This window comes from Streptococcus sp. LYSM12, from assembly GCF_004569635.1.
Classification (GTDB): domain Bacteria; phylum Bacillota; class Bacilli; order Lactobacillales; family Streptococcaceae; genus Streptococcus.
In genome coordinates, this window is record NZ_SPOZ01000001.1 from 57672 (window position 1) to 115342 (window position 57671).

The window sequence follows — 57671 nt, forward strand, 5'->3', positions numbered from 1 at the left end:
TAGTTTTAACGATTGGCTTGGTCGCTCGTTTGACAGGTTCTACCACCTTTTTCTGGATGAACTTTCCGGTTTTTTGGATGGTTTTAACGATTGGTTTAGTTGCTTGTTTGATAGATTTTATCACCTTTTTTTGGATCGTCTTTCCTACTTTTTGAATAGCTTTGGCGACTGGTTTGATAGCCTGTTTGACAGGTGCTAGTATTTTCTTTGGATTAAATAGTGCTACCTTAGAAGCGGGCTTTGCCTGCTTTGGTTTACTACTTGTCAAGCTAAGACTAGGATTTTTATCTGGCTTGTGGGTCGGAGCTTTTTTCCCTGGTTTTTGCTGCCCTTGCTTCTTGGAGAACTTTTCCCAGTACTCTTTCATCTTGTCTTTGAAATTATTCCACCTGCTCTTTAGTTCTTCCCATTTTTTCAATGCAGGAGATATGATGTAGAATACTGATATTAGTCCTATAGTAGAGAGGCTGAGGAGGGCAGAAGTATTTAAGATAGGCTCGAGTTATTATACTACATACATAAACAAATACGCCACCAATATGTACTGATATATATCGCTATCAGTCGCAAAGAAGAGATGCGAATAAAATGAAGCAGGATAGGCAGTCTGTACGAGTTGGCTATAAGAGAAGAAAGCAGGTGTAAAATAAGGTATTCTGACATTCTTTGACAAACTTTGTCAAAGAATGTACCAAATAGGATAGAAACATGCTATAATAGTCCTATGCTTTCAGGAATTATCAATGTAAAAAAGGAAGCGGGGATGACCTCGCACGATGTGGTATTTAAGCTGCGCAAGATTTTGAAAGAAAAAAAGATTGGTCACGGTGGTACCTTAGATCCAGATGTGACAGGGGTCTTACCGATTGCGGTGGGAAGAGCGACCCGCCTCATCGAGTACATGCAGGAAGAAGGAAAAATCTATGAGGGAGAAATCACTCTAGGCTATAGCACTACAACAGAAGATGCTTCGGGCGAGCTGGTCGAGAAAACCTCTATTCCGATGAGCTTAACAGAAGAGGATATTGATCAAGTCATGCAGAGCTTCATCGGAACGATTACACAGGTACCCCCCATGTATTCAGCAGTCAAGGTCAATGGACGTAAGCTCTACGAATACGCACGGGCAGGAGAAACAGTTGAGCGACCGGAGCGCCGGGTTGTGATTCACCAGTTTGAGCGGACCGGTTCCCTCGTTTTTGAGGGGGAATGTGTGCGCTTTTCTTTCCGTGTGCGATGCGGTAAGGGGACCTATGTGCGAACCTTGTCGGTCGATGTGGGAGCAAGGCTAGGTCTTGCTAGTCACATGTCTAGCTTAGTGCGGACAGGATCAGCTGGTATGGTGCTGGAAGACGCGCTGACAATCGAAGAGATTAGAGATTTGTTTGAAGGCGGGGATAGGTCTTTTCTTCAGCCGATTGAACGTGGAATCGGTGATTTGAAAAGGGTGATGCTGAGTGAAGAGCAGGTGGCAGAAGTAGTGCATGGACGTTTTGTCGCCTTGAATGAAACGGATAATCTGCTTGCAGCTTTTGAGTGCGACAGGCTCATTGCCGTTTTAGAAAAAAGAGAAGATGTGTATAAGCCTAGGAAAGTTTTTATACTTAATGAAAATCAACATTAGACGAGGAAACGCAATCGAAGATAGTTGCAATGGTTAACAACTGTTGCGAGTTGGAAATAAGAAACGTAATAGCGTTTCTCAACAGTTTATGGAGATGAGTTGACAAAAGGTATCGTTTTGATTTTCAAAGAGTATTATCTAGGTCTTTTTGGAGCTTTGTGATACAATAATACAATGATGAAACGGATAAGGATAAACAATTATAGAGAAATCAAATCCCAAGGAGAAACTGTGTTGGTATTGGGATATTTTGATGGTCTTCATCTGGGGCATAAGGCTCTTTTCGATAGGGCACGTGCAATAGCAAATCAGCGAGGTCTGACTGTCACAGTTTTGACCTTTCCTGAATCACCAAGACTTGCCTTTGCCCGTTTTCAACCAGACTTACTCAGTCATTTAACCAGTAAAGAACGTCGTTACCAACTTTTTGAACAATACGGTGTTGACCAGCTCTATTTAACAGATTTTACCAGTGAATTTGCAGCGACCAGCCCTCAAGTATTTGTTGACAAGTATATCAAAGCGTTACAGGCTAGTGTGGTGGTGGTTGGGTTTGATTATCACTTTGGCAACAGCAGGGCATCGGTTGCTACTTTAAAGGATTTCTTTGATGGAGAAGTTGAAGTGGTTGGAGAAGTGCAGCAGGGTGGTGAGAAAGTATCATCAACTCGGATTCGTAAGGCTGTTCAAGATGGACGAGTGAGAGAAGCCAACCAATTATTAGGCTATCCCTTTGAAACAAGAGGGATTGTCGTGCATGGCGATGCACGGGGGAGGACTATTGGTTATCCAACAGCCAATCTAGCTCCCATTGATGCAGTATATCTACCAGGCGATGGCGTGTATGTTGTAGATGTTGCGATTGCAGAGAAACGCTATCGAGCGATGGCTAGTGTCGGAAAAAATATCACTTTTGACGGAACTGAATTGCGCTTAGAAGCCCACATATTTGGATTTAATCGCTATATCTACGGAGAAAGAATCACGATTTACTGGCTGGAAAAAATTCGTGAAATGGTTAAATTTGATGGCATTGATGCCCTTATGACACAAATGAAAGAAGATGAGCGCATAGCGCTCACTTGGAAAGAGTATGCTGAAGAATATCATAAATGATTCGCGCTATGAAACAGGGATGATTGTGATGGCGTTGCTCTACGTTTTGCTAATCGTGAGTGAAATGCTGGCACTTATTTCAGCCCAAAGTATCTTTTATCGTACGTGTGATGCTCTGCTTTGGGGGATTTTTGTATTTGATTATAGTAGCCATTTGTATTATTCTGACAATAAAGGGAGGTACATTCGCAATAATATCCTTGAATTGATTGCAATCGTACCCTTTGTCCAGGTGGCAGCTTTCTTTAGAATCGGTCGAATTGCTCGTTTTGCTAAGTTATTTGGAATCTTAAAGGTTACTCGCTTGATTGCAGTTTCTAGTAAATTGTGGGAAATGTTGCACAAGCTGATGAATACCAATGGTCTCTCTAAAATCTTGGTTCTCAATTTTGGGGCGGTAATGGTGGCAAGCGGTCTTCTCACACTTGTAGAGAAGCAGTCCTTTTTAAACTCTCTCTGGTGGTCGATTGTAACCATGACAACGGTTGGATATGGCGACATTGTACCGCGGACGGCGATTGCGAAACTCATTGCGATTGTGCTGATGCTGATTGGCATTTTGACCTTTGGGATGGTGACAGCTATTATCACACGTTTCTTTGTTGATAGCGAGCGAGATGCTAAGATTGATGGCTTAACTGTCAAAATTGAAGAACAATACCTTATGTTACAGAGATTAGAAGAAAAAATAGATGCTTTATCGAGGGAGAAAGAGAGATAGAACGCCTACTAAATGTATGATATAAACATATTCGAACCCTTGTTTTGAATTAAAAATCTTATAAGAAATCTGCTGACAGAGAAAGTAAGATAGGCTATTTTTAGCTTTTTAGAAAACAAGGGATGTTAAAATGTAGAAAAGCTAGGTTCTGTTCCAAACATTTTTGTGCGTCTGTACAGGGATAAATTGGATTTTATCTTGTAAAAGGCTTTTATCTAGTGTATAATAGAAAGTAAGATCTTAAGCTAGAAAGGTATACTTATGATTACACTATTTTTATCACCAAGTTGTACTAGTTGCCGTAAAGCTAGAACATGGCTAACGAATCATCAGGTACCTTTTTTAGAACACAATATCATGACAAGTCCTTTGACGACAGAGGAATTGAAAAAGATTCTAGCCTTTACTGAAAATGGCACAGATGATTTGATTTCCACGCGTTCAAAGGTCTTTCAAAAGCTCAATATTGATGTCGAAGAACTATCCATTTCAGAATTGATTGAATTGATTACAACTTACCCAAGCTTGCTTCGTCGTCCCATTATCTTAGATAAGAAGCGGATGCAGATTGGATTTAACGAGGACGAAATTCGGGCTTTTTTACCACGGAAGTATCGCAAGCAAGAATTAAAAAATGCGACATTAAAAGCGGAGATAGGACAACTATAGACATGGAAAAGAATTATTCATATCCACTTGATTTTTCGTGGAGCACAGAGGAGCTTTCCTCCGTGCTTTCTTTTTTAAATCAGGTGGAAAAAGCCTATGAGGGAGGCGTGACAGCCAGCGCTCTTTTGGAAGCCTACGACTTGTTTAAAACAGTTGTGAAAAGTAAGGGGGAGGAGCGGAAAATTGATCGTGAATTTGAGGCGGCCTCAGGCTATTCGACTTATCGAGCGATTAAGCAGGCAAAAGAACAGGGAAAAGGGGTGATTTCTCTTGGAAGATAAGTACCGATTTGCAAAAGAGATTGTCCTTGAAGCTGGAGCGTTTTTAAGACAGCACCTGCATGATGATTTGGAAATTAAAGAAAAGGGGCATTTTACAGATTTAGTAACCCAGTTGGATAAGGCTGTTCAAGATCATTTGACGGACCGCATTTTGACACGCTATCCAGCAGATAGCATTTTAGGAGAAGAAAGTCCCGAACACCAGCCACTTGGTCAAGGGAGGGTATGGGTCATTGATCCCATTGACGGAACGACTAATTTTATTGTTCAACAAGCAGATTTTGCAGTCTTGCTGGCTTATTTTGAAAATGGCCTAGGGCGGTTTGGTCTTATTTATGATGTGATAGCAGATAAACTTTATCATGGTGGTGGTGATTTTCCAGTCTATGAAAATGAACGTCTCTTGTCTCCTTTTCAAAGTAAGTCCTTAAAAGAGGGCTTGGTCGGCCTCAATGCGGGGCTTTATGCACAGAATTATGCTGGCTTGGCAGATTTCGCAGATCAGACCTTGGGAACTCGCTCTATCGGTAGCGCAGGCATTAGTTTTTCCCATGTCTTAACAGGACGCTTGCTGGCTCAGGCTTCTTATATCTATCCTTGGGACTACGCCGCAGCGAGCATTTTGGGTGAGAAATTAGGCTATACCTTAATGACAACCAGGGGTGAAAAACCAGCATTTTATGGTCGGGAATATGTGATGCTTGTTCCTACTGAAAAAATAAGAGAAATAAAAGGATATTTACAGTGAGGTCATTACCAGCCGAATTTAAAGAGAAATATGAACACTTGCTGGGTGCAGAAGCACCAGCCTTTTTTGAGAGCTTTCAAGAACCAGCAGTAGCAGGTTTTCGGGTCAATCCCCTAAAGGAAAACCAACAGTCGTTTGGGCAAAAGATTGAAAATATGCCCTGGTCTTACTATGGAAAGATTTCTGGTAAGTCAGTAGCGCATGTCACAGGTTTGCTCTATTCACAAGAACCAGCAGCTCAAATCGTAGGTCAAGTTGCAGCACCGACTGCTGGCATGAAGGTGCTAGATTTGGCTGCGGCTCCTGGTGGCAAGTCCACCCACCTCCTTTCCTATTTGGACAATACAGGTATCCTAGTTAGCAATGAAATTTCAAAGAAACGTTCGAAAATCTTAGTCGAAAATCTTGAACGCTTTGGGGCGCGCAATGTTCTTGTGACCAATGAAACACCTGAGCGTTTAGCCAAGGTGTTTGCAGGTTATTTTGATATGATCGTCCTGGATGCTCCTTGTTCGGGTGAGGGGATGTTTCGTAAGGATCCAGCAGCCATGGAGTACTGGTCAAAAGCCTATCCAAGTGAATGTGCCGTTTTGCAAAAGGAAATTCTAACTTCTGCTATGGAGATGCTTGCTCCCAATGGACAGTTGATTTATTCAACCTGTACCTGGGCGCCAGAAGAAAATGAGGCAATCGTTCACTGGCTTTTGGCCAATTATGAGGTAGAACTACTGGATATTCCCAAAATCAATGGGATGGTAGAAGGAATTCATCTGCCACAAACAGCCCGCATGTATCCGCATCGTTTTATGGGAGAGGGGCAATTTGTTGCGAAATTTGGCTATAAGGGTGAAGCGCAAGCAAGCAGGAAAAGTAGGGGAAATAAGTCCAATCTTAGTCGAGAACAAAGTCAATTATGGCAGGAGTTTTCGAAAACGAATCTCAACTTTCAAGCAGACGGTATCTTGCAAGTCTTTGGTGAAGAGCTCTATCTATTGCCTCAGGGCTTGCCCGATGTTGCTAAGGTTAGGATTGCCCGCAATGGACTGCATCTGGGAACCTTTAAGAAGAAACGTTTTGAGCCAAGCTTTGCCTTGGGCTTAGCCCTAAAGAGTGGAGAAGTAAGGCGAAGAGTAGAGATTTCAGAAGAAGAATTTACACGGTATGTAGCTGGACAGACGATTGCAGTATCAAAGGATTTGCCCAAGGGCTGGTATCAAGTTGTCATTGCTGGAAATGGTCTTGGTTTTGCCAAAGTTGTCTCAGGAACGCTTAAAAATGCCTTTCCAAAGGGTCTCAGATTTTCCTAGCACCTATCAACAGTCTACGGCTAAACTGTTGGTAGAAATCAAATAAGACAAACGAAGTCTGTGCCTTATTTATTGGCAGTGGTTAGCTGGTTATTCATCCCATTTCATTTGTGGCTAACCCAACTATCTTCACTGGGACCTCATAACGAAGTTGTGAGATCGTCTATTTTGTCTAGGAGTTGCTTCGGGAGTGGGAAAGAACTCAAAACACATAAGAAAGCGTTTGTTTTTGACCTTATTTCCTGCATTCTAGTTTCGGGCTGAGCCGGTCTATTCCCAGACCATTTCACTCCCCCCCGCATAGTCAACAGTCAGAGTAGTGACTCTTGGAAGTTGGAAATGAAGCGAACGCGCTCGCATCAGTCGTAGAGGTCAGATGTGGAGTGGGAAACAGGAACAAATATGAGTAAAAAGCTCCAGTGGAGCTTTTTAGCCTGCTCCCTGAAAAAGAGCAGCAGTTCATTTCCAATCTTCAAGGCCATGATAGCCATTGAAGTTATCAACCACTGCGTCAACGTCATTCGGTTCATAAAGTTAGAAAGCTCGGAAAAAGAGCCGTTGCAAATTTTATTTGCTCCAAAGGCATAGTATATCTTTGGAGCTGTGGCTACCTTTAGGTGTAGTTTTTCCTAGAACTTTAAGTTCTGCGTCAAAACTCCTATTTTGCTTTGCTCGTTTAACGCCCTCGTATCTTGTGTAATTGAACACGCCCTAAACTCTGTGCGAAAAAGATAAATTTTCCTAGAAACTAATGTTTCTTCGTCAAATTTCCTATTTTCGCTTTGAGTTCTTTACGGGCTTTGTATCTTGTGTAACTGAACTTGGGCTAAAAGCTCGGAAAAAAGATAAATACTCCTAGAAGCAAAAGCTTCTTCGTCGTATTTCCTATTTTCGCTTTGAGTTCTTTACGGGCTTTGTATCTTGTGTAACTGAACTTGGGCTAAAAGCTCGGAAAAAAGAGACGAAGCCGCTGCAAATTTTATTTGCCTACGGATACGGCTACCTTTAGGTATAAATATTCCTAGGAAGTAGGCTGAAAACCTCCACTGGAGCTTTTCACTCGTCGTATTTCCTATTTTTACCGTAGCTGTTGCAGGCTGTGCCTGCTTTACAGATACGGATGCCCTTTGGGTACATTCGCTTTTTACACGTCCTCGTATCTTAGTTAGAAATACTTTGCAACTTGTGATGTTATATGATATAGTGGAAATGTGTAAAATTCTTGTAAATAGGTTGTAATGTTTATGAAGACCATTACATAGAAGAACACGTAAAAATGTAAAGGAAAAATGAAAAATGAAACAAAAACGTAGGCTTGGCATACTCGTTGCCTGTCTTTTAGCGAGCCTTAGTTTATCTGCTTGTGCTTCATGGATTGACCGTGGAGAATCGATTACAGCAGTCGGATCAACTGCCCTTCAACCTTTGGTAGAAGCTGCAGCAGATGAATTTGGGATTGAAAACCAAGGCAAGACCATCAATGTTCAAGGGGGCGGTTCTGGTACAGGATTATCACAAGTCCAGTCAGGAGCTGTTCAGATTGGCAATAGCGATGTCTTTGCCGAAGAAAAATCTGGGATTGATGCAGATAGATTGGTTGATTACCAGGTCGCTGTAGCAGGTATTGCAGTGATTGCCAACAAAGAGGTCAATGTTCAAGATATCAGTCTCGAACAATTAAAAAAGATTTTTAAGGGCGAAGTGACCAACTGGAAAGAGCTGGGTGGAAAAGATTTAGACATTTCCATTATCAACCGTGCGGTGGGTTCTGGCTCTCGAGCAACCTTTGATACGGTGGTTATGAAAGGGGAAGAAGCGACCCAGAGCTTGGAGCAGGATTCAAACGGAATGGTGAAATCCATCGTGTCTCAAACACCAGGTGCTATTTCTTATCTTGCCTTTTCCTACGTTGATGATTCGGTCAGAACGATTCAGTTAAATGGATTTGAGCCAACTATGGATAATGTTGTGACCAATGACTGGCCGATTTGGTCTTATGAACATATGTATACCATGGGTGAGGCAACTGGCCTTGAAAAAGAATTTATAGACTATGTCATGTCTGACAAGGTTCAAAAAGGAATTGTCCTGGATATGGGGTATATTCCAGTTAATGATATGAAAGTCACAAAGAGTGCAGATGGTATAGTCAAGGAGATAAAGTAAGTATGAAAAATAAAGAACTTGCAAAAGAATTGCTCACTCCTTCCAAAAATTCTCGTCTAGAGATATTTGGAAAGAGTATCACCTTTCTCTGCCTAGCCTTAATCGTTTTCATCGTGGCTATGATTTTACTCTTTGTCGCACAACGAGGTTTATCTACTTTCTTTGTGAATGGGATTAACATTTTTGAATTTTTATTTGGGAGTGTCTGGAAGCCAGCCATTAAGTCTTTCGGTGCTTTTCCAATGATTGCTGGCTCATTCATCGTGACTATTTTATCTGCGATTATTGCGACACCTTTTGCGATTGGAGCAGCAGTTTTTATGACGGAAGTATCCCCTAAGTATGGGGCAAAAATCTTGCAACCCGTTATTGAGCTGTTGGTCGGAATTCCGTCGGTTGTCTATGGATTTATCGGTTTGCAGGTTGTGGTACCCTTTGTCCGCTCAATCTTTGGTGGAACGGGTTTTGGTATCTTATCAGGGGTATTTGTCCTTTTTGTTATGATTTTGCCGACCGTAACCTTTATGACTGTTGATAGCTTGCGGGCTGTACCTCGTCATTACCGTGAAGCCAGTCTTGCTATGGGAGCTACTCGCTGGCAAACCATTTGGCGGGTGACGCTTCATGCGGCCAAGTCTGGTATTTTCACCGCAGTGATTTTTGGAATGGCAAGAGCCTTTGGTGAAGCTCTTGCGATTCAAATGGTCGTTGGAAATTCAGCTGTTGTCCCAACTTCTCTGACTACTCCAGCAGCTACTTTGACATCTGTCTTGACCATGGGAATAGGAAATACTGTTATGGGAACTGTACAGAATAACGTTCTCTGGTCATTGGCTCTCGTCTTATTATTGATGAGCCTAGTCTTTAATTTAATTATGAAATTTATTACGAGAGAGAGGAAGAGAAACTATGCACGCTAAAAAAATGGATAAATTAGCGACTGGGATCTTGTATTCGATTGCAGGCATCATCGTTGCAATCTTGACATCCCTCATTCTCTATATCTTATTGCGAGGTCTACCACATATCAACTGGTCATTCTTGACGGGAAAATCTTCTTCCCATAAAGCAGGTGGGGGAATTGGGATTCAGCTTTACAATTCTTTTTTCCTACTCGTGGTGACAATCCTGATTTCTGTACCGCTTTCTACTGGGGCAGGTATCTATCTAGCGGAGTACGCTAAGAAAGGTCGCTTGACCAACTTTATTCGAACTTGCATTGAGATTTTATCTTCGTTGCCGTCTGTCGTTGTTGGTTTGTTTGGTTACTTGATTTTCGTGGTTCAGTTCCAGTATGGATTTTCGATTTTATCGGGAGCTTTGGCGCTGACGGTCTTTAACTTACCACAAATGACACGCAATGTTGAAGATAGTCTTCGCCATGTCCATCATACCCAGCGTGAGGCCGGTCTCGCTCTTGGAATTTCTCGTTGGGAAACAGTCGTGCATGTGGTCATTCCAGAAGCTCTTCCAGGGATTGTGACAGGGATTGTCCTTGCGTCTGGTCGAATATTTGGGGAAGCAGCAGCTTTGATTTATACAGCAGGTCAATCCGCACCAGCCCTCGATTGGTCTAATTGGAACCCGCTTAGTGTCACTAGTCCGATTTCGATTTTTCGTCAGTCAGAAACGCTTGCAGTTCATATCTGGAAAGTTAACAGCGAAGGAACGATTCCGGACGCAACTCAGGTTTCTGCTGGTAGTGCAGCTATTCTCTTGATTTTCATCTTGATTTTCAACCTATCTGCACGCTATATTGGTAAGAAATTGCATACGAAATTGACATCTGCAGCCCTGAATTAGAGGAGAGAAAATGGCAGAATATAATTGGAATGAAAAGCATATCATCGCCTTTCCGCAGGAGAAAATTGCCTTAGAAACAAAGGATTTACATGTCTACTATGGCGGTAAAGAATCCATTAAGGGAATTGATATGCAGTTTGAAAAAAATAAAATTACAGCCTTGATTGGTCCGTCAGGTTCTGGGAAGTCAACCTATTTGCGGAGTTTGAATCGGATGAATGATACGATTGATATCGCTAAGGTGACAGGAGAAATTCTCTATGAGGGAGTAGATGTTAATCGTCCTGAGATTAATGTCTATGCCATGCGTAAGCATATTGGTATGGTCTTCCAACGTCCCAATCCTTTTGCAAAGTCTATTTACCGCAATATTACCTTTGCTCATGAACGTGCGGGTGTAAAGGATAAAAAAGTCTTAGATGAGATTGTTGAAACATCTCTCAAGCAAGCAGCACTCTGGGATCAGGTTAAAGACGATCTCCACAAGTCAGCCTTGACCCTATCAGGTGGACAGCAGCAGCGTTTATGTATCGCGCGAGCGATTGCAGTTAAGCCTGAAATTTTGCTCATGGACGAGCCTGCATCAGCACTTGATCCGATTGCGACGATGCAGCTGGAAGAAACGATGTTTGAATTGAAAAAGAATTACACGATTATCATCGTAACCCACAATATGCAACAAGCAGCTCGTGCGAGTGACTATACAGCTTTCTTTTACTTGGGAGATTTGATTGAGTATGATAAGACAGCCAATATCTTCCAAAATGCCAAGCTACAATCAACCAGTGACTATGTGTCAGGACACTTTGGATAGAGAGGAACTTTGATGACAGCACCGATTTTACAAGTCAAAGACTTGTCTGTTTACTATAATAAGAAAAAGGCCTTGAACAATGTTTCCGTCGATTTTTATCCGAATGAAATCACCGCTCTAATTGGTCCGTCAGGTTCTGGAAAATCAACTCTTTTGCGTTCTATTAACCGTATGGGAGATTTGAACCCAGAGGTAACCTTGACAGGAGCGATTGATTACAATGGTCGAAACATCTATAGCCCACGTACGGATACGGTTGATTTGCGCAAAGAGATTGGGATGGTTTTCCAACAGCCCAATCCTTTCCCAATGACGATTTATGAAAATGTTGTCTATGGCTTACGAATCAATGGCATTAAGGACAAGCATGTCTTAGATGAAGCAGTGGAGAAATCTTTGATAAGCGCTTCAATCTGGGACGAAGTTAAGGACCGCTTGAATGATTCAGCACTTGGTTTATCAGGTGGTCAGCAGCAGCGGGTTTGTGTGGCAAGGGTTCTTGCAACCAGTCCTAAAATTATCCTTCTTGATGAGCCAACGTCAGCCCTCGACCCGATTTCAGCGGGAAAAATTGAAGACACCTTGTATGGTCTAAAAGACAAGTACACCATAGTGTTGGTAACTCGCTCGATGCAACAAGCTTCACGGATTTCAGATCGCACAGGCTTCTTCTTAGACGGGAATTTGATTGAGTATAATAGGACCAAGGAAGTTTTCTTAAATCCTCGTCATAAAGAAACTGAGGACTATATCACAGGAAAATTTGGATAATAAAAAGGAACGATAACTATGTTAAGAACACAATTTGAAGAAGAACTAGATAAATTGCACAATCAGTTTTACGCTATGGGAAATGAGGTGCTTGGGCAAATCAACAATACTGTACAAGCTTTCATCACGCATGATCGTGAATTGGCCAAAGAAGTCATTGAATCAGATGCTAAAATCAATGCTTTTGAAATCAAGCTAGAGAAAAAATCTCTAGAAATCATCGCCTTGCAACAGCCTGTATCAACTGATTTACGCACCGTGATTACCGTCTTAAAAGCTACCAACGATCTGGAGCGCATGGGTGATCATGCAGTATCGATTGCGGAAGCGGCTATCCGTATGAAAGGAGAAGTCCGTATCCAAGTCGTTGAAGCAGAAATTAAGAAAATGGGACGTGAGGTCCGTAAATTGGTCGAAGCAGCATTGGAGTTATACCTTAATGGTGGTGACACAGAGCAGGCCTATGAGCTAGCAGCCCATGATGAGATTATCAATCAATATTACGATGCTATTCAAGATTTGGCGACTGAGGAAATCAAGAAAAATCCAGATGCCTTGATTGCTGGACGGGATTACTTCCAAGTCATCTCCTATCTTGAACGTATTGGGGATTATGCCAAAAATATTTGTGAATGGGTCGTTTATCTTCGCACAGGAAACATCACAGAATTATAAAAAGAATGGAAAAAGTCGCTAGAATTGTATTTCTAACGGCTTTTTTTCATATATAGGTAGTAGAAATAGAGCTTTTGGTTTCCTTTAAGTTTATTGGGGTAGAATAGGTAGTGTAGTCTTTTAGTTTGCTTTTAGTACGAAGCAACGAGCTGCAGGCTATACTAGAGTATGGTAAAGCGAGTGAACGAAGTAAATAATACTTAACTAATTTCAAAAATAGCGAATTTTTAAACTAGTTTTCAAGAGAAAGCGAACGTAGTGAGCTAAAAGACTACTTCTGCAGTAGTAGTATCCCCAGCAATAAATACCTTGTTGCTGAGGACAGGATTTTCGAGACCTTAAGCTCGAAAATTAGGAACAAAACACCGTATCTGTCCGCATAACTTAAGGAAGTAGTAAGAACTGCTAATGTTGATTTTAAATGAGTATAAAAGATAAACGAAATGACTATAGAATGATTGTAATGTGATTCCATCAACTATTTTTTTGGTGGGGAATTGAATAGTCTTTGAGAGCTGTTATCGAGAGCTTGCCACTTATCTTCCAGCAATTTAGTGGCTTGTGTGAGCTTATTTGTATTCGCATTACCTAAGGAACATTTAATCAGTAGATAGAAGATTTTGTAGCTGTTGAGTATTGATGAATAGTAACAATAGTAAAGATTGCTACTGGTTTAGAATGTTTCCTAATTTCGTGATATAATAGATAGTGTAGGGGAGATTAAAAATGATTAAGATATTATTAGTAGAAGACGATTTGAGTTTGTCAAATTCAGTATTTGACTTTTTAGATGATTTCGCAGATGTCATGCAGTTTTTTGATGGTGATGAGGGATTATATGAAGCTGAATCTGGTGTCTATGACCTTATTTTGTTAGACTTGATGTTGCCAGAAAAAGATGGTTTTCAAGTTCTTAAGGAATTGCGAGAAAAAGGTATCACAACCCCTGTTTTGATTACAACGGCCAAGGAAAGTTTGGACGATAAAGGACATGGCTTTGAGCTGGGAGCGGATGACTACCTAACCAAGCCTTTTTACCTAGAAGAATTGCGGATGCGCATTCAAGCTCTTCTCAAGCGCTCGGGTAAGTTCAATGAAAACGTCTTAGTCTTTGGTGAGTTATCTGTCGATCTTTCAACGAATACAAGCACTGTTGATGGTGATGAGGTAGAATTACTAGGAAAAGAATTTGACCTGCTTGTCTATTTCTTACAAAATCAAAATGTCATTCTACCTAAGACACAAATTTTTGATAGGATTTGGGGTTTTGATAGTGATACAACTATTTCAGTTGTGGAGGTTTATGTTTCTAAAATTAGAAAAAAATTGAAAGGGACGACCTTTGCTAAGCAGCTGCAAACCCTTAGAAGTGTCGGATATATCTTGAAAAATGTTGATTAAATTTCGTAACCTCTACCATACAGATAATTTTTCTTATTTTATCCGGTATTTTGCTGTTTTTACCCTCATTTTCAGCTTAATGACGCTCATTATTTTCCAGCTGATGCGCTCAACGATGTATCGGAGTTCAGACGAAAATTTTAAAGAATTTGCAAATAACCCAGAGATGATGATGGAGTTTGCACGGGCACGTGGCTTATCACCTGAAGCAGAAATCGTCTGGGAAAAAAATACGAGTGCAGATCAGGCGAATAAAAAGATGGAGGTCAGTGGGACAGCTGATGGTGAAAATAAACTCTTTTATCCCACTTCCAAAATCAGACTGAATGCCAATTACCATGTTGTACTCTACGATAGTAAGGGCAATCGCCTTAATCAAGTGGATTATTTCTCGGGCTTAGCTGATCTACAGCTTGATAAGGAGTCTTTAGATGTCATTACTGAGTGTGTCGTGACTACTCCCTTTGATGAGAAAGAATACTATCGTTGTATGACTCTTACCCTGCCGTCCAATGCTGTTTCAGCTTATACAGGCTTAGATATCAAATACGCAACCATTCTCTTTAATACTAGTCAGATTAAGTCTTCCATTGCTTCTTACGAATCAACGGTGATGTTTGTTATGATTGGTTTTTGGTTCATTTCGATTATAGCTAGTATCTATCTTTCAAATGTCAGTATGCGCCCAATTCTCGCCAGCTTTCAAAAGCAGAAAGAATTCGTGGAAAATGCCAGTCATGAATTGCGCACTCCCCTCACTGTCTTGCAAAACCGTCTGGAAAGTCTGTTCAGACATCCTGAGGCGACGATTATGGATAGTAGTGAGAATATTGACTCAAGTTTAGCAGAAGTGCGCAATATGCGACTGTTAACGACTAATTTATTAAACCTGGCTCGGCGTGATGATGGGTTAAAACCCGAAATTGTAGATGTTCAGCCCACTTTCTTTGATGAAACGTTAGCCAATTATCGCATCATAGCTGAGGAAAATGGTAAAATTTTGGAAGTCAACAACCAAGTCAAGGAAGTGCTTCACACAGATAAGACCTTACTGAAGCAGTTGATAACCATTTTGGTGGATAATGCTATGAAATATTCTGAAGATGACGGACATATCTGGATTGATATTTTGGTCAAAGACCGTTTTCTCATCATTAAAGTGGCAGATAATGGACTTGGGATTAGTCTTGAAAATAAAAAGAAAATTTTTGATCGTTTCTATCGTGTCGATAAGGCAAGAACCCGTCAAAAGGGAGGTTTTGGACTTGGTCTTTCTCTTGCCAAACAGATCATTGAAACCTTAAATGGCTCGATTATCGTTCAAGACAATCATCCAAAGGGAAGCCTTTTTGAAGTACGTTTACCCAAGTAAATAGGAAGTAGATCCATTACTAGATCAGGGAAAATAACCTGGTCTAGTTTTTTGTAGAAATTGACAAAATATTTGAATGGTGGTATGTTTAAGTAAAGCGAAAAATATGGAGTGTGATTATGAAAAAAGTTCCGTTCAGCCTATTAACCTTGCTGTCAGTAGCCTTTCTATCAGCCTGCTCAATCCAAAAGACTAGTGATCAGTTGGAACATTTTCTAGCAGAGGCCTCTCAAGAGAAGAAGCAGCTTGAGGCTGAATTGATAAATGTAAAAGAAGAAGTCCAAAAAAATTTCTACTACCAACAATTAGCCACTGAAAAGGAGCGCCGTATCTATCTGCAATTTGTAAATGGCTTAAAAAAACGGGCACAAGTGATTGATATAGAGTCGACTAATGAGGAGAATTATGTACAAGTTTATTTATCTGTTGCCTATGACTACCCAGAATTTTATTGGCTAACGGATGAAGAAGCTATGACGGATGGGATTAATTTCTTGGATTTGGAAGAACCGACTTACCCGTCTGACCTATCTCTGGTGAACAATCAATTAGAAAAACAGGTAACGAGCATACTAGAACAAGCACCGACTGGGTCAGACTATGAAAAAGTTAAGTATTTTTATGAGGTGATTATCAAGCAAACAGAATATGATATAGAAGCTTTCAAAAACAAGCGTTTAAATTGGAGAAGCCAAGGTATTCTTAGTGTTTTATTAGATAAAAAATCGGTATGTGCAGGTTATAGCAGAACATTTCAGTATCTCTGCAAAAAAGCGGGAATTGATTGTATCTATGTATCTGGTGTTGCAAAAGGTAGTTCCGGAGAAGAGATTGGTCACGCATGGAATTTGGTCAAGATCAATGGGCAATATTATGGCGTTGACACAACGTGGGGAGATCCTGTTTTTGACCAAGCGATGGGGAGCGAAATCTACACAGATATTTCCTATGATTACCTATGCGTTCCAAGTGAAATGCTAGAAAGAAGTAGGGTGGCTCATAAAAGTTTACTCCAGTATTGGGGAATTGAGCCTTATGCTCAATCGCAGGAGTTGACCTATCCTGTTTGTACTGATAATTCATTAAACTATTATGTTCAAAAAGGAGTCTATTTCACGAACTTTAATGAGGCAGCCGTTTTACAATCTATCACTGAGCAAAGACTACAGGGAGTAGATAAAATTTTTATCCAATTTGCCAGCAAAGAGGACATGCAACAAATGATGACACTAGCATCAACGGAAAATAATGCTATTTTTCAAGCTTTAGGTGAGGTAGAAAACTATAAATATGTGTATAACGAACAAACTTATACGTTTGAAATAACAGCATGGTATTAGAAAATCCACTTGCTAAAGTCGTCTGATTTGTAGGATAGTGGATATGCATGAGATAGTCTTTCTAATATTTTTTGAAAACTATATTTGAACAAGGTCTATCTCTATAACGCAAAAGCAACGGTTTTGATGCCGTTGCTTTTTGTGAATATGGGAAGAGTTTTTGTTCCAGACTCTATTATAATATAGTCATATCGTTTATCTTAGTCTATAAACAGTATCCTAGACTTTCATATACAGACTTTCCAGTTCTGAGTAGATTCCGAACCTTGTTTTTGAGAGTAGCCCAATATTGTTCAATCGGGTTGAGTTCAGGAGAATATGGAAGTAATGGAAGAAAATAATGTCCCTTGGCTATGGCAAGCTTATCCAATTTCGCTTTAGGATGGAAACTGGCATTATCCATCACAATAAGATGTGGCTCTGACAAAGAGGATAAGAGCTGTTTATCAAACCATTTGGTATAGTCTTTTAGTTTGCTTTTAGTACTAGGCAAGGAGCTGCAGGCTGTACTGGAGTACGGCAAAGCGAGTTAACGAAGTAATAAAAGATAAACGAAACGACTATAAAAAGGCGCTCGTCATACTGTCTTTGTAAATCATAGGAGCAATCATCTCATGAGCAACCAGACCTGCAACTACAGATGTGCGTTCGAAACAACGACCTCTTATAAACAATGTAGCCAAACAGTCATTACGGTAGCGGGCATTTTCGATAAAGGAACCAAGTTTTGTAGTTACCTGTGTTCGAGGCGCTATTGGCGCCATGCTAGTAAGTATCGGCAAACAAGGTAAGGTTATACACCTAGATAATAGGACTTCTATTAATCTAAAAGGAGATATAAGAGGTTGGGATTTTTGTCCCAACCTCTTTCAGTAAGAAGAAGCAGTGTCCCTTTTAATTCATATCCTATTCTATTTTCTTTGAATAGCAAAACTGAAAAATAGCAATTTTCTGACTTTCCTCATAATGATAAAAAATTCATGATAACGGTTGCATTATTTTATTTTTGTGCTAAAATAGGTGTGTGATTTAAAGCACATACTATATCATATCTATTGGTTTGCAATAGAATAAAAGGAGGTAAAAATGAAGAAAAGTTGGAAGTTTATACTGTTCAGTTTTGTTGCAGTATTGCTGATGTTTGGCTGCTCAGCCACGAAAAAAGGTGGTACTTTTGAAGGTACTGGTAGTGGGAAGCATGGTGATATTAAAGTTGCTGTTACGATTACAGACGGTGCTATCACCAAGATTGATGTCTTAGAACAGGATGAAAATAAGGTTTTGTCTGAGCCAGTTTACGAAGAGTTGCAAGAGATGATTATCGCTCAAAACTCAGCAGATGTTGAGGCGGTATCTGGCGCTTCTGCAACCAGTGAGGGCTACCTCAATGCGGTAAAAGATGCGGTTGAAAAATCAGGCATTACTCTTGTAGCAGCTAAAAAGACAAAACAGGCAAAAGAAAAGGATAAAATTCCAGTAGATCAAACCTTTGACGTAGTCGTTGTTGGTTCTGGAGGAGCAGGTTTTAGTGCAGCGATTGAAGCAGCAGAGGCTGGTAAAAAAGTAGCTATTCTTGAAAAACTTCCAGCAATCGGTGGAAATACTCTTCTTTCTGGTGGTGAAATGAATGCACCAGGTAACTGGGTGCAAAAGAAATTAGGAATCGAGGGTGATTCAGTAGAGGTCTACTACCAAGACACTATGAAAGGTGGTGACAATGTAGGAGATCCGAAGATGGTCCGCTTGATGGCTGAAAAAGCATTGGAATCAGCTGAATGGCTCCGCGATGACATCAAGGTTGAATTTTTGCCAGACCAATTATTCCAATTTGGTGGCCATACCTATAAACGTGCCTTGATTCCAGTTGGTCATACTGGTGCTGAGTTGATTTCTAAATTAAAAATCAAAGCTGACGAATTGAAGATTCCAGTTTTCTTGAATGTTAAAGCTGAAAAATTGATGAAAGATGATAGTGGTAAAATCGTTGGTGTTACTGCGACAGATAAAGACAAACGTGAAGTGACTTTCAATGCGAAAGATGCTGTCATTTTGACAACTGGTGGATTTGGTTCAAACATTGAAATGCGTAAGCAATACAATAAAGAGTACGACGAACGCTACCATTCTACGGACTCTGTTGGTACAACAGGGGACGGAATTGTAATGGCTCAAGAAGTAGGCGCAGCGCTTACGAATATGGAAAGCATCCAAACCTATCCGATTGCTAATCCAAAAACAGGTATGATTTCCTTATTAGCAGATACCCGCTTTGACGGTGCTATTCTCATCAATCAGGAAGGAAAACGTTTCGTGGAAGAATTGGAACGCCGTGATGTGATTTCTAAGGCTATTCTAGCTCAAACAGGTGGCTATGCTTACCAAATCTGGAATGATGATATCGATGCGATTTCTAAGACAAAAGAAGCTCATAAGGCAGAATACGATGAGTTGATTCGTGAGAAATTATTGGTCAAGGCAGATACCATAGAAGAAGCAGCGAAATTCTTTGATATTGATGTTGATAGTTTGAAAGAAACTCTTGCAAAAGTCAATGCTTATGCAAAAGATGGAGAAGATAAGGATTTTCATCACCGTGGTGGCTTGGTGTCACTTGAAAAAGGTCCCTACTATATTGAAAAAGCTGCACCATCTGTACACCATACAATGGGTGGATTGGTCATCAATGAAAAGACAGAAGTCTTAGATGAAAGCGGAAAAGCTATTCCTGGACTTTATGCAGCAGGTGAACTGACAGGTGTTATCCAAGGTAAAAACCGTCTAGGTGGTAATGCGATTACAGATATTATTACCTATGGACGTATTGCTGGTAAACAAGTCGGAGCAATGAAATAATACTTTGTAAAATCAACAGCTGATGGTGCAAGGAAGTCTAAGCTAGAACGAAAGTTCGGACAAGGTGAGCAAAGGTTGGAGGAAGTTGATGTTTGACGAGGATAAGATACGATATAGTCACTTCGTTCACTCGCTTTGCCGTACTTTCTACAGCCTGCAATAAAGCAAGCTAAAAGACTATAAAAGAGGCTGGGACTTATGTCCCAGCTTTCTCACTTTATGAACCGAATGATGTTGACGCAGTGGTTGCTTGCTTTATAGTCATTTCGCTTATCTTTTGTTACTTCGTTCACTCGCTTTGCCGTACTTTCTACAGCCTGCAGCTCGTTGCCTGGTACTAAAAATAAACGAAACGGATCGACTATAAGGGAACAGGCTAAAAATCTCCAGTGGAGCTTTTTACTCATATTTGTGCGTGTTTCCCACTCCAAATCTGACCTCTACGACTGATGCGAACTCGTTGGCTTCATTTCCAACCTCCAACAGTCACTACTCTGACTGTTGGAGCTATGCGGGGTGGGAGTGGAACGGTTTGGGAATAGACCGTTTCAGCCCGAAGCTAGAATGCAGGAAATAAGGAAAACCCAACTCTTTCTTATGTGTTTTGAGTTCTTACCCACTCCCTTTTACAGCATGCATAAAGTCATCTAGTTCTTTCTGATTGTGGAGGATGATGACTTTATCAGCATAGGTTTGGCAGATTATTTGGTGGCGAATCTGAACGTTTGGAGAACGTCCATCTTTTAGAATCCAGCGGATAAATGCCCAGTCCAATGTTTCCCTACATCCCTCAGCCATAGAGTCCCTGACTCTCCCTGCATATCTGAGATAGCGCTTAAAGGCGCGAAATAAGCAATTCCAACGGGAAAAGGTCATTAAGATAATCTGGTCAGCTTGCTCCATTCGCTCTTGGTAGCAGAAAAAGCGATAATTTCCTTCGATAATCCATGATTCGTTTTCTAAAAAAGTCTGAAGCTGATCGCGCATATCTTCATCTGACCGTTTTTGCCAGTTAGGAAGAAAGCGCAACCTATCTAAATGGAGACAAGGAATCTTATAGCACTTGCTAAGATAGGTCGCTAAGGTGGATTTGCCAGAAGCACTGTAGCCGATAATTGCAATTTTCATGTCAATGTCCAGTCCTTTCTGTTTTGGTCAAAAAAAAGAAGCCTAGAGGCTCTTTTTATTAAGCAAGTTTTGATGCAAGACGTGCTTTATCGCGGCTTGCTTTGTTTTTATGAATCAAACCTTTTGTTTTTGCTTTATCAATAGCTGAGCTAGCAGCGCGGAAAAGCTCCTCAGAAGGATTCGCTTCAAATGCTTTGATTGCAGTACGCATAGCTGATTTTTGAGCTGAGTTCTTTTCGTTTTGTTTTACGTTCAATTCAGCACGTTTGATAGCTGATTTAATGTTTGCCAATGGTTTCACCTCCACCTTTTCTATACTAACTATGCTATTATATCTGAAAAAAGAGATTTTGACAAGAGGAAATTATTTTTTCAAATAAATTTCATCAATTTCATGATTTTTTGCCTTATGAAGAATGATATCTGCCCGATGTCGGGTCGGCTCAATATAGTCTTTTAAGTTAATCAGATTGATAGTTTCCCAAACACTGTGAGCAAATGCGGATATTTCTTCTTCAGACATATCCAAAAAGCGGTGATAGTAGTTACTAGGATTATTTTCAGCTAATTTCAATAATTTCTTAAATCGCTCCAGATACCAGCTTTCGATATTTTCCACCTCCGCATCCACATAGATAGCCAAATCAAAAGAATCGCTGACATAGAGATGTTGGTTTTGAGGATTCTGAAAAACATTGATTCCCTCAACAATGAGAATGTCAGGAGCTGAAATGGTCTGATACTGATTTGGTATAATATCGTAGACTTCATGGGAGTACAGGGGGATTTGAAAATCATGCCCATTTTCAATAGTATTTAAAAAATCAAGAAGTAACTCCATATTGTAGGATTCAGGGAAGCCTTTTCGAGCGAGGAGATTTTTTTCTTTTAGAAAGGCATTAGGATAGAGAAAACCGTCTGTTGTGACCATTTCTACCTTGGCATGCTTAAAGGTTCTAGTCAGTAAAATCTGTAGGAGTCTGCTGGTGGTGGATTTTCCGACGGCCACACTTCCAGAAATGCCAATGATAAAAGGTTGGATCTTGATTTTTTTTTGCAAAAAGAGACTTTTGGAGAAAGAAAGATCTTCACTTGCTTTCTTATAAATCCTAATTAGATTGATGAGTGGCAAGTAGACATCCAGAACATCTTGGAGGCTAATGGTATCATTGAAACTTTTGATAGAATTTAGTTCTTCTTGTGTGAGTGGAACAGTGGTATTTCTATGTAATCTCTGCCAGGTTTGGCGACTAATTTTTTCAAAATTGATGAGTTCATTCTTCATAGCATCATTGTAGCACGATTTTTTACAGGTGTAAAATGATTGAAGAAATAATATGACAAGATCTAAAAATAACATTTCCAAATCTCCATTTAGCCATTACAAGGGATAGATCGTCTTTTCGTTTGCTTTAGTACTAGGCAAGGTGTTGCAGGCTGTAGAGAGTACGGCAAAGAGAAGTAATAAAGGATAAACGAAATGACTATAAAAGGTATTCCTATTCCTACAGGAAATCCAGATAGGGTGTGTCTATTTTTAGAAAATGAGAGAGAGGTGAAATTCAAAAAGAGAAGTTTCGTTTGAACAATCTTTTCTGCATTTATCCTGAGAGAATAAAATAATCTCTTGTAAACGTTTTTATTAAATGGTATAATAGCTACATGGCAAATATGTATTACGAGAAAAATCCTAGCGTGGCTCATGATCTTCATGAGCTTCGTGTTACTCTGTTAGGGCAAGAGATGTTCTTTTTAACAGATGCAGGAGTATTCAGCAAGAAGATGGTAGACTATGGGAGTCAAGTGCTTTTAAATACAATCGTTCTGGATAAGGGGAAAAGATTATTAGACGTGGGCTGTGGATATGGCCCACTTGGTTTGACTTTAGGGAAAGTTTTTGGGGTTTTGCCTACGATGGTCGATATTAACAGTCGAGCTATTGATTTGGCAATTCAAAATGCTGAGAAAAATAGAGTTCAAGCGTCTATTTTCCAGTCCAACATTTATGAAGAAGTATCAGGGACCTTTGACTATGTGATTTCAAATCCACCAATTCGAGCGGGAAAGGCAGTTGTCCATGAAATTATCCAAGGTGCGTATGACTATTTGGTGGCTTTAGGGCGATTGACTATTGTGATTCAGAAAAAGCAAGGTGCTCCAAGTGCTAAAGCCAAAATGGAGGAAGTTTTTGGAAACTGTACTATCTTGAAAAAAGATAAGGGATACTATATTTTAGAAAGTGTGAAAGAATGAGGACAGTCGACTTAATTCAGAAAAAGCGGGACGGTTATGAACTTACGACAGATGAAATAAATTGGCTTATTAGTGGCTATGCTACAGGTAGTGTTCCAGATTATCAGATGGCGGCATTTGCTATGGCGATTTACTTTAGAGGAATGTCTACTAGAGAAATTTCTGATTTGACCATGGCAATGGTGGCAAGTGGTGAAGAGATTGATCTTTCCGCAATTTCAGGTATCAAAGTAGATAAGCACTCTACTGGAGGTGTCGGTGATAAGGTGACCTTGATTTTGGCACCGCTAGTTGCTAGCTTTGGTGTTCCCGTTGCCAAAATGAGCGGTCGGGGTTTGGGTCATACAGGTGGAACCTTAGACAAGTTGGAATCCATTAAGGGCTATCAAATTGAAATCACTCAAGACCAGTTTATCAAACAGGTACAAGATATTGGCATATCCGTTATCGGCCAATCTGACAATATGGTTAAGGCAGACAAGTTGCTCTATGCCCTGCGTGATGTGACCGCAACAGTTGATATTATTCCATTGATTGCGAGCTCAGTTATGTCTAAGAAAATTGCGGCAGGAGCTGATGCGATTTTACTGGATGTGACGGTTGGTGAGGGTGCCTTTATGAAAAATATTGAGGATGCTCGTCAATTAGCACAAACTATGGTTGAACTCGGAAAAGCAGTTGGAAGAAAAACGGTTGCGGTAATTACAGATATGTCACAACCAGTTGGAACGAGTATTGGAAATCGTCTTGAGATTCTCGAAGCCTTGGAAATTTTACAAGGTAGAGGACGTGAAGATGTGACCGAATTTATTTGTGAATTGGCACAAGTCATGTTGGGACTTGCTGATGTCGAAAAGACAGTAGAAGAAGTTCGGGCGCATCTGTTGGATGGTTCTGCCCTGCAAAAATTTGAAGAAATGGTAGTTGCTCAAGGAGGTGAACTGGAAGATTTGTATCGCCAAGTTCAGGTCTCACATCAGATACCAGTATTGGCTCAAAAAAGTGGCTATATTACAGCCCTACCAGCTTTGGAATTTGGTTTGTTTGCCATGAAGCTAGGGGCAGGACGGGCAATCAAGACTGATTTGCTTGATTATGAGTCAGGGATTGTCTTCCATAAAAAAGTTGGAGATGCTGTTGAAGCTGGTCAAGAAATCGCAACAATTTTTGCTAATGAAAATATCACAGAAAATATGCTTACAAATTTTCAAAAAAATGTTAAAATAGGAAATGTAAGTGTAAAGACGAAAGAAATTATAGAAATTGTTTCATAATGTACGGAGAAAAACATGAAATTAAATAAATATATCGATCATACCCTACTTAAACCAAATGCTACAAAAGAACAAATCTTAGCAATCATTGAAGAAGCAAAAGAATATGATTTTGCAAGTGTCTGCGTCAATCCAACTTGGGTAGCTCTTTCAGCTCAGGAATTGAAAGATACAGATGTGAAAGTCTGTACAGTTATTGGATTTCCTCTAGGAGCAAATACACCGGAGGTTAAAGCCTTTGAAACCAAGAATGCTATTGCAAACGGAGCAGATGAGATTGATATGGTCATCAACATCGGTGCTCTTAAATCGCAAGACTACGATACGGTTTTGAAAGATATTCGAGCTGTTGTCGAAGCAAGCGGTGATAAGTTGGTCAAAGTGATTATTGAAACTTGTCTCCTAACAGATGAAGAAAAGGTGAAAGCATGTCAAGTGTCACAAGAAGCAGGTGCTGATTTTGTCAAGACTTCTACAGGCTTTTCAACTGGCGGAGCTACGGTAGAAGATGTAGCTTTGATGCGAAAAACAGTTGGACCAGATATGGGGGTAAAAGCATCTGGTGGAGCTCGCTCGTACGAAGACGCAAAAGCCTTTATTGAAGCAGGTGCGACGCGCATTGGAGCTTCTTCTGGTGTAGCGATTATGAAGGGAGAAAAGATAGATGGCGACTACTGATTTAATCGATTTAGCTATTGAAGTTAGTAAAAGAGCCTACGTTCCTTATTCCCACTTTCCTATCGGTGCTGTGTTAGTTGCAAAAGATGGTCAAGTCTTTACAGGTGTTAATATTGAAAATGCTAGTTTTGGCTTAACGAATTGTGGTGAGAGGACAGCGATTTTTAAAGCTATTTCAGAGGGAGTCTCGGAGTTTTCGGAGTTAATCGTCTATGGTGAAACAGAAAAGCCAATCTCACCATGTGGAGCATGTCGTCAAGTTATGGCAGAATTTTTTAAAGAGGATTTAGTAGTAACGTTGGTTGCTAAAGATAAGTCGACAGTCGCGATGACAGTCAGGGAGTTACTTCCGTATTCTTTTACAGATTTGACATAATGCTCAATGAAAATCAAAAATAGATGAGGAAACGCAGTCGAGGATAGTTGAAATAGTTGATAACTGTTTCAAGCGCTAGTAATAGTTTTTCAAGATATGAGAGCATGAAATAATTCTTAGACAACTAGGAGCGGAGCAGAAGTTTCTAGTTAGTAGTCATCATAGGCTGTAAGCTACCCCAATGTAATAGCTATCAAGAGTTATTGGTAGCCTCCGATAGAGGATAGTTAAGCTAGTTACAGATAAACTGTAGTATAGCCAGCTAACGACTGCTAACAAGTAACTTACTTGCAACCTTGCAACGAGGGAGTCTTTCTATTTTGTTAGAGAATTGTCACTCAACTTCCATGCTTCAAGATATATTGATAAAGTTATAGTTTTGATTTTCAAAGAGTATCGATCTGTAAGGTGGTCGTTTGACTACGTTATGTCTATTTTGCAACGAAAGTTGCACAAAAAATTTTTAGGAGGGTTCAGAAATGAACAAAAAATTTATTGGTTTAGGCGTTGCAACTCTTGCAACTGTATCACTTGCTGCTTGTGGTAATCGCGCAGCTAAGAACGATTCAGCTTCAGGTACTGATTCAGCAGTAAAAGCAGCAGTTGTTACGGATGTTGGTGGTGTTGATGATCGTTCATTCAACCAATCAGCTTGGGAAGGGTTGACAGCATGGGGAGAAGAAAATGGTCTCAAGAAAGATGAGGGCTATGGTTATTTCCAATCAGGTAGCGAATCTGATTACGTAACAAACCTTGACTCAGCAGTTTCAGGCGGCTACAACCTTGTATTTGGTATCGGTTTTGCCTTGGAAAATGCGATTGCGGAAGTAGCACCTAACAATCTTGAAACAAACTATGTCATTGTTGATAGTGTTGTCAAAGATCAAAAAAACGTAGCTAGCGTTGGCTTTGCAGACCACGAAGCGTCTTACCTTGCTGGTGTAGCTGCTGCTAAATCAACCAAAACAAACCATGTAGGCTTCATAGGTGGTATGGAATCTGTGATTATCGACCGTTTTGAAGCAGGTTTTGTAGCAGGGGTGAAATCTGTCAATAAAAACATTAAAGTAACAGTTGACTACGCAGGCTCATTTGCAGATTCAGCTAAAGGTCAAACATTGGCTGCTGCACAATATGCTGCTGGTGCAGACATTATCTTCCATGCCTCAGGTGGTACAGGAAACGGTGTTTTTGCAGCAGCGAAAGCAGAAAATGAAACACGCAATGAAGCAGAAAAAGTTTGGGTGATCGGTGTAGACCGTGACCAATCAGCAGAAGGTAAATATACTTCTAAAGACGGTAAAGAATCAAACTTTGTATTGGCATCCACTCTTAAAGAAGTAGGTACTTCTGTCAAAGGTCTTGCGAACAAGGCTCTTAAAGGTGAGTTCCCTGGTGGTGAAATCATTACATTCTCGCTTGCTGATAAGGGAGTAGATTTGATTGAAACAAATCTTTCAAGTGAAGCTTCAGAAGCAGTAGCAGCTGCTAAGAAAGATATCTTGGACAAAAAAGTAGAAATTCCAGAAGCGCCTGAGAAAAAATAATAAATAGTTGTTAATCCGAAACGGCGACCTGACTCGGTCGCCGTTTTAGGAGTTGAAATATATTATTTCATTAAAGCTTATCAATCCTTGCTTTGGTAGGTTTTACTGACAAAAATATAGTCCGAAAGGAAAGAAGATTATGACAAAAGATTATGTCATTGAGATGCGAGAAATCACAAAGATTTTTGGTGACTTTGTAGCAAATGACCATATCAATTTAAATGTCAGACGTGGGGAAATTCATGCCCTTTTAGGAGAAAATGGTGCAGGTAAGTCTACATTGATGAACATGCTTGCGGGGCTTTTAGAACCGACGAGTGGAGAAATTGCGATAAATGGTCAAGTTGTAACAATTGATTCTCCGTCTAAGGCTGCGCATTTAGGAATTGGGATGGTTCATCAGCATTTTATGCTTGTGGATGCTTTTACGGTTGCTGAAAATATTATTTTAGGAAGTGAAACAACCAAAGCTGGCGTGATAGACATTAAACAGGCTATTCAAGATATTAAAGAATTATCAGCGAAATATGGTTTGGATGTTGAACCAACTGCTAAGGTTGCAGACATTTCAGTTGGTGCCCAGCAACGTGTGGAGATTCTTAAAACCCTTTACCGTGGGGCAGATTTATTGATTTTTGATGAGCCGACAGCTGTCTTAACTCCTGCAGAAATCACAGAACTGCTAAAAATTATGAAGACTCTAGTTCAAGAGGGAAAATCGATTATCCTCATTACTCACAAGCTAGACGAAATCCGTGCGGTCGCTGATAGTGTCACCGTTATCCGTCGCGGAAAATCAATTGAAACTGTTGAAGTCGCTGGCGCAAGTAATGAAGATTTGGCAGAGTGGATGGTTGGACGTTCTGTATCTTTTAAAACAGAAAAAGTAGCTGCAGATCCAAAAGAAGTCGTTTTATCAATCAAAGATTTGGTTGTCCATGAAAACCGAGGTATTCCTGCTGTTAAAGGCTTATCGCTTGATGTTCGTGCAGGGGAAGTTGTCGGTATTGCAGGGATTGATGGAAATGGTCAAAGCGAGCTCATTCAAGCTATTACGGGACTTCGTAAGGTGAAATCTGGTCAAATTTTTATAAAAGGCACAGAAGTGGTCGGAAAAACACCCCGGAAAATTACAGAGATGAATGTCAGTCACGTTCCAGAAGACCGTCATCGTGATGGTTTGGTCTTGCAGATGACAGTGGCTGAAAATATTGCTTTACAGACCTATTACAAGGAGCCAATTTCTAAAAATGGTATCTTGAACTATGACACTATTAACAAAAAAGCTCGTGAACTCATGGCAGAATTTGATGTTCGTGGTGCTAGTGAAGTTGTACCAGTCAAGGCTCTTTCAGGAGGAAACCAGCAAAAAGCCATTATCGCGCGAGAAATCGATCGCAATCCTGATTTGCTGATTGTGAGTCAACCAACGCGTGGTCTCGATGTTGGAGCGATTGAATATATTCGTAAACGTCTTATTGCAGAACGCGATAAAGGAAAAGCGGTCCTTGTAGTCAGCTTTGAATTGGATGAAATTTTAGATGTTTCTGACCGTATTGCGGTTATTCACGATGGTGTTATTCATGGAATTGTTGATCCTGCCAAAACCAATAAACAAGAATTAGGATTTTTAATGGCCGGTGGAAAACTGGAAAAGGAGGAAGCAAATGCCTAAGAAGTTACAAAACATAACCCTCCCTTTACTTGCGGTTGTGTCAGGTTTACTATTAGGAGCACTCATCATGCTCGTATTTGGTTACGACCCTATTTGGGGCTACGATCAATTATTTTATTCAGCCTTTGGTTCTGTAAAATCTATCGGAGAAATCTTCGCAGCTATGGCTCCACTGATTTTTACAGCCCTAGGATTTGCGGTAGCAAGCCGTGCTGGATTCTTTAACGTTGGACTTTCAGGACAAGCGCTTGTAGGTTGGGTATTTGCGGGTTGGTTTGCTTTAGCAAATCCAGATTTACCACGTCCCGTGTTAATCCTAGCAACAATCCTAGTTGCGATGGTTGCTGGTGGTCTTGCCGGAGCAGTTCCTGGGATTTTACGTGCCTATCTCGGAACGAGTGAGGTGATTGTGACCATCATGATGAACTACATCTTGCTCTATGCCAGCAACTATATTATCCGCAATGTTTTTGCGGCTGATTTGATGAAGAACAAGGATTCTAGTATCAATATCTCAGCTAATGCCTCCTATCGTTTGGATTGGCTGACAAATATAACAGCAAATTCTCGGATGAACATTGGAATCTTTCTTGCAATTCTTGCAGTGATTGTTATTTGGTTCTTGTTGACGAAGACAACTCTTGGTTTTGAGATTCGTTCTGTTGGTCTTAATCCGACAGCATCTGATTATGCAGGGATGTCTGCGAAACGAACCATTATTCTCTCAATGATTATCTCTGGTGCCTTAGCAGGTGTTGGTGGTGCTATTCAGGGACTGGGAACTTTCCAAAATGTCTATACCCAGGGTGGAAACCTAGATATTGGTTTTAATGGAATGTCTGTAGCCTTGCTCGCTTCTAATTCGCCACTTGGAATTCCATTTGCAGCCTTTCTCTTTGGTACGTTGTCAATCGGAGCGCCTGGTATGGTAAAAGCGCAGATTCCACCTGAATTGATCAATGTGGTGACTGCCTCTATCATCTTCTTTGTTGGTGTTAAATTCATCTTTGAACAATTATTAAAACGTAGAAATAAAGCGAAAGGAGTGAACCAGGTATGAATCTGACAATCTTAACGCTACTTGTTTCGCAAATGTTAATTTACTCTGCTCCTCTTATTTTTACCAGTCTTGGAGGAGTATTCTCTGAACGTGCCGGTATTGTCAATGTGGGACTGGAAGGCATCATGGTCATAGGAGCGTTTGCAGGTGTGGTATTTAATATTGAATTTGCAAGTACTTTCGGTAAGACAACTCCGATTTTAGCGGTCTTGGTTGGAGGTATAGCAGGATTAGTATTTTCTATCATCCACGCAGTAGCAACTATCAATTTCCGTGCGGATCATGTTGTATCGGGAACAGTGCTCAATCTATTAGCACCAGCCTTGTCTGTCTTTCTCATTAAGGTTCTGTATCACAAAGGGCAAACCGATAGTATTCCACAATCGTTTGGGAAATTTTCATTCCCAGGACTGGAAAAAATTCCCGTAATTGGTGATTTATTCTTTAAAAATACTAGTTTAATGGGGTATGTAGCCATTGCCATGGCTTTTGTATCTTGGTTTATCCTTTATAAGACTAAATTTGGCTTACGTCTTCGTTCAGTAGGTGAACATCCACAAGCGGCCGATACTTTGGGAATCAATGTCTATGTGATGCGTTATGCCGGTGTCCTTATCGCAGGTTTCCTCGGTGGAGTGGGAGGAGCTGTAAGTGCTCAAACGGTTAATATTAACTTCTCAGCAACGACTATTGTCGGTTCTGGTTTTATTGCCTTAGCAGCTGTGATTTTCGGTAAATGGAATCCGCTCGGTGCCATGCTAGCTAGTCTATTCTTTGGCTTATCTCAAAGTTTAGCAGTTATTGGGGCACAGCTTCCAGGTCTTTCCCAAGTACCTACCGTGTATTTACAGATTGCTCCCTACTTGATTACCGTAGTGGCTCTAGCAGCTTTCTTTGGAAAAGCAGTTGCACCAAAAGCAGACGGGATTAACTATATCAAATCTAAATAATAAATATGGAGCTGAGCATTTTGCTCAACTCCATATTTTTATCTTGTACGATTATTATAGTCATTTCGTTTACTCGCTTTGCCATACTCTAGTACAGTCTGCAGCTCATTGCCTAGTACTAAAAGTAAACTAAAAGACTATATTATATACTCTATTGGAACTCAAAATCTGCCTAGTTAACGAAACCGAGGGGTAGAACTGAAAATGTAGTAGTAGGCTAACAGGGTCAGATGTTGAGTTTTGACGAGTTTAAGAATTAGTTTTTCACAGAAGCAGCAATTTCTGGATTTGCAAAGGCATCATCCATAATATCTTTTAATTGCTTAGCAGATGCTTGCATTTTTTGTAATTCAGCATCGCTCAATGGGATGTTGACAGGACGTACAATACCGTGTGCACCGATAATTGCAGGTTGTCCGATAAAGACATCTTCAACTCCCTCATATTGGCCTGATTGGTAAACAGAAAGTGGGAGCACTGCATTTTCATCGTCAAAGATTGCCTTTGTGATACGAGCGAGTGCAGCACCGATACCATAGTAGGTAGCACCTTTTTTATTGATGATAGAGTAAGCAGCATCACGAACAGATACAAACAAGTCCACAAGTCCTTGCTCATCAATATCGCGGTTATCTTGCAACCAACGCTCTAATCTAACGCCTGCAACGTTGGCATGTGACCATACAGCAAATTCTGAATCACCATGTTCACCCATGATGTAGGCATGAACTGAACGTGCATCAATACCGATTTTCTCAGCAAGTGCTTGACGGAAACGAGCAGAGTCAAGAGAAGTACCAGAACCGATAACGCGCTCTTTAGGGAAACCTGAGAATTTCCAAGTTGAGTAAGTAAGGATGTCGACTGGGTTAGCTGCTACAAGGAAAATACCGTTAAAGCCAGAAGCAATAATTTCAGTTACAATTTGTTGGTTGATACGAAGGTTTTTCTCGATTAATTGAAGACGAGTTTCACCTGGTTTTTGTGGTAGACCGGCTGTCAGAACAACGAGGTCTGCATCGTGTGCATCAGAATATTCAGCTGAGTAGATTTTTTTAGGTGAAGTGAATGCAAGAGCGTGGCTCAAATCTTCTGCGTCACCTTGTGTACGGTCTTTATTGATATCAACGATACCTAATTCTTGACCAATTCCTTGATTGACAAGTGCATAAGCATAAGCAGAACCTACAGCACCATCACCGACAAGGATAACTTTTTTATGTTGTTTAGTTGCAGTCATGTTCTAAACATCTCCTTAGTTTTATTTGGGGACTTGCGTCCCGACCATTTATCATTCTAGCACTTTTTAGGTAGTTTGTCACTTGTGAAAGGCAGTTTGAAAATGCTTACATCACAACTTCACAACAAGAAAATTTCTTCACAATATGTTATAATATAATAGATAATTTCTAGAGAAAAGAGACAGATTTAATGCATGATAAAAATTTAGTAGATGTAAATCTGACTAGTGAAATGAAGACCAGCTTCATTGACTATGCAATGAGCGTTATCGTAGCTCGGGCTCTTCCTGATGTAAGAGATGGTCTAAAGCCTGTTCATCGTCGCATTTTGTATGGAATGAATGAATTGGGAATCACACCGGATAAACCACATAAGAAATCTGCCCGTATTACAGGGGATGTCATGGGTAAATACCATCCACATGGAGATAGCGCAATTTATGAGGCTATGGTGCGGATGGCTCAATGGTGGAGCTACCGTTACATGCTGGTAGATGGACATGGAAACTTTGGTTCGATGGATGGAGACGGAGCAGCCGCCCAGCGTTATACCGAGGCCCGCATGACCAAAATTGCCCTCGAAATGCTGCGAGACATCAATAAGAATACCGTCAATTTTGCAGATAACTATGATGCTAGCGAACGCGAGCCAGAGGTTTTACCAGCCCGTTTTCCAAATCTCCTTGTCAATGGTACTACAGGGATTGCCGTAGGGATGGCCACGAATATTCCGCCCCATAATCTTGGTGAAACAATTGAAGCAGTAAACCTAATCATCGATAATCCAGAAGCGACAACCCGCGATATCATGGAGGTCTTGCCTGGGCCTGATTTTCCAACAGGCGCTCTTGTTATGGGGAAATCAGGTATTCACCGAGCTTATGAAACGGGGAAAGGTTCGATTGTTCTGCGTTCTCGGACAGAAATCGAAGAATATGGAAATGGACGTGAACGGATCGTTGTCACCGAATTTCCTTATATGGTCAATAAAACCAAAGTTCATGAACATATTGTTCGCTTGGTTCAGGAGAAGCGTATTGATGGAATTACAGCTGTTCGGGATGAATCTAACCGTGAGGGGGTCCGCTTTGTCATTGAAGTGAGGCGCGATGCATCAGCTAATGTCATCTTGAACAATCTGTTCAAATTAACCCAGCTTCAAACTAATTTTAGCTTCAATATGTTGGCCATTCAAAATGGTGTGCCAAAGATTCTCTCTGTTCGTCAAATTTTAGATGCCTATGTGGAACACCAGAAAGAAGTGGTGACCCGTAGAACGCAATTTGATAAAGAAAAAGCCGAAGCCCGTGCGCATATTTTAGAAGGTCTGTTGATTGCACTTGACCACATCGATGAAGTGATTAAGGTTATTCGTAACAGTGAAACAGATGCGATTGCCCAGGCTGAATTGATGGATCGCTTTGAATTATCAGAACGTCAAAGTCAAGCGATTTTGGACATGCGTCTTCGCCGATTGACAGGTCTGGAACGCGACAAGATTCAGTCTGAATATGATGAATTGATTGCCTTGATTGCCGATTTAGCAGATATCTTGGCTAAGCCAGAACGGGTTGTGCAAATTATCAAGGAAGAATTAGAGGAAATCAAACGCAAATATGCGGATCCCCGTCGTACAGAATTGATGGTTGGAGAAGTTTTATCACTAGAAGATGAGGACTTGATTGAAGAGACGGATGTACTGATTACTCTGTCAAATCAAGGCTATATCAAACGCCTTGCTCAAGATGAATTTCATGCGCAAAAACGTGGAGGACGAGGTGTACAAGGAACAGGTGTCAAAGATGATGACTTTGTCCGTGAATTGGTTTCCACCAGTACCCATGATAAGCTCTTGTTCTTTACCAATAAGGGACGGGTCTATCGCCTGAAAGGCTATGAAATTCCTGAATATGGTCGTACAGCCAAGGGGCTTCCAGTAATCAATCTCTTGAAATTGGAAGAAAATGAATCTATTCAGACTATTATCAATGTGAGCAAGGAGCAAGAAGAAGGGCACTATCTCTTCTTTACTACCCGCCAAGGGATTGTTAAACGGACAAGCGTTGCTGAATTTGGCAATATTCGTCAAAATGGCTTGAAAGCCCTCAATTTGAAAGAAGATGATGAATTGATAAATGTCTTCCTAACAGACGGTCAGACAGATGTCATTATGGGATCTAAATTTGGGTATGCTGTTCGTTTCACAGAAACAGATGTCCGCAATATGGGACGGACCGCTACTGGTGTACGGGGAATGAAGCTCCGTGAGGGGGATTGTCTTGTTGGTGCAGCAGTTGTGTCAGATGATCAAGAGGTAATCGTCTTAACGGAAAATGGTTTTGGGAAACGTACACCTGCCTCAGAATATCCAACCAAGGGACGTGGTGGTAAAGGAATCAAGACTGTTAAAGTCGCAGAAAAGAATGGCTATCTAGCAGGACTGACCACAATTTCGGGGGATGAGGATATCATGGTGATTACAGATACAGGTGTCATTATTCGGACAAATGTAGCCAATATCTCCCAAACAGGTCGTGCAACCATGGGGGTCAAGGTCATGCGTCTAGATGAGGAGGCAAGTATTGTAACCTTTGCCTTGGTAGATGCTGTAGATTCTAAAGACATAGAGGAAGAATAATTTTATGAGTAATCGGAAACGTTCTAGTAATAAAAAAACAAAAGGTATTTGGAGAAATATCCTAACGGGGATCCTTCTTCTGATTGCGCTCGTCTTAATTTTTAATACATCTATTCGCAATATGATTATTGCTTGGAATAGCAATCGGTATCAGGTTGCTAAGGTCACAGAAGCCGATATTGAGAAAAATAGACAGGCAGAAACGACCTTTGATTTTGATCAGGTAGAGTCTATCTCAACAGAGGCTGTTCTGAAAGCCCAATGGCAATCACAAGAATTGCCTGTTATCGGGGGAATTGCGATTCCAGATTTGAATGTGAATCTTCCTATTTTCAAAGGACTATCGAATGTTGCACTCATGTATGGTGCGGGAACGATGAAAGAAATTCAAGAAATGGGTCAAGGCAATTATTCGCTTGCCAGTCACCATATTTTTGGAATTGCTGGGGCTAGCGAAACCCTCTTTTCACCAATTGAAAAAGCAAAAGAGGGCATGAAGATTTATCTGACAGATAAGCAAAATGTCTACACCTACCTTGTAACGAGTGTGCAGTCAGTCACTCCAGAGAGTGTCTATGTTATAGATGATGTCGAAGGACAGACAGAAGTAACGCTTGTTACCTGTGAAGATTTGGAAGCGACTATGCGGACGATCGTCAAAGGCACGTTGGAAAGTAGCGTTCCTTACAATGAAGCCTCACAAGATGTGTTAAAATACTTTGAAAAGAAATATAATCAAGTTCAACTATAAGAAAACTATTCTAGCTGTTGTGAATGCAACTTTTAAAAATGAAGGAAATCGTGCTTTGATGTGTTCGATTTTCCTTCATTTTTTATTAGGACTTTTTATCGTGGAAAATGTATGTCTATCGTCATTCTAGAACATTGACCTTGTAATCAACAATGAAGATAGTGTAATAGAGTCCTTTCGTTTATCTTTTATTACTTCGTTCACTCGCTTTGCCGTACCCCAGTACATCCTGCATCTCCTTGTCTAGTACGAAAAGCAAACTAAAAGACTATAAAAGGAGATGGAGTGACGGGTATAAAGAATGTAGCTAAATGGGACTTATAAAAATGTTGAAACCATTACTAGTAAAGCACCTATCATAGTCTAGACTTATCCTGAGATAGTTGATATATCGTATCTCAGAATCTAGTGAATGTACCCATTTATTTCCTCTTGCTAATTCTGTAAAACAATGCAACTAGGTACATCACTGGAAAATACTCTAAACAATAGAAAATGAGTTGGTACTGAATAAATTGTTTTACGAATAAATAGGGGAAGGAGGAATAGGCACCATGTATAAAGTTGCATTTAACGAGGAACGCTTATTGCCACGGGAAAGATTGCTAGAGGTAGGTGCTGAGCGCCTCAGCAACCAGGAATTGTTGGCAATCTTTATCCGTACGGGTACTAAAAATCAACCGGTATCCATTGTTTCTAATAATTTATTGGCGAGGATTGACAACCTTGCCATGTTAAAGGATCTATCAATAGCGGAATTACAGGAGTTAGCAGGTATTGGGCAAGTCAAAGCTATTGAAATTAAGGCTATGATTGAGCTAGGAAGGAGAATCAATCAGTCTGAGTTGATTGTCGAGGAACAGATTGTTGGTAGTGAGCTATTAGCTAGAAGAATGATTCAAGAATTTGGTTCTAAAAAGCAGGAGCATTTGGTAGCAATCTATCTGGACACTCAGAATAAGATTATTAGCCAACGCACGATTTTTATCGGTAGCGTTAACCGTAGTATTGCGGAGCCAAGGGAAATTTTACATTATGCGGTGAAATATATGGCGACCTCCCTCATTATTGTGCATAATCATCCCTCGGGATTTGTCCAGCCCAGTCGCAATGATATCCTCTTTACGGAAACATTAAAAAAGTCCTGTGATATTCTAGGACTTATACTGTTAGATCATTTAATTGTTGGGCAATCAAGCTACTATAGTTTACGCGAAGAAAATCATTTAGCTTAAAAGATGTGCATAAGCTGATGAAAGATTGCTATTGGCTCTCTAGAAATATGACGCTTTATGATTTGTAATACTTAGTCAAGACACCAAGTAGCTACCTTTTAATGATTGGGAATGGGGAATTGATGATGCAAGTGCTTACCTTGTCCATAAAATAGTGTGGTAATCACCAGTTAGAACCATACATGGTTTCTGGGGGTACACTTGGAAGATGAATGAGATAGTCATTTAGTTTTTAGTATAGTCTTTTAGTTTACTTTTAGTATTAGGCAACGAGCTGCAGGCTGTACTAGAGTACGGCAAAGCGAGTTAACGAAGTAATAAAAGATAAACGAAATGACTATACTAGGCAAGGAGCTGCAGGCTGTACTAAAGTACGGCAAAGCGAGTGAACGAAGTAACAAAGGATAAACGAAATGACTATAAAGCAAGCAACCACTGCGTCAACATTATTCGGTTCATAAAGTTAGAAAGCTGGGAGTTTTTGCCCAGCTTTCTAACTTTGGCTTTCCGCCAATCTTACTATAGATAGTAAGCTATAAAATGGGTTTTTAGGACGTAAGAAAGGTTTAACCTGATTGATATTCACCAATCATCTTTGGAAATAGCCAAGGGTTAAGTCTTTTACAAAGAGTCCGAAAAACAGACATTATGCTTCTTTTACAAATGCGTTAATTTCTGCTTCGATAGCAACGATTTTATTTTCTGCATCCTCCATGTCTTTGCCGACTGTTGCGATGTAGAATTTGATTTTTGGTTCAGTTCCGGATGGACGGACGGCAAACCAAGAATCGTCTGTCAAGGTATATTTTAAGACATTGCTTGGTGGAGTAGTCAAGACAGCAACCTGACCTTCTCTATCTGTGGCTGTTTGTTCTTGAAAATCTTCTAGCAAGGCAATCTCTGTTTGGTTGAATTGTGTTGGAGCATTGCTACGGAATTTATCCATGATTTTCTTGATTTCTGCTTTTCCATCAACACCTGATAGGGTGACAGAAATTGTTTTTTCTGCGTAGTAGCCATATTCTGTGAAAATTTGATCGATACCATCAGCCAAGGTCAACCCTTTAGAGCGGTAATAGGCAGCAATTTCTGCAACGATAAGGACAGCTTGGATGGCATCTTTGTCACGAACGAATGGCTTGATGAGATAGCCGAAACTTTCTTCAAAGCCGAACATGTAAGTATGGTTGTGTATTTCTTCAAATTCTTGAATTTTTTCTGCGATAAATTTGAAACCAGTCAAGACGTTAAACATAGTAGCGCCGTAGCTTTCTGCAATCTTGGTCACAAGTTCAGTCGATACGATTGATTTAGCAAGGGCTGCATTGGCTGGTAAGGTACCTGCTTGTTTGTGAGCTTCCAAGATATACTTAGCGATGAGAGCTCCGATTTGGTTACCAGAAAGGTTGCGGTAGCTACCGTCTGCTTGGCGAATTTCCACTCCGAGACGATCAGCATCTGGATCTGTTGCAACCAATACATCGGCATCCACTTGGCGACCTAATGCTTCAGCAAGGGCAAAAGCTGATTGACTTTCTGGGTTTGGTGATGCCACCGTTGAGAAATTTGGATCTGGATTCGCTTGACTTTCTACAACTTGGACAGACTCAAAACCAGCTTGGGAAAGAGCACGGCGAGCTAACATTTCACCAGTACCATGAAGCGGTGTAAAGACGATTTTCATATCACGACCATATTTAGCGATGAGTTCTTGATTGATATTAACGTCTTTGATTTCTTTGAGGTATTCCTTATCAACTGCTTCACCGATTACTTCAATGAGACCACTTTGTTGGGATGCTTCTAAATCAGCGACAGAAATGGCAAATGGATCAGTAATCCCACGAATATAGTCTGTAAGAGAATCAGCATCCGCTGGAGGCATTTGACCACCATCTTCACCGTAGACTTTGTAGCCATTGTAAGGAGCAGGATTATGACTAGCAGTAATCATAATTCCAGCAATGGTGTGAAGATGACGAACAGCAAAGGACAACTCTGGTGTTGGACGTAATTCTTCAAAGACGTAGGCTTTGATTCCATGAGCAGCCAATACCCGTGCGGCATCAAAGGCAAACTCTTGTGAGAAGTGGCGTGAATCGTAAGAGATGGCCACACCTCTATCTATGGCCTCTTGGCCTTTTGATTCAATGAGGCGTGCCAATCCTTCAGTTGCTTGGCGGACCACATAAATGTTGATGCGATTGGTTCCTGCACCAATCAATCCACGCATACCAGCTGTTCCAAACTCAAGAGATGTATAAAAGGCATCTTCTTTATCTTTTTCATCCATGTTGCGCAAGTCTTCCTGTAAATAAGCAGGGAGCTCTGCATAGTTGAGCCAAGTTTGATACTGTTCTTGGTAAGTCATTGTAGTTCTCCTTTAAAAAAATATTCTCTTAAACGCTTTCATTATATCATTTTTGAAAAGAAAAAGCACGCTTTCACGTGATTTTCTGATTATTTTTTTGCTTGTTGCAAGGTGGGTACAATAGCAGTTGTTAGAAAGGCTACAATCACCATTTCGGCAATGGAATTTGTCCCGATAATCCCCATCAGCATGGTTCGAATATCTCCATTGTAGACCCCGGAAAAGAGGAAAAAGATACTTCCAAGAACAAAGATAGTATTCGTCATTGAACCAACAGCACCAGCGACCAAAAGTCCCCCCCGCGTTTGTAGTAAGCGATAGATGATGTAAGGGGTTATTCCAATCAAAATTCGTGGTACAATAGCAACGATGAGAGAGTACCATTGTCCGTTTTGGACGAATGGAGAGAAGAGGTAGCTAGTCGGTAAGAAGATGATTGTATTATGAACGACACTCAATATTCCCATCATCCCTCCCAGAGTAGCACCAATTTTGGGGCCGTAAAGGATTGAGGCTACGATAACAGGGATATGGACAATTGTTGGCTTGATTGGAACGGGTAAGAGATTGAAGATAACAGAGCTGAGAATGTCAATCACAATCATCACTGCAAAAAAGATAGCCAGGGTGGCAATTCTGGTTGATTTAGTTTGTTTCATGAAGAGTTTTACTCACTTTCTCTAAAATAAGATGAATGTCGGTTAGGGCACCAATGCCAATATCACCGCAGGCTAGTAGGGCCTCACGTGGAGGAATCACCTGAAAACCATAGTTTTGCAGTTGTTCTAGGTTTTGCTGGGTAGCGGGATTGAGGTACATATTCGTATTCATGGCTGGAGCAATCAGTTTTGGTATCGTAGCTGGCAGAGCAAGGGCAACGGCTGTCACAATGTTATCAGCGAATCCGTGTGCGAGCTTGGCAATGGTCTGGGCAGAGGCAGGAGCGACTAGAAATAAGTCTGTCTGCTTGGCGAGATCAATATGTTTGATGGAAGTTGGATTTTCTTCTGTCATCACGTCTGTATGGACCAGATTTTTTGAGAGGGATTGAAAGGTCAGGGGAGTGATGAAGTGGGTAGCTGCAGTCGTCATTAGGACTGTTACGGAGTGACCAAGTTTTCCGAGTTGACTGGTCAAATCAGCTGCTTTATAAGCGGATATAGAGCCTGTAACAGCTAGGGTGATACGAGCCATACTATCTCCTTTTTTCTAATACTTTTTCGAGAATAATGTTAGCAATTTCTTCTTTTGTTTGAACGGGGTAGACCTTTTCTTTATCTAGCAGATAGGCGCTGTGCTGCGTTTGGGTAATCTCCGCTAAGTCATTAGCCAAGATATAGTCGGCCTGATTTTTGACAAGACTTGCGCGTGCAACCTGAAAGAGCTCTTCTTTTGATACATTGACCAAGAGTTTGAAGCCAATCAGCTGAATAGCTGGGTTCCATTGCTTGATGAAAGAGATAACCTTGGGGGTCTTTTTGAGAAAGAGTACTTGGTATTCATCGTTTGAGGAAATTTTTCCTTCAACGTTGGTCTCAGTAAGCATGCTTTCGATATTTTGTGTAGCCTTTACTTGCTCTAGTCCTGTCATATAAACAGGACTGTAATCAGAAACTGCCATACTATGAATGATAACATCATGCATTGGGACAAGTTCTTTTAAGGTATGAATGAGACTTGCAACATCGTTGATTTCAACAATAGTCAAACCATTCTGAGCCTGCGGTTTAACAGCCGTCCTAGTGGTCACCAATGTTACGTCAAGCTGGGCTTCTAAACATCTTTCAGCGATGATTTTTCCCAAGTTACCTGTAGCATGGTTGGTAATGGAGCGGACACGGTCAATCGCCTCACTAGTTCCGCCAGATGTAATCAATATTTTCATGCTTATATTGTACTAGAAAATCTCTTTTAGGTAAAGCGTTAAGAGTGTACGGCAAAAGCGTAGGATTGGAATTTCCGAACGTTTGTTTATAAATCAGATAGTATGTAAAAGGCCTTTTCATGGGGAAGCAGGATAGGTGTTCTCTCTACTTTCTTAGTAGAGTGTTGAGATGCAATTCAGAAACTGTGTGTTCGTTTATTGGGGATGTTTCGGCTATTCGCAGAAGATGTGAGCACTGTTAGACTCTATCTTTATACGACAGCCTTTTTCCAAAAAAGCGGCATAGTCTACCACCCATTTCATCCATTATTCTTCCTTCAAATTAGGTGGATAATGTTTGATAGATCCGATTCAAAAAACAGTAAAATCCGTATATTCAAAATAATATTTTCTAAAAATGTGCGTTTTCATGAAGTTTTTGATATACTGTTTTTAATAAAGGAAATGGGAGTTGCTATGAAAACAGATATTGAAATTGCTCAAAATGTAGTGTTACAGCCGATTGTTGATGTGGTTGAAAAAGTAGGTCTTTGCTACGATGATTTGGAGTTATATGGAAAATACAAGGCCAAATTGTCCTTTGACAAGATTGAAGCGGTCAAAGAGGATGCCCTTGGGAAGCTGATTTTGGTAACAGCTATCAATCCTACACCTGCTGGGGAGGGCAAATCAACTGTAACCATTGGTTTAGCAGATGCCTTGTCTAAGATTGGTAAGAAGACCATGATTGCCCTTCGTGAGCCGTCGCTTGGTCCTGTCATGGGGATTAAGGGAGGAGCTGCTGGTGGGGGATATGCTCAAGTTTTGCCTATGGAAGATATCAATTTACATTTTACGGGCGATATGCATGCTATTACAACAGCCAATAATGCTCTTTCTGCTTTGATTGATAACCATATTCATCAAGGAAATAGCTTGGGTATTGACCAACGTCGCATTATCTGGAAGCGCGTAGTGGATTTGAATGATCGTGCTCTGCGCAAGGTGACGGTTGGCTTGGGTGGTCCTTTAAATGGTATTCCGCGTGAGGACGGTTTTGATATTACAGTTGCTTCTGAAATTATGGCCATTTTGTGCCTAGCAACGGATTTAAACGATTTGAAGGAACGCTTGGCGAATATCGTGATTGGTTATCGTTTTGATCGTAGTCCAGTCTATGTTAGAGAGTTAGCAGTAGAAGGCGCTTTGACCCTGCTTTTGAAAGAAGCACTCAAACCCAATCTTGTCCAGACTATTTATGGTACTCCTGCCTTTGTCCACGGTGGTCCTTTTGCCAACATTGCTCATGGTTGTAATTCTGTTTTAGCAACTTCTACAGCGCTTCGTTTGGCAGATTATGTAGTGACAGAAGCAGGATTTGGTGCGGATCTTGGTGCTGAGAAATTTCTTGACATTAAAACACCCAACCTACCAAAAGCACCTGATGCCGTCGTGATTGTTGCAACTCTTCGTGCCCTTAAAATGCATGGTGGTGTAGCCAAAGATAACCTTTCTGAAGAAAATGTTGAAGCAGTCCAAGTAGGATTTGCAAACCTCAAACGTCATATTGAAAATATAAAAAAATATGGTATTCCGGTAGTCGTTTCCATTAACGAATTTGTGACAGATACACCAGCAGAAATCAAGGCATTAAAGGAACTCTGTGCAGAAATCGGTGTACCTGTAGAGCTTGCAAGCGTCTGGGCAAACGGTGCTGAAGGTGGGATAGACTTAGCAGAAACCCTTGTCCAAACCATTGCGACAAGTCCAGCCCGTTATGAGAGTCTTTATCAGGAAAATGATCGTTTAGAAACAAAAGTCACCAAGATTGTGACTGAGATTTACGGTGGGACAGGTGTAGTCTTTGAAAAGAAAGCCCGTACCCAGCTGGCAGAATTTACCAAGCATGGATGGGATAAGCTCCCCGTCTGTATGGCCAAAACACAATACAGTTTTTCAGATGACCCAACAGTCCTGGGTGCCCCTAAAAACTTTGAAATTACTGTGCGTGAATTTGTTCCAAAACTAGGTGCAGGATTCATCGTAGCCCTTACAGGTGATGTCATGACCATGCCAGGATTGCCTAAGTCGCCAGCAGCCCTCAATATGGATGTGGCAGGAGATGGTATGGCGATTGGACTATTTTAATGCTACTCAACAGTCCTATTCTGATTTTGGTAACGTATCTTACTACACTTTTTGTCACTGTAGTCTTCTTGCCCTACTCTTTAGACATCAACATCTGATAAGCTTTCATAATTTTTAATGTTGAAAGCTAGGAGATAAGGATAGCGTAGCTAGAACAGAAGTTTAGCAAGATGAGCTAACGACGAAAGAACGTGCTATTTGTTGGGATCGGGTTTTGCTTTTTATAGGCATAGGCGACTTAAACTGGAGGGTTCTCCAGTTTTTTGTATCCTAATCAAAAAGAATGTTGCAGATAAAAGATTATGTAGCATGATCGTAAGTGAAGCAGTTATACTACGATAGCTTTCACAGATAAAGGTACTATAGACGTTTCGTTTACTTTTAGTACTAGGAAAGGAGCTGCAGGCTGTACTGGAGTACAGCAAGACGAGGTAACGAAGTAATAAAAGATAAACGAAATGACTATAGTACATTTTCTGCAGTTAATGGTCGTTTGGTGAACATCCAATAACTGGAATGTAGATGATGCTCTAATGGCTCTAGGTGTGCCTGTCGTGTGAAAAAACAACTTGAATTTGATTGAGATTTGCGAGATAATGATTATAACATAGTCATCTTTGCAACCTATTATCTTTATCAATCATTATCTACTTAGGACTCGTAATCGAATGACTTATGTTAGCGATATTCATTTTTTCAAAAAACAGAGAGGAAGAAAAAGAATGAAAAAGAAATTAGTACAAACAGCTCTTGTGTTTGCCCTATCACTTGGTGTTTTAGCAGGTTGTCAGTCGCTTCAAAATTGGTGGAAGAATACTAAAGCAGAATGGATTGGACTTGACATGACCGTGCGCACCTATGATGAAAATTCCCAGCTGATTGATCAGATGTCTGGAAAATCTCTGTCCATTTCTCGTAATGAAGACTTTGACTCGGTAGATAGCGAGGGCAATTCTAGAGGAGATAGTGCTGTCTTGAAAATCACTTTGGGGAAATATGAAATTGATCATGTGGGCTCATCTTTGATTGCAGTAGAAGACGGACTAGAAGATATTTTCTTGAAATATCAGAAAAATACAATTGCAGACGATCAACAAGCTGCAGTTCCGCTCCTCAATCGCATGGTATCTAAATTTAAAAATGACTTTACAGGAAAGGCAAAAGTGATTTTAATCCGTTCGCAAAATGGTACACCGCTTGCAACCTATGCGGGAAATAAGGTATCCTTGTACGCATCTGATGCGCCAAAGACTTCAGAACTTCTCATTGATGGCAAGCGCCTTATTATCTATCGCTGTGAGTACACGATTTATGACAGGGAGTTGTTGGAAAAATGAGACCACTTTGTAAAGAGTCTGCCTCTTTCATATGCTAGTGCTCCTTTTATCAAGTCTGGTATAGCTGACAGACCTATCTTTTCAAATACCATTTATGACGTTTCCTATCTTGATGTTAGGGAGAATTGAGGCTTGTTAATCTGTATGACAGTCAGGCCTTGCTTCATCATCAATCAGCTTAGCTCATGGTACCGAACTTCAGTTCTGCCTTGCATTGTTGGGAAAATATGCTATAATGGTCTTATGCGATGAGCCGAATGTGGCAGTAGCCACTTTCACGCTAGGGAGGTCAATACGCAGGAGCGGATCTTGATAAGTTGTGTGAACCTGCTTATCACACGAAAGTGCCCTTATAAGAGGTTGGGACAACGGTACCCAGCCTCTCTTGTTTTATAAAATTGAACAGTTTGATACCTATTTATAGTCATTTAGTTTATTTTTTATTACTTCGTTCACTCGTTTTGTTGTACTCTAATACGGCCTACAACTCGATGTCTAGTACTAAAAGAGAACCAAAAGATTATAGCATCTAAAAAATGATGTAGGGATAGGCAGTTGAACCTAAAAATAAAGGAGTGTGGAGTATCGAAAGACTCCTTTTTTGCTATGATGTTTAGCTTTTTTTCAATCATCTTCTTTTCATTTATTGGAAAAAAGTGTATAATAACAAACATATAAAAATTTTTAGACAATTTGAAAAAGAGGTAGATTATGGGATATACAGTAGCTGTTGTTGGCGCAACTGGTGCCGTTGGAGCGCAAATGATTCAGATGTTGGAAGAATCCACTTTACCGATTGATAAAGTACGTTATTTGGCTTCAGGTCGTTCAGCAGGTAAGGTTTTGCAATTCAGAGGGCAAGATGTGACGATTGAAGAAACAACAGAAGATGCCTTTGGAGGTGTCGATATTGCACTTTTCTCAGCAGGTGGTTCAACTTCTGCTAAGTATGCACCTCATGCAGTTAAGGCTGGAGCTGTGGTGGTTGATAATACATCTTATTTCCGCCAAAATCCTGATGTACCGCTTGTCGTACCCGAGGTTAATGCGCATGCGCTAGATACCCACAAGGGGATCATTGCCTGTCCAAACTGCTCAACCATTCAGATGATGGTAGCCTTAGAGCCAATCCGTCAAAAATGGGGCTTAGACCGGGTTATTGTATCCACTTATCAGGCCGTTTCTGGAGCAGGTATGGGAGCGATTTTGGAAACACAAGCGCAACTGCGCGCAGTATTAAATGACGGTGTAGCACCAAAAGATGTAACAGCTAATATCCTGCCGTCTGGTGGCGATAAAAAGCATTATCCAATTGGTTTTAATGCCCTGCCGCAAATTGATGTCTTTACAGACAATGACTATACCTATGAAGAAATGAAAATGACCAAGGAAACCAAGAAAATCATGGAGGACGAAAGTATCGCTGTTTCTGCGACCTGTGTCCGTATTCCAGTTTTGTCAGCCCATTCAGAGTCCGTTTATATTGAAACGAAAGAGGTAGCACCGATTGACGAAGTCAAGGCAGCTATAGCCGCCTTTCCAGGTGCAGTTTTAGAAGACGATGTAGCGAACCAAATTTATCCACAAGCTATCAATGCGGTGGGGAAACGAGAAACCTTTGTTGGCCGTATCCGTAAAGATTTGGATGTAGAAAAGGGAATTCATATGTGGGTCGTATCCGACAATCTCTTAAAAGGTGCCGCTTGGAATTCTGTTCAAATCGCTGAAACGCTTCATGAACGTGGCTTGGTGCGTCCAACCCAAAATCTTGTTTTTTAATGAACCTATTAGATAAGCACTCAAGAAGTAGGCCCACTATGCTTGCTACCAATTACTTGGACTGAGAGAAGTAGCAGTCCTTACTGCTAGTATGGAAAAATAAAAAAACTCTGAAATGTATATTTTGGAGTTTTTCTTCTTTCGTTTATTTTTAGTACTAGGCAATGAGTCGCAGGTAGTACTGGAGTACAGCAAGACGAGTGAACGAAGTAATTGAAGTAATAAAAATATAAACTAAATGACTATAACATAGACTGAACTCTATTCTTATTATTCTACTAAAGTCAGCATGACTGGAATTGTAAAAGATTTGGGATAGGGAGGAGGACAGAACGTGACAGCTGGAAAAGGGAGTTCGGTTTTTCTCACTTCGTTTAATAATTTTCGACGGTATCATGCTATCAATCACTGCATTGAGGAGCTCTGTGAAGCGGAGGATAGGGCCGCCCTCTAAACCAAAGGTAGAACGGATGTTAGCTTGAGTTTTTTATGGGCTTGGTATCTTGCAGATGTTCTAGTTTTAGCAGGTTCCAAAGGTGTGGTTTCCTTTAGAGGGAACATAAGGATATATCTTAAGTAAGGAAAAGAGGTGATTCTAATGATGAACATTAAGAAAGCTAGTGAACTCTTAGGCTTGTCGAGCGATACGATTCGCTATTATGAACGGATTGGTTTGATTCCGCCGATTCAGCGTAATAGCGCAGGTATCCGTGATTTTAGTGAGCAAGACTTGGCAGCCTTAGAATTTGTCCGTTGTTTTAGGAGTGCTGGAGTATCGGTTGAGAGCTTAATGAACTACATTCATTTATGTCAGGACGGAGAGGAGCAACATCTTGAAAAACGTCGTGCGATTTTAGTTGATGAGCGTGAAAAATTGCAGAAAAAAGCCGATGAATTATTGTCTGCTATCAGCCGACTGGACTACAAGATTGAAAACTATGAGAGAGTCATAGTGAAAAAAGAAAAAAGATTATTTGAAAAAGGAGATTAGAAAAGGCAACTTTACAAGTGTTGAGGTTACAAATCGTTTGCCATAAATTGAAATAAATATTATTGAGCTGTTGTGACAGGACAATCTGGCTTAGAAATCTTGGTTCAAACTGGAAATGTAACCAATCGTTAAGCAAGTCGGTTTGTCACAAATGAAATGACTGGCGAGTCAGCTAGCTACGCCAAGTGGTTGAACAGATGTTTCTAAGAAATTTCGTTGGGTTTATGACAAAGGCTACTAGATTGTTGTACATGTCTGCACCATTAAAGAGATAAGGTTGCTCCAGCCATGCTTGCTCAAAGGAGAGGAGTGTAGCCGATACTTCATCAACATTAACAATCGATAATTGCTGTCTATTGTCGCTCTTTGCGCAATCGCATATAAATAATGATGACACCACATGCTATCAATCGTGTGCTAGGGAGTCGTTTCTTCCTTGAATAACTTTCGTGAACTGTCATTTTGATTTTAACTGAGTATCCAATTCAATGAGGGAGGAAATAAGGACTTCAAAGCCGCATTGCAACCCCTTTCATTTTTGTGGTATAATAAGGAAGACGGAGGAAATACTATGAAAATCATCATCGTAGGAGCTTCTTTTGCGGGTATGAGTGCTGCTTTAGAGTGCCATCAAATCTATCCTGAAGCGCAGATTGTGTTAATGGACAAGGAAAAAGAGGTCGGATTTTTTCCAAATGTGTTCAACTGGCAATTAAAAGGGGAACTAAAACAGATTGAGGAAGCCCGAAGTGAGTTATGGGGTCAAGTTCAGCAGACAAGGATTGATGTGCGACTAGAAACCAGGTTCGTTCGATTAGATGCGGACAATCAGGTATTGATAGTTGAACAGGGAGAGCAAGTCCTTGAAGAAGCTTATGATGTTCTGATTTTAGCCATGGGAGCCAAGCAAGTATGGGAGGTGGAAGACAAGGCACTCCATGAGCGAATTTTGTCGTCCAAGTATTTTTTAGATGCCCAGAAAAGTTGGGAAAAAATAAGAGCAGCACAGTCTGTCATTATCATTGGTGGCGGACAGATTGGGTTAGAGAGTGCAGATGCCCTCAGTCAATTACCCCTTTCTTTGACGCTCTTTGAAGCAGAAACGACCCCACTCGCCAAATACGTAGATGCAGACTTGATGGCAGGTATTGAAGAGGAGTTGAAAAAGCGTCAGATTGATGTGCATACAGCAGAAATCGTAGAAAATATCAGCCTGTCGCCAAGCGGTAATAAGGTTCAGGTTGATACGCTAAAAGGCAGTTATGAAGCAGATTATTTGCTCCTTGCGACAAATTTTCAGCCCAATACAGATATAGTAGGGGGAATCTTAGAGTGTAATCCCGATAAGACAATTATAGTTGATGACTATCTGGAAACTAGTCAACCTAATATCTTTGCCATTGGGGATCTGATTCAACTTCCCTTTGCCTTTTTCGGTAAAGCCTATCTACCACTCATCAATCATGCCATTTTGACAGGGCGTTTGGTGGCTTATAATTTGCTAAAAAAACGACGACCTTTGCAGGAAGTGCAACGGATTGTTTCCAGTCATCTTTTTGGCTATAACATCACGAGTGTCGGTCTAACAGAGCGTCAAGCGCAACTTTGGACGGATGTGGATACAGTTGTTCTACAAGCACCTTTTAGTCAGTGGGAGATAGACGAGTTGACCTTTAAATTGATTGTACAAAAATCGGACGGTCGCCTTTTAGGCGGGCAGTTAATCTCCACCTCCCGCTATATTCATCAAATGAACATTCTATCCCTTGCCATATCAAATGGTATGACTGCTCAAGATATGGTGGAGCAAAGTTGGCTCTGTTTGCCGCGTTATACAAACCTTGTTCCCATTGTGGCAGAGGCTTGCCAGTTGTATCTTCATCGCCAAGAAGAGGAGAGCGCCCATGAAGATTGAAGATCTTTTGGAAAAACGAGAGAGGGCGATTTATCTCCTTACCGAGTATCTAAGGGATAGTCAATCGAGTCTCTCGCTCAAGATATTGAGTCAAAAACTTGCGCTATCACGCACGACCTTGGCTCGTTATATCGAATCATTTGATGAACAAGCAAGGCAAGCGAAGCTCGGATTATTTTTTCAAATAAGAGAAGAAGAAGTAAGCTTTGAGAAGAAAGAAAGCCTTTTACATGCGGATTGGCTAGCCTACTTATGTCAGTTTAGTACCAAGTATCAAATCCTGCTCTATCTATTTGATAAGGAAGAATTTGCTATTCAGGCGCTAGCTCAACATTTGCTGATTAGTGAGGCCAGTCTCAATCGACAATTAGCTGCACTCAATCACCTCCTGCAGGATTTTCAGATTAGCATACGCAATGGCCGCCTCAAGGGAAGCGACTTGCAAATCCGCTATTTCTATTACCAGCTCTTTCTGCAAACAAGGACCTTATCTAGTATCAGAACATATCCGCACTTTCGTCAGATAGGAAATTATCTCCCACTTTTTGAACGCTTTTTTGATACAAAATTTAATTCTTATCAGAATTTTCAACTGTCTTTATGGCTTGGCATCTCCCAACGGCGTATGAGGGGGGCTGATGTAGATTTTAGCGAGCTAATCCAGTTGATGAAGCCATATATCAAACAGAAATGGTATCAGGAATTGCGGGCTTTTGCCTTGACCCTCTATCAATACCAGCCTACAACTGTTCGCGAGGGGGAAGTAATGAGTCTGTTTGCCTTTTTAGTGAGTCAATCTATTTTATCACCGCAGAAAATTGAGCGTATCCTAGCCTTTGGAGGTCCAATTCGAGAAGCAACTACTTGGTGTTACCAGACTATTCGTGAAGAAGTAGGGCATCCGCTACCAATCTATGAACAGATCCTATACTATCTCAACCAATTATTAGGAAAAGTCTACTTTTTTAAGGGAAGTTTGGAAGCCCCTATTATTCATGAAAAGCAGTATCAACTGATAAGTGCCCGTATGTTACTGTCAACAGTTTTAGAAAATATTTACCAACCTCAGCATTCCAATCTTGTCTTTCAATACGAGGAAGAAGTGGCTAATTTGGCAGGACTTTTTGACTATCTCAGTCAAGTTCAGCCAGTAGTAGTACGAATCGGTTTTATTTCTTGTCAATCCCCTGTTATTGCAGAGCCGATTTTATTCCAGCTGCAAAAGGAATTTGAACGAACATATGCTGTTCTCATCGAGCCCTTTTTAACATCTAATGAGTATGACCTGCTGGTAACAGATGAGCCAGTTCCTGTAGAAGTGCCGTGCTATTTTTTTCACAGAAGATTGTATGCAAGTGATTTGCTAGCCTTGAAAAAGATGCTTGCTAATCTTCAGAAACAAAAAGAAAAACAGGCCCACAGACGCTTAGAAACCAGTAGTATGTTTTCGATAGAACGACGCTGAGTGCTCGTAAAATGGAAATAAAAGAGTAAGACCTGGTCTGACAAATAGGCGGCGTGGTCTTGCTTTTTTTATTCTTATCAAAAATTTTTTAGAAACTATATTTTTTGATAGGAACTAGATAAAAAAATAGGTTAAAATAAGGATAGCCAGAAAACGGAAGCGTTTTCAAAAAACAAAAAAATAAATATCGGAGGTCTCCCATGACACAAGAAAAATATATTATGGCTATTGACCAAGGCACGACAAGCTCACGTGCTATCATCTTTGATAAAAAAGGAGAGAAGGTCGGAAGTTATCAAAAGGAATTTCCACAAATTTTCCCAAAACCAGGTTGGGTAGAACATAATGCAAATCAGATTTGGAACTCAGTCCAATCTGTCATTGCAGGAGCTTTTATTGAAAGTGGCATCAATCCTTCTCAAATTGAGGGAATTGGAATTACCAACCAGCGTGAAACAACGGTTGTCTGGGATAAAGAGACTGGACTTCCAATCTACAATGCTATCGTCTGGCAATCTCGTCAGACAGCACATCTCGCGGATCAGTTGAAACATGATGGCTATTCGGATATGATTCATAAAAAGACTGGTTTGGTCATCGATGCTTATTTCTCAGCTACCAAGGTTCGTTGGATTTTGGATCAAGTACCTGGTGCGCAAGAACGAGCTGAAAAAGGAGAAATTCTTTTCGGTACAATCGATACTTGGCTGGTCTGGAAATTGACGAATGGTCGTTGCCATGTAACAGATTATTCTAATGCAGCACGAACCATGCTCTATAACATTAAGGAACTCAAATGGGATGATGAAATTCTTGCCCTCTTAAATATTCCTAAAGCTATGTTGCCAGAAGTTAAGTCGAATTCAGAAATTTATGGCAAGACGGCACCTTTTCATTTCTACGGTGCAGAAGTTCCAATTTCAGGTATGGCAGGAGACCAACAGGCAGCCTTGTTTGGGCAATTAGCCTTTGAGCCCGGTATGGTGAAAAATACCTATGGTACAGGTTCATTCATCGTGATGAATACTGGTGAAGAGATGCAGTTATCTGAAAACAGTCTCTTGACCACAATCGGTTATGGAATCAATGGCAAGGTTTACTATGCTCTTGAGGGTTCTGTTTTCATTGCAGGTAGCGCAGTTCAATGGTTGCGTGATGGCATGCGCATGGTCAAAGAGTCTCCTGAATCTGAGGAACTGGCGCGCAAGTCTACTAGCAATGATGAAGTTTATGTGGTACCAGCCTTTACAGGTCTTGGCGCACCTTATTGGAACTCAGATGCACGAGGTTCAGTTTTTGGCTTGACACGCGGAACAACTAAGGAAGACTTTGTGAAAGCAACTCTTCAATCCATTGCCTACCAAGTACGCGATGTTATTGATGTCATGCAAATTGATTCTGGTATGCCAATTTCTGTCTTGAAAGTAGACGGTGGGGCAGCTATGAATAGTCTTCTTATGCAATTTCAGGCGGACATTTTAGGCATCGAAATTGCAAGAGCAAAAAATTTGGAAACAACGGCTCTCGGAGCAGCTTTCCTTGCAGGTTTGGCAGTTGGTTTCTGGAAAGATTTAGAAGAATTAAAGACTTTAAATGCTGTTGGTCACTCTTTCCAACCAGCTATGAACGATGCGCGTAAGGAACAATTATACAAGGGCTGGAAGAAAGCTGTTGCAGCGACTCAATTATTTGCTGAAATAGATGCAGAAGAATAGAAAAGAGAATACAAAATGGAATTTTCAAAAGAAACAAGACGATTAGCCATTGAAAAAATGCAGGACAGACAGCTTGATTTGCTGATTATCGGCGGCGGAATCACTGGTGCAGGTGTAGCTCTACAAGCAGCAGCAAGCGGAATGGAAACAGCCTTGATTGAAATGCAGGACTTTGCAGAGGGGACTAGTAGTCGTTCTACAAAATTGGTTCACGGTGGTTTGCGGTACTTGAAACAATTTGACGTGGAAGTCGTATCAGACACGGTTTCAGAACGTGCAGTTGTACAACAAATTGCACCTCATATTCCAAAGCCAGATCCAATGCTTCTCCCAGTCTATGATGAAGAAGGTTCTACCTTTAGCATGTTCCGCTTAAAAGTTGCCATGGACTTGTACGACCTCTTAGCAGGTGTCAACAATACAGATTTGGCTAACAAACTATTAACAAAAGAAGAAGTCTTAGAGCGTGAACCGCACTTAAAGCAAGAAGGTCTTGTAGGGGGCGGTGTCTATCTTGATTTCCGCAATAACGATGCCCGTCTTGTCATTGAAAACATCAAGCGTGCAGCCAAGGACGGAGCCTTGATTGCGAGCCGTGTCAAAGCAGAGCGTTTTATCAAAGATGACAGCGGTAAGATTGTAGGAATTGTCGCGCGTGACCTCTTGACAGATAGCACCTTTGAAATCCGTGCCCGTCTCGTTATCAATACGACTGGACCATGGAGCGATGAAGTGCGCAATCTTGGTGGTGAGGGTAGTGGACTACTGCAAATGCGTCCAACAAAAGGTGTCCATTTAGTAGTGGATAGCTCCCGCCTTTCTGTACCGCAGCCGACTTATTTTGATACAGGGCATGCAGATGGACGAATGGTCTTTGTCTTACCGCGTGAAAACAAGACGTATTTTGGAACGACGGATACAGACTATGCAGGTGATTTAGCAAATCCAATGGTGACGCAAGAAGATGTTGATTATTTGCTCGATATTGTCAACAATCGCTTCCCTGGTGCTAACTTGACCCTAGATGATATTGAAAGTGGTTGGGCAGGGCTCAGACCGTTGCTATCTGGAAATGGTGCTTCTGATTACAACGGTGGAAATAACGGTAAATTGAGTGATGATAGTTTCAATAACTTAATTGATACTGTCAAAGCCTATCTGAACAATGAAAAAACACGTGATGATGTAGAACATGATTTAACCCAGCTTGAAGGCAGTGTATCTGAAAAAAATCTGGATCCATCAGCTGTTTCTCGGGGTTCTTCTCTTGATCGTGATGACAATGGCTTGCTGACTCTTGCTGGAGGAAAAATTACTGATTTCCGTAAAATGGCAGAAGGTGCACTTGAAAAAGTGGCAGAAATCCTTGACCTAGAACATGGTCGCAAATTTAGGCTGATTAATTCAAAAACCTATCCTGTATCAGGTGGAGAATTGAACCCGGCTAATGTGGCAGAAGAAATTGAACATTTGGCTCAATTAGGTGTGAAAAAAGGCTTGAACTATGATGATGCGCTCTACCTTGCGAATTTGTACGGTTCAAACGCACCAAAAGTCTTTGCTCTCAATCATAAAGTAGAAGCAGTCAGTCATCTCAATCAACGTGATTTACTCTCACTCCATTATGCGATGAAAGAAGAGATGACCTTGACGGCGGTAGACTATCTCCTACGTCGGACGAACTACATGCTTTTTATGCGTGAGCAGCTAGATAATATTGTCGATGATGTACTGCTTGAAATGGCTGCTTATTACGATTGGTCGGAAGAAGAACAGACAGCACAACGTACCTTATTGGATGAAACCTTAGTCAAGAATGACTTGGCTTACTTAAAGAATTAACTAAATGAGTGTGATAGCAAAACGCTAAAAAAGGAGTTTATTTTATATGGTAAAAGAATTATTAGGTGAAGTAATCGGAACTGCTCTACTTATCTTATTGGGTAATGGGGTTGTAGCAGGCGTGGTTCTTGATAAAAGTAAGAGCAAGGATGCTGGCTGGATTGTTATTACAGTTGGCTGGGGACTTGCTGTTGCAATGGCAGCTTTTGTAAGTGGTATCTTGGGACCGGCTCACTTGAATCCTGCGGTATCCATCGCTATGGCTTATGCAGGTAATCTTCCTTGGGCATCTGTATTCCCTTACATCGGTGCTCAATTCCTTGGTGCTTGTATTGGAAGTATCTTAGTTTACTTGATGTATAAAGATCATTATGATGTGACAGAAGATACTGGAGCAATTCTTGCAACATTTTCAACAGGTCCTGCAATCCGCAATACGTTTACAAATATAATCAGTGAAGCAATCGGTACTTTTGTACTTGTACTTGCTCTGCTCGCTTTTGGTAACTATGACATGCCAGCTGGTCTTGGTATTTTGACAGTTGGAGCCTTGATTGTCTCTCTTGGAGTGTCTCTCGGTGGTCCAACAGGATATGCTTTGAACCCTGCGCGTGACCTTGGTCCACGGATGATGCATGCCATCCTTCCATTGAAACACAAAGGTGATTCCGATTGGGGCTATGCCCTTGTACCAGTCCTAGGTCCTATCATTGGAGGTTTACTAGCAGCTATCTTCTACGGATTGGTCTTCTAAGAATGTAAAAAGGAATTTGGAAGAACAATATTGTTTCATAGTGTGCTTTTACACCCTCGTATCTTGATAGCTGAACAATGTCATAAATAATGAATGAAATGGTTATATCCTATATTCCCAACGACTCAAAATAATCATCTTTCAACCTCCCCCTGTTCATTGGACAGGGGGAGGTTTATTCATTATCGCCAGAAAAAAATAATTTAAAATTCAAATTAAATACTTGACAAAATCGACGGGGGGGGGTAAAATGTGTGTATACTATTTGTCAGCTCCATTCTTTATGAAAGTCAGAGGTTTCGTTGGAATATTCCCCCGTTTAGGAATTACTTACAAGTGTTTTGCCGCCATTTTGGAAGCAAACAAAAAGAGGAGTTTCTGATAGGATTTAGTTTGACAATCTGTTCATTTACTTTGAGCAACTAGGCAACAATTATTAGTAGCTGTACTAGAGTACGGCAAAATGAGTTCATGAAGTAATGAAAGAATAACTAAGTGACTACATCAAGGCGAGAGGCATGACGGATAGTAGAGTAACATTCAAAGGAGTGGAGTAAATTGAAAAATAGACACAAAATGAATTGGTATCGCCTAAGACAACGTTTTTCTATTCGGAAATATCATTTTGGGGTTGCTAGTGTCCTCTTGGGAACTGCCCTATTATTGGGTACTCCAATTGTCCAAGCAGATGAGGAAGTCAAGGTAGGGACAGAATTAAGTGGGGAGTCCGTTTCTCCAGCAACAGGTGTAGATAGGGCAGAGGTAGTTGACCAAGCTCACCTGTCTTCCCCAACGGTTGGACATGTGAGCAAGTCCCAAATTGCTCCTGTAACAGAAGAAGAGGTGTTGGCCCAGGTTAGGGCTTCAGAGAAACAAGCAATTATTGCTAAGGAAATCAAGGGCTTGCTTCCAACCACAGTCGGTCTTCATCAAGTTCCGGTGGAAGTGACTTATGCGGATGATACAAAAGAAACGGTAATCGTCCCAGTTGAAATCACTGATGTAGCGGACAAGGAGAATGAAAAAGAGGTCACTCTTACCAACACGAATAAGCAAGAATTGGCAAATTCTCTTTTGACAGAGGAAGCGAGCACAGATAAACCTCAAACCTCTGAAAACAGAAAAGATACAGTTCCTACTCTTTCGCCTACTGAAATTACCCCTGTTCGTGCTGCTTTTAGAAGTGCAAATTCATCAGAGCAAGTAATACTAAATGGGAAGAGCTACTCTGTCGGATATACAAATTTGACACTTAAAGATGATTATGATGTTGTTTTTAGTAGTATGGGACCCGTATCCAACCGTCCAAATGACTTAGGATTAGTAGATTTGGGGAACCGTCGTTATCTTTATCTATTTGATTTTGGAAATAATGCTACAATAGATTATCAAGAATTACGCCGTAGAGTAAGTTTCGTGCCAAAAGGTTCTGCTGCTGTGCAAGGTGCTCCAACTATTCATGGAACAGATATTGATGATGAGTCTAAAAGACGCATTGTTCAAGATGGGGTACATTATCGGTTTACCAATGTAGAAGATACTGAGTTGACTAGTATGGTAAGAATTTACGGTAGGGGTACTGGGAGAGAGAATGCTATACTATCAGCTCCAACGCTAGTTTCTACATCTAGCCCGGCATACTATGACATAGTCAGACCATTTACACTGACAAATTTTCAATCAGGTGGACTTGGAGAGGTAGCTACTAATATTCTTCAGGTTAATGGAGTATATTATACTGCGTATTTCCATAAATCAGTCGATGCTTATTTAGGAGAGGACAGAAAGGCTGAATATGAAGGGGGATCGGCGTATGTTCAATATGCAGATAATCGTATTGCTATCCCATTGATAGGTGTTGATGTTCGTCCGCCACAAATCAATGGAGCAGAAAGTAGTACTGCCTTAGCACTCCCAAGTCAGCCGATTTTAGCGAGTGATTTGGAAAGCCAGCTGGGCAGCAAATTAGATGTCAGGAAGATTATTGTAACAGATAATGTCTATAGCAATACTGCTTTAGTTCGTGCACCGAAACTTTCTCAAAGTGTGCGTATAGCGGGGGTAAATGCCTTACCAATGTTAACGCAAGCACAAAAAGATGAGAAAATTGCAGCTATCAATAAAACCGTTGAAAAAAATAATCTAACCTATTTTCGCTTTAAAGATGCTCAAGGAAACTATTACGATACATTAGAACAAGTCAAGGCCGATGCTCTACAAGCTAATGCCCGTAAAACATACGAAGTAATCGCTATAAGTACTGATGAATCAGGAAATGCTAGCACACCAACAACAGTTGGCCAGTTTACTGTATCCACTCAAGCAGCTGAATACACTCCAAACATTGGTAGTGTAACCAAACCTGAAACAGATTCTCTGACTCCCCAAGATGTGCTTGACCAAGTGACAGCACCAAATGGTACTCAATTTACGGATAAACAAGTCAAGGGGGCTATCCCAACAACAGTTGGTATGCACGATGTTCCTGTTGAAGTCACCTACCCAGACGGTACCAAGGAAATTGTGACTGTTCCAGTCGAAATCATTGAGATACTCGACAAAGATAAGTACGAACCACGTACTGAATTAGCTAATATTCAAGGTTCAGATGCGCCAAATAGTCCATTGAGTGAAGCGGATAAGGATGCCATTAAAGCTAAAGTGGATACAACAGGTTTACCACAAGGCACAACTTTAGAAGCAGCGGGCACAGTCGGTGGCACCGTAGATAATCCCGTTGTCGAAGTGACAGTGACCTATCCAGACGGCACAACGGATACAGTAAATGTGCCAGTAAAACAAAAGGATAATGAAAAATATCAACCAACAGTTCATTCGGATAAAGCCTTGATTGATAGTTCAGATGCGCCAGAGAGTACATTGAGTGATGCCGATAAGGATGCTATTAAAGCTAAAGTGGATCCAACAGGTTTACCACAAGGCACGGTGTTGACCCCAGCTGATAAGGTATCAGGTACTCCAGATAATCCCGTTGTCGAAGTAACAGTGACCTATCCAGACGG

General features: G+C 40.7%; 50 protein-coding genes (2 of these 50 cut by a window edge). 39 read left to right on the plus strand and 11 right to left on the minus strand.

What is annotated here, in order from left to right:
- Positions 1-367, minus strand: partial view of a hypothetical protein gene (locus tag E4T79_RS00210; RefSeq protein ID WP_135026728.1) — the 5' portion only. It extends 314 nt beyond the left edge of the window; 367 of the gene's 681 nt are visible here — the first part of the coding sequence; it begins with the start codon at positions 365-367; the stop codon falls past the left edge of the window.
- A gap of 357 nt (positions 368-724) precedes the next feature.
- On the opposite strand from E4T79_RS00210, the gene truB reads away from it, so the two are divergent.
- From truB to E4T79_RS00295, 17 genes are all read left to right on the plus strand, one after another.
- Positions 725-1624: a tRNA pseudouridine(55) synthase TruB gene (truB, locus tag E4T79_RS00215; RefSeq protein ID WP_135026729.1), complete on the plus strand. Its 900-nt coding sequence runs from the start codon at positions 725-727 to the stop codon at positions 1622-1624.
- Between the two features lie 177 nt (positions 1625-1801).
- Positions 1802-2740, plus strand: a complete 939-nt coding sequence (locus E4T79_RS00220; RefSeq protein ID WP_135026823.1) for a bifunctional riboflavin kinase/FAD synthetase — start codon at positions 1802-1804, stop codon at positions 2738-2740.
- Positions 2718-3461, plus strand: coding sequence for a potassium channel family protein (locus E4T79_RS00225; RefSeq protein WP_135026730.1), 744 nt, complete (start codon positions 2718-2720; stop codon positions 3459-3461). Before E4T79_RS00220 ends, E4T79_RS00225 begins: the two co-directional genes overlap by 23 nt.
- Before the next feature lie 261 nt (positions 3462-3722).
- On the plus strand, positions 3723-4130 hold the full coding sequence (locus tag E4T79_RS00230; protein ID WP_135026731.1) for a Spx/MgsR family RNA polymerase-binding regulatory protein: 408 nt from the start codon (positions 3723-3725) through the stop codon (positions 4128-4130).
- A 2-nt stretch (positions 4131-4132) separates the two neighbouring features.
- Positions 4133-4411, plus strand: coding sequence for a UPF0223 family protein (locus tag E4T79_RS00235; protein ID WP_135026732.1), 279 nt, complete (start codon positions 4133-4135; stop codon positions 4409-4411).
- Positions 4401-5159: an inositol monophosphatase family protein gene (locus E4T79_RS00240; RefSeq protein WP_135026733.1), complete on the plus strand. Its 759-nt coding sequence runs from the start codon at positions 4401-4403 to the stop codon at positions 5157-5159. Before E4T79_RS00235 ends, E4T79_RS00240 begins: the two co-directional genes overlap by 11 nt.
- Positions 5156-6466 carry an RsmB/NOP family class I SAM-dependent RNA methyltransferase gene (locus E4T79_RS00245; RefSeq protein ID WP_135026734.1) on the plus strand — a complete coding sequence of 437 codons (1311 nt, stop codon included), beginning with the start codon at positions 5156-5158 and terminating at the stop codon, positions 6464-6466. Before E4T79_RS00240 ends, E4T79_RS00245 begins: the two co-directional genes overlap by 4 nt.
- A gap of 378 nt (positions 6467-6844) precedes the next feature.
- Positions 6845-7054, plus strand: coding sequence for a hypothetical protein (locus E4T79_RS00250; protein ID WP_135026735.1), 210 nt, complete (start codon positions 6845-6847; stop codon positions 7052-7054).
- A gap of 708 nt (positions 7055-7762) precedes the next feature.
- A complete protein-coding gene (locus tag E4T79_RS00255) occupies positions 7763-8632 on the plus strand; it encodes a phosphate ABC transporter substrate-binding protein PstS family protein (RefSeq protein ID WP_135026736.1) in 870 nt (289 codons plus the stop codon).
- Positions 8633-8634: 2 nt separating this feature from the next.
- On the plus strand, positions 8635-9552 hold the full coding sequence (gene pstC / locus E4T79_RS00260; protein WP_135026737.1) for a phosphate ABC transporter permease subunit PstC: 918 nt from the start codon (positions 8635-8637) through the stop codon (positions 9550-9552).
- On the plus strand, positions 9542-10435 hold the full coding sequence (pstA, locus tag E4T79_RS00265) for a phosphate ABC transporter permease PstA (RefSeq protein WP_135026738.1): 894 nt from the start codon (positions 9542-9544) through the stop codon (positions 10433-10435). Before pstC ends, pstA begins: the two co-directional genes overlap by 11 nt.
- Positions 10436-10445: 10 nt before the next feature.
- Positions 10446-11249 (plus strand): phosphate ABC transporter ATP-binding protein PstB, encoded by an 804-nt coding sequence (pstB, locus tag E4T79_RS00270; protein WP_135026739.1) that lies wholly within the window; start codon positions 10446-10448, stop codon positions 11247-11249.
- 12 nt (positions 11250-11261) lie between these two features.
- On the plus strand, positions 11262-12020 hold the full coding sequence (pstB, locus tag E4T79_RS00275) for a phosphate ABC transporter ATP-binding protein PstB (protein WP_135026740.1): 759 nt from the start codon (positions 11262-11264) through the stop codon (positions 12018-12020).
- Positions 12021-12038: 18 nt separating this feature from the next.
- On the plus strand, positions 12039-12695 hold the full coding sequence (phoU, locus tag E4T79_RS00280) for a phosphate signaling complex protein PhoU (RefSeq protein ID WP_135026741.1): 657 nt from the start codon (positions 12039-12041) through the stop codon (positions 12693-12695).
- Positions 12696-13421: 726 nt separating this feature from the next.
- On the plus strand, positions 13422-14096 hold the full coding sequence (locus E4T79_RS00285) for a response regulator transcription factor (protein ID WP_135026742.1): 675 nt from the start codon (positions 13422-13424) through the stop codon (positions 14094-14096).
- Positions 14086-15468, plus strand: coding sequence for a HAMP domain-containing sensor histidine kinase (locus tag E4T79_RS00290; RefSeq protein WP_135026743.1), 1383 nt, complete (start codon positions 14086-14088; stop codon positions 15466-15468). The genes E4T79_RS00285 and E4T79_RS00290 overlap by 11 nt, the downstream gene beginning before the upstream one ends.
- A gap of 119 nt (positions 15469-15587) precedes the next feature.
- The gene (locus E4T79_RS00295; protein WP_135026744.1) at positions 15588-16808 is read left to right on the plus strand and encodes a transglutaminase domain-containing protein; all 1221 of its coding nucleotides are present in this window, start codon (positions 15588-15590) and stop codon (positions 16806-16808) included.
- A 205-nt stretch (positions 16809-17013) separates the two neighbouring features.
- Here the strand turns inward: E4T79_RS00295 and E4T79_RS00300 are convergent, their stop codons facing one another.
- Positions 17014-17301 (minus strand): transposase, encoded by a 288-nt coding sequence (locus E4T79_RS00300; RefSeq protein WP_167752583.1) that lies wholly within the window; start codon positions 17299-17301, stop codon positions 17014-17016.
- A gap of 67 nt (positions 17302-17368) precedes the next feature.
- On the minus strand, positions 17369-17572 hold the full coding sequence (locus tag E4T79_RS11400; protein WP_167752584.1) for a hypothetical protein: 204 nt from the start codon (positions 17570-17572) through the stop codon (positions 17369-17371).
- A 322-nt stretch (positions 17573-17894) separates the two neighbouring features.
- Between E4T79_RS11400 and E4T79_RS00305 the strand changes: the two genes are divergently transcribed.
- Positions 17895-19661 carry a flavocytochrome c gene (locus E4T79_RS00305; protein ID WP_135026746.1) on the plus strand — a complete coding sequence of 589 codons (1767 nt, stop codon included), beginning with the start codon at positions 17895-17897 and terminating at the stop codon, positions 19659-19661.
- A 612-nt stretch (positions 19662-20273) separates the two neighbouring features.
- Here E4T79_RS00305 and E4T79_RS00310 read toward each other — a convergent pair.
- Genes E4T79_RS00310 through coaA form a run of 3 tightly spaced genes read right to left on the minus strand, consistent with a single transcriptional unit; the run spans position 20274 to position 22074 of the window.
- A complete protein-coding gene (locus tag E4T79_RS00310) occupies positions 20274-20789 on the minus strand; it encodes a DNA topology modulation protein (protein WP_135026747.1) in 516 nt (171 codons plus the stop codon).
- Positions 20790-20847: 58 nt separating this feature from the next.
- On the minus strand, positions 20848-21096 hold the full coding sequence (gene rpsT / locus E4T79_RS00315) for a 30S ribosomal protein S20 (protein WP_194183741.1): 249 nt from the start codon (positions 21094-21096) through the stop codon (positions 20848-20850).
- A gap of 57 nt (positions 21097-21153) precedes the next feature.
- Positions 21154-22074 carry a type I pantothenate kinase gene (gene coaA, locus E4T79_RS00320; RefSeq protein WP_135026824.1) on the minus strand — a complete coding sequence of 307 codons (921 nt, stop codon included), beginning with the start codon at positions 22072-22074 and terminating at the stop codon, positions 21154-21156.
- Positions 22075-22451: 377 nt separating this feature from the next.
- Here coaA and E4T79_RS00325 point away from each other — a divergent pair, with 377 nt between their 5' ends.
- The 8 genes from E4T79_RS00325 to E4T79_RS00360 all read left to right on the plus strand — a co-directional run bounded on the left by E4T79_RS00325 (position 22452) and on the right by E4T79_RS00360 (position 30602).
- Complete coding sequence (locus E4T79_RS00325) at positions 22452-23042, plus strand: class I SAM-dependent methyltransferase (protein ID WP_135026749.1); 591 nt, start codon at positions 22452-22454, stop codon at positions 23040-23042.
- Positions 23039-24316, plus strand: a complete 1278-nt coding sequence (locus E4T79_RS00330) for a pyrimidine-nucleoside phosphorylase (protein ID WP_135026750.1) — start codon at positions 23039-23041, stop codon at positions 24314-24316. Before E4T79_RS00325 ends, E4T79_RS00330 begins: the two co-directional genes overlap by 4 nt.
- Positions 24317-24331: 15 nt before the next feature.
- Positions 24332-24994 (plus strand): deoxyribose-phosphate aldolase, encoded by a 663-nt coding sequence (deoC, locus tag E4T79_RS00335; RefSeq protein WP_135026751.1) that lies wholly within the window; start codon positions 24332-24334, stop codon positions 24992-24994.
- A complete protein-coding gene (locus E4T79_RS00340) occupies positions 24981-25370 on the plus strand; it encodes a cytidine deaminase (RefSeq protein ID WP_135026752.1) in 390 nt (129 codons plus the stop codon). Before deoC ends, E4T79_RS00340 begins: the two co-directional genes overlap by 14 nt.
- A gap of 479 nt (positions 25371-25849) precedes the next feature.
- Complete coding sequence (locus E4T79_RS00345; protein ID WP_135026753.1) at positions 25850-26917, plus strand: BMP family protein; 1068 nt, start codon at positions 25850-25852, stop codon at positions 26915-26917.
- Positions 26918-27056: 139 nt separating this feature from the next.
- On the plus strand, positions 27057-28592 hold the full coding sequence (locus E4T79_RS00350; protein WP_135026754.1) for an ABC transporter ATP-binding protein: 1536 nt from the start codon (positions 27057-27059) through the stop codon (positions 28590-28592).
- Positions 28585-29652: an ABC transporter permease gene (locus tag E4T79_RS00355; RefSeq protein WP_135026755.1), complete on the plus strand. Its 1068-nt coding sequence runs from the start codon at positions 28585-28587 to the stop codon at positions 29650-29652. The genes E4T79_RS00350 and E4T79_RS00355 overlap by 8 nt, the downstream gene beginning before the upstream one ends.
- Positions 29649-30602 carry an ABC transporter permease gene (locus E4T79_RS00360; protein WP_135026756.1) on the plus strand — a complete coding sequence of 318 codons (954 nt, stop codon included), beginning with the start codon at positions 29649-29651 and terminating at the stop codon, positions 30600-30602. Before E4T79_RS00355 ends, E4T79_RS00360 begins: the two co-directional genes overlap by 4 nt.
- Before the next feature lie 256 nt (positions 30603-30858).
- On the opposite strand, the gene E4T79_RS00365 is transcribed toward E4T79_RS00360, so the two are convergent.
- Positions 30859-31842 (minus strand): L-lactate dehydrogenase, encoded by a 984-nt coding sequence (locus E4T79_RS00365; protein WP_135026757.1) that lies wholly within the window; start codon positions 31840-31842, stop codon positions 30859-30861.
- A gap of 191 nt (positions 31843-32033) precedes the next feature.
- Between E4T79_RS00365 and gyrA the strand changes: the two genes are divergently transcribed.
- The 3 genes from gyrA to radC all read left to right on the plus strand — a co-directional run bounded on the left by gyrA (position 32034) and on the right by radC (position 36467).
- Positions 32034-34481, plus strand: a complete 2448-nt coding sequence (gene gyrA / locus E4T79_RS00370) for a DNA gyrase subunit A (RefSeq protein ID WP_135026758.1) — start codon at positions 32034-32036, stop codon at positions 34479-34481.
- Between the two features lie 4 nt (positions 34482-34485).
- Positions 34486-35232 (plus strand): class A sortase, encoded by a 747-nt coding sequence (locus E4T79_RS00375; RefSeq protein WP_135026759.1) that lies wholly within the window; start codon positions 34486-34488, stop codon positions 35230-35232.
- Positions 35233-35786: 554 nt separating this feature from the next.
- Positions 35787-36467 carry a DNA repair protein RadC gene (gene radC, locus E4T79_RS00380; RefSeq protein WP_135026760.1) on the plus strand — a complete coding sequence of 227 codons (681 nt, stop codon included), beginning with the start codon at positions 35787-35789 and terminating at the stop codon, positions 36465-36467.
- Positions 36468-37113: 646 nt separating this feature from the next.
- On the opposite strand, the gene E4T79_RS00390 is transcribed toward radC, so the two are convergent.
- The 4 genes from E4T79_RS00390 to E4T79_RS00405 form a co-directional block, all read right to left on the minus strand.
- On the minus strand, positions 37114-38838 hold the full coding sequence (locus E4T79_RS00390) for a phospho-sugar mutase (RefSeq protein WP_135026762.1): 1725 nt from the start codon (positions 38836-38838) through the stop codon (positions 37114-37116).
- A gap of 89 nt (positions 38839-38927) precedes the next feature.
- Positions 38928-39497 carry an ECF transporter S component gene (locus E4T79_RS00395; protein WP_135026763.1) on the minus strand — a complete coding sequence of 190 codons (570 nt, stop codon included), beginning with the start codon at positions 39495-39497 and terminating at the stop codon, positions 38928-38930.
- Positions 39484-40032: a phosphopantothenoylcysteine decarboxylase gene (gene coaC / locus E4T79_RS00400; RefSeq protein ID WP_135026764.1), complete on the minus strand. Its 549-nt coding sequence runs from the start codon at positions 40030-40032 to the stop codon at positions 39484-39486. The genes E4T79_RS00395 and coaC overlap by 14 nt, the downstream gene beginning before the upstream one ends.
- 1 nt (position 40033) lies before the next feature.
- Entirely contained in the window at positions 40034-40723 is a 690-nt protein-coding gene (locus E4T79_RS00405) for a phosphopantothenate--cysteine ligase (protein WP_135026765.1), read from the minus strand.
- Between the two features lie 456 nt (positions 40724-41179).
- On the opposite strand from E4T79_RS00405, the gene E4T79_RS00410 reads away from it, so the two are divergent.
- The 10 genes from E4T79_RS00410 to E4T79_RS00455 all read left to right on the plus strand — a co-directional run.
- Positions 41180-42850 carry a formate--tetrahydrofolate ligase gene (locus E4T79_RS00410; RefSeq protein ID WP_135026766.1) on the plus strand — a complete coding sequence of 557 codons (1671 nt, stop codon included), beginning with the start codon at positions 41180-41182 and terminating at the stop codon, positions 42848-42850.
- A gap of 722 nt (positions 42851-43572) precedes the next feature.
- Entirely contained in the window at positions 43573-44187 is a 615-nt protein-coding gene (locus tag E4T79_RS00415) for a DUF5052 family protein (RefSeq protein ID WP_135026767.1), read from the plus strand.
- Between the two features lie 711 nt (positions 44188-44898).
- A complete protein-coding gene (locus E4T79_RS00420) occupies positions 44899-45966 on the plus strand; it encodes an aspartate-semialdehyde dehydrogenase (RefSeq protein WP_135026768.1) in 1068 nt (355 codons plus the stop codon).
- A 601-nt stretch (positions 45967-46567) separates the two neighbouring features.
- Complete coding sequence (gene nmlR / locus E4T79_RS00425; protein ID WP_135026825.1) at positions 46568-46957, plus strand: stress response transcriptional regulator NmlR; 390 nt, start codon at positions 46568-46570, stop codon at positions 46955-46957.
- Between the two features lie 571 nt (positions 46958-47528).
- Positions 47529-48872 carry an FAD-dependent oxidoreductase gene (locus E4T79_RS00430; RefSeq protein WP_135026769.1) on the plus strand — a complete coding sequence of 448 codons (1344 nt, stop codon included), beginning with the start codon at positions 47529-47531 and terminating at the stop codon, positions 48870-48872.
- On the plus strand, positions 48862-50337 hold the full coding sequence (locus tag E4T79_RS00435; protein ID WP_135026770.1) for a helix-turn-helix domain-containing protein: 1476 nt from the start codon (positions 48862-48864) through the stop codon (positions 50335-50337). Before E4T79_RS00430 ends, E4T79_RS00435 begins: the two co-directional genes overlap by 11 nt.
- A gap of 200 nt (positions 50338-50537) precedes the next feature.
- A complete protein-coding gene (glpK, locus tag E4T79_RS00440) occupies positions 50538-52052 on the plus strand; it encodes a glycerol kinase GlpK (RefSeq protein ID WP_135026771.1) in 1515 nt (504 codons plus the stop codon).
- A gap of 15 nt (positions 52053-52067) precedes the next feature.
- The gene (gene glpO / locus E4T79_RS00445; protein ID WP_135026772.1) at positions 52068-53894 is read left to right on the plus strand and encodes a type 1 glycerol-3-phosphate oxidase; all 1827 of its coding nucleotides are present in this window, start codon (positions 52068-52070) and stop codon (positions 53892-53894) included.
- 46 nt (positions 53895-53940) lie between these two features.
- The gene (locus tag E4T79_RS00450) at positions 53941-54648 is read left to right on the plus strand and encodes an MIP/aquaporin family protein (protein ID WP_135026773.1); all 708 of its coding nucleotides are present in this window, start codon (positions 53941-53943) and stop codon (positions 54646-54648) included.
- A 576-nt stretch (positions 54649-55224) separates the two neighbouring features.
- Positions 55225-57671 carry the start of a Rib/alpha-like domain-containing protein gene (locus E4T79_RS00455; protein ID WP_167752585.1) on the plus strand. The gene runs 5860 nt beyond the window's last position, so only the first 2447 of its 8307 coding nucleotides appear in the window; its start codon is at positions 55225-55227; its stop codon lies off the right edge, out of view.

Bases quoted from the DNA above. Each gene is read 5' to 3' on its own strand.
- E4T79_RS00420 (WP_135026768.1), top strand. From the start codon at position 44,899: ATGGGATATACAGTAGCTGTTGTTGGCGCAACTGGTGCCGTTGGAGCG.
- truB (WP_135026729.1), top strand. From the start codon at position 725: ATGCTTTCAGGAATTATCAATGTAAAAAAGGAAGCGGGGATGACCTCG.
- E4T79_RS11400 (WP_167752584.1), bottom strand. From the start codon at position 17,572: ATGGCGCCAATAGCGCCTCGAACACAGGTAACTACAAAACTTGGTTCC.
- E4T79_RS00435 (WP_135026770.1), top strand. From the start codon at position 48,862: ATGAAGATTGAAGATCTTTTGGAAAAACGAGAGAGGGCGATTTATCTC.
- E4T79_RS00375 (WP_135026759.1), top strand. From the start codon at position 34,486: ATGAGTAATCGGAAACGTTCTAGTAATAAAAAAACAAAAGGTATTTGG.
- phoU (WP_135026741.1), top strand. From the start codon at position 12,039: ATGTTAAGAACACAATTTGAAGAAGAACTAGATAAATTGCACAATCAG.
- E4T79_RS00305 (WP_135026746.1), top strand. From the start codon at position 17,895: ATGAAGAAAAGTTGGAAGTTTATACTGTTCAGTTTTGTTGCAGTATTG.
- E4T79_RS00390 (WP_135026762.1), bottom strand. From the start codon at position 38,838: ATGACTTACCAAGAACAGTATCAAACTTGGCTCAACTATGCAGAGCTC.
- E4T79_RS00450 (WP_135026773.1), top strand. From the start codon at position 53,941: ATGGTAAAAGAATTATTAGGTGAAGTAATCGGAACTGCTCTACTTATC.
- E4T79_RS00350 (WP_135026754.1), top strand. From the start codon at position 27,057: ATGACAAAAGATTATGTCATTGAGATGCGAGAAATCACAAAGATTTTT.
- E4T79_RS00285 (WP_135026742.1), top strand. From the start codon at position 13,422: ATGATTAAGATATTATTAGTAGAAGACGATTTGAGTTTGTCAAATTCA.
- coaA (WP_135026824.1), bottom strand. From the start codon at position 22,074: ATGAAGAATGAACTCATCAATTTTGAAAAAATTAGTCGCCAAACCTGG.
- glpK (WP_135026771.1), top strand. From the start codon at position 50,538: ATGACACAAGAAAAATATATTATGGCTATTGACCAAGGCACGACAAGC.
- glpO (WP_135026772.1), top strand. From the start codon at position 52,068: ATGGAATTTTCAAAAGAAACAAGACGATTAGCCATTGAAAAAATGCAG.
- radC (WP_135026760.1), top strand. From the start codon at position 35,787: ATGTATAAAGTTGCATTTAACGAGGAACGCTTATTGCCACGGGAAAGA.
- gyrA (WP_135026758.1), top strand. From the start codon at position 32,034: ATGCATGATAAAAATTTAGTAGATGTAAATCTGACTAGTGAAATGAAG.
- E4T79_RS00325 (WP_135026749.1), top strand. From the start codon at position 22,452: ATGGCAAATATGTATTACGAGAAAAATCCTAGCGTGGCTCATGATCTT.
- E4T79_RS00310 (WP_135026747.1), bottom strand. From the start codon at position 20,789: ATGAAAATTGCAATTATCGGCTACAGTGCTTCTGGCAAATCCACCTTA.
- E4T79_RS00365 (WP_135026757.1), bottom strand. From the start codon at position 31,842: ATGACTGCAACTAAACAACATAAAAAAGTTATCCTTGTCGGTGATGGT.
- pstB (WP_135026740.1), top strand. From the start codon at position 11,262: ATGACAGCACCGATTTTACAAGTCAAAGACTTGTCTGTTTACTATAAT.
- deoC (WP_135026751.1), top strand. From the start codon at position 24,332: ATGAAATTAAATAAATATATCGATCATACCCTACTTAAACCAAATGCT.
- E4T79_RS00340 (WP_135026752.1), top strand. From the start codon at position 24,981: ATGGCGACTACTGATTTAATCGATTTAGCTATTGAAGTTAGTAAAAGA.
- E4T79_RS00415 (WP_135026767.1), top strand. From the start codon at position 43,573: ATGAAAAAGAAATTAGTACAAACAGCTCTTGTGTTTGCCCTATCACTT.
- pstB (WP_135026739.1), top strand. From the start codon at position 10,446: ATGGCAGAATATAATTGGAATGAAAAGCATATCATCGCCTTTCCGCAG.
- E4T79_RS00290 (WP_135026743.1), top strand. From the start codon at position 14,086: ATGTTGATTAAATTTCGTAACCTCTACCATACAGATAATTTTTCTTAT.
- E4T79_RS00230 (WP_135026731.1), top strand. From the start codon at position 3,723: ATGATTACACTATTTTTATCACCAAGTTGTACTAGTTGCCGTAAAGCT.
- E4T79_RS00410 (WP_135026766.1), top strand. From the start codon at position 41,180: ATGAAAACAGATATTGAAATTGCTCAAAATGTAGTGTTACAGCCGATT.
- pstC (WP_135026737.1), top strand. From the start codon at position 8,635: ATGAAAAATAAAGAACTTGCAAAAGAATTGCTCACTCCTTCCAAAAAT.
- E4T79_RS00355 (WP_135026755.1), top strand. From the start codon at position 28,585: ATGCCTAAGAAGTTACAAAACATAACCCTCCCTTTACTTGCGGTTGTG.
- E4T79_RS00255 (WP_135026736.1), top strand. From the start codon at position 7,763: ATGAAACAAAAACGTAGGCTTGGCATACTCGTTGCCTGTCTTTTAGCG.
- E4T79_RS00295 (WP_135026744.1), top strand. From the start codon at position 15,588: ATGAAAAAAGTTCCGTTCAGCCTATTAACCTTGCTGTCAGTAGCCTTT.
- E4T79_RS00430 (WP_135026769.1), top strand. From the start codon at position 47,529: ATGAAAATCATCATCGTAGGAGCTTCTTTTGCGGGTATGAGTGCTGCT.
- E4T79_RS00220 (WP_135026823.1), top strand. From the start codon at position 1,802: ATGAAACGGATAAGGATAAACAATTATAGAGAAATCAAATCCCAAGGA.
- E4T79_RS00405 (WP_135026765.1), bottom strand. From the start codon at position 40,723: ATGAAAATATTGATTACATCTGGCGGAACTAGTGAGGCGATTGACCGT.
- E4T79_RS00225 (WP_135026730.1), top strand. From the start codon at position 2,718: ATGCTGAAGAATATCATAAATGATTCGCGCTATGAAACAGGGATGATT.
- nmlR (WP_135026825.1), top strand. From the start codon at position 46,568: ATGAACATTAAGAAAGCTAGTGAACTCTTAGGCTTGTCGAGCGATACG.
- coaC (WP_135026764.1), bottom strand. From the start codon at position 40,032: ATGGCTCGTATCACCCTAGCTGTTACAGGCTCTATATCCGCTTATAAA.
- E4T79_RS00345 (WP_135026753.1), top strand. From the start codon at position 25,850: ATGAACAAAAAATTTATTGGTTTAGGCGTTGCAACTCTTGCAACTGTA.
- pstA (WP_135026738.1), top strand. From the start codon at position 9,542: ATGCACGCTAAAAAAATGGATAAATTAGCGACTGGGATCTTGTATTCG.
- E4T79_RS00360 (WP_135026756.1), top strand. From the start codon at position 29,649: ATGAATCTGACAATCTTAACGCTACTTGTTTCGCAAATGTTAATTTAC.
- E4T79_RS00330 (WP_135026750.1), top strand. From the start codon at position 23,039: ATGAGGACAGTCGACTTAATTCAGAAAAAGCGGGACGGTTATGAACTT.
- E4T79_RS00235 (WP_135026732.1), top strand. From the start codon at position 4,133: ATGGAAAAGAATTATTCATATCCACTTGATTTTTCGTGGAGCACAGAG.
- E4T79_RS00395 (WP_135026763.1), bottom strand. From the start codon at position 39,497: ATGAAACAAACTAAATCAACCAGAATTGCCACCCTGGCTATCTTTTTT.